This is a genomic window from Sphingobacterium alimentarium, assembly GCF_004342685.1.
Lineage (GTDB): Bacteria > Bacteroidota > Bacteroidia > Sphingobacteriales > Sphingobacteriaceae > Sphingobacterium > Sphingobacterium alimentarium.
This window is the reverse complement of record NZ_SMBZ01000035.1, coordinates 1-42,005: the sequence shown is the minus strand read 5'-3', so window position 1 is coordinate 42,005 and position 42,005 is coordinate 1. Positions and strand designations below refer to the sequence as shown.

Annotated in this window: 33 protein-coding genes, 3 tRNA genes and 1 pseudogene; 20 read left to right on the top strand and 17 right to left on the bottom strand. The window is 38.8% G+C overall.

What is annotated here, in order from left to right; genetic code table 11:
• Positions 1 to 238 precede the first annotated feature (238 nt).
• Positions 239 to 326: transfer RNA gene (locus tag EDC17_RS12170), tRNA-Ser, on the bottom strand.
• 91 nt (positions 327 to 417) lie between these two features.
• Complete coding sequence (locus EDC17_RS12165) at positions 418 to 942, bottom strand: YceI family protein (RefSeq protein WP_132778342.1); 525 nt, start codon at positions 940 to 942, stop codon at positions 418 to 420.
• 206 nt (positions 943 to 1,148) lie between these two features.
• Here EDC17_RS12165 and EDC17_RS12160 point away from each other — a divergent pair.
• Positions 1,149 to 1,222: transfer RNA gene (locus EDC17_RS12160), tRNA-Arg, on the top strand.
• Between the two features lie 343 nt (positions 1,223 to 1,565).
• The gene (gene katG / locus EDC17_RS12155; protein ID WP_132778341.1) at positions 1,566 to 3,830 is read left to right on the top strand and encodes a catalase/peroxidase HPI; all 2,265 of its coding nucleotides are present in this window, start codon (positions 1,566 to 1,568) and stop codon (positions 3,828 to 3,830) included.
• A 326-nt stretch (positions 3,831 to 4,156) separates the two neighbouring features.
• Here the strand turns inward: katG and EDC17_RS12150 are convergent, their stop codons facing one another.
• Entirely contained in the window at positions 4,157 to 7,480 is a 3,324-nt protein-coding gene (locus EDC17_RS12150) for a TonB-dependent receptor (RefSeq protein WP_132778340.1), read from the bottom strand.
• Positions 7,481 to 7,958: 478 nt separating this feature from the next.
• On the opposite strand from EDC17_RS12150, the gene EDC17_RS12145 reads away from it, so the two are divergent.
• The 4 genes from EDC17_RS12145 (at position 7,959) to EDC17_RS12130 (ending at position 14,548) form a co-directional block, all read left to right on the top strand.
• Entirely contained in the window at positions 7,959 to 10,517 is a 2,559-nt protein-coding gene (locus tag EDC17_RS12145; RefSeq protein WP_207895756.1) for a TonB-dependent receptor, read from the top strand.
• 137 nt (positions 10,518 to 10,654) lie between these two features.
• Complete coding sequence (locus EDC17_RS12140) at positions 10,655 to 11,692, top strand: UDP-glucose--hexose-1-phosphate uridylyltransferase (protein ID WP_132778339.1); 1,038 nt, start codon at positions 10,655 to 10,657, stop codon at positions 11,690 to 11,692.
• A 2-nt stretch (positions 11,693 to 11,694) separates the two neighbouring features.
• Complete coding sequence (gene galK, locus EDC17_RS12135; RefSeq protein ID WP_132778338.1) at positions 11,695 to 12,852, top strand: galactokinase; 1,158 nt, start codon at positions 11,695 to 11,697, stop codon at positions 12,850 to 12,852.
• 22 nt (positions 12,853 to 12,874) lie between these two features.
• On the top strand, positions 12,875 to 14,548 hold the full coding sequence (locus EDC17_RS12130; RefSeq protein WP_132778337.1) for a sodium/sugar symporter: 1,674 nt from the start codon (positions 12,875 to 12,877) through the stop codon (positions 14,546 to 14,548).
• Positions 14,549 to 14,622: 74 nt separating this feature from the next.
• Here EDC17_RS12130 and EDC17_RS12125 read toward each other — a convergent pair whose 3' ends face one another.
• The 4 genes from EDC17_RS12125 to EDC17_RS12115 form a co-directional block, all read right to left on the bottom strand.
• A complete protein-coding gene (locus tag EDC17_RS12125) occupies positions 14,623 to 15,264 on the bottom strand; it encodes an MgtC/SapB family protein (RefSeq protein ID WP_132778336.1) in 642 nt (213 codons plus the stop codon).
• A gap of 74 nt (positions 15,265 to 15,338) precedes the next feature.
• Entirely contained in the window at positions 15,339 to 15,578 is a 240-nt protein-coding gene (locus EDC17_RS16885; RefSeq protein ID WP_165894414.1) for a hypothetical protein, read from the bottom strand.
• Positions 15,482 to 15,868, bottom strand: coding sequence for a DUF1543 domain-containing protein (locus tag EDC17_RS17635; protein ID WP_394343361.1), 387 nt, complete (start codon positions 15,866 to 15,868; stop codon positions 15,482 to 15,484). The genes EDC17_RS16885 and EDC17_RS17635 overlap by 97 nt, the downstream gene beginning before the upstream one ends.
• A 7-nt stretch (positions 15,869 to 15,875) precedes the next feature.
• The gene (locus EDC17_RS12115) at positions 15,876 to 16,187 is read right to left on the bottom strand and encodes a hypothetical protein (RefSeq protein WP_132778334.1); all 312 of its coding nucleotides are present in this window, start codon (positions 16,185 to 16,187) and stop codon (positions 15,876 to 15,878) included.
• A 99-nt stretch (positions 16,188 to 16,286) separates the two neighbouring features.
• On the opposite strand from EDC17_RS12115, the gene mazG reads away from it, so the two are divergent.
• Positions 16,287 to 17,096, top strand: a complete 810-nt coding sequence (gene mazG / locus EDC17_RS12110) for a nucleoside triphosphate pyrophosphohydrolase (RefSeq protein ID WP_132778333.1) — start codon at positions 16,287 to 16,289, stop codon at positions 17,094 to 17,096.
• Between the two features lie 147 nt (positions 17,097 to 17,243).
• Here the strand turns inward: mazG and EDC17_RS12105 are convergent.
• Positions 17,244 to 18,477 (bottom strand): annotated as a pseudogene (locus EDC17_RS12105) (IS256 family transposase).
• Between the two features lie 46 nt (positions 18,478 to 18,523).
• A complete protein-coding gene (locus EDC17_RS12100; RefSeq protein WP_132778332.1) occupies positions 18,524 to 18,763 on the bottom strand; it encodes a hypothetical protein in 240 nt (79 codons plus the stop codon).
• A 65-nt stretch (positions 18,764 to 18,828) separates the two neighbouring features.
• On the opposite strand from EDC17_RS12100, the gene EDC17_RS12095 reads away from it, so the two are divergent.
• The 6 genes from EDC17_RS12095 to EDC17_RS12070 are packed head-to-tail and all read left to right on the top strand — an operon-like array spanning position 18,829 to position 24,180.
• Positions 18,829 to 19,335, top strand: coding sequence for a pyridoxamine 5'-phosphate oxidase family protein (locus EDC17_RS12095; protein ID WP_132778331.1), 507 nt, complete (start codon positions 18,829 to 18,831; stop codon positions 19,333 to 19,335).
• A 49-nt stretch (positions 19,336 to 19,384) separates the two neighbouring features.
• Positions 19,385 to 20,086 carry an ABC transporter ATP-binding protein gene (locus EDC17_RS12090; RefSeq protein WP_132778330.1) on the top strand — a complete coding sequence of 234 codons (702 nt, stop codon included), beginning with the start codon at positions 19,385 to 19,387 and terminating at the stop codon, positions 20,084 to 20,086.
• On the top strand, positions 20,067 to 21,017 hold the full coding sequence (locus EDC17_RS12085; RefSeq protein WP_165894415.1) for an efflux RND transporter periplasmic adaptor subunit: 951 nt from the start codon (positions 20,067 to 20,069) through the stop codon (positions 21,015 to 21,017). The genes EDC17_RS12090 and EDC17_RS12085 overlap by 20 nt, the downstream gene beginning before the upstream one ends.
• Before the next feature lies 1 nt (position 21,018).
• The gene (locus EDC17_RS12080) at positions 21,019 to 22,152 is read left to right on the top strand and encodes an ABC transporter permease (protein WP_132778328.1); all 1,134 of its coding nucleotides are present in this window, start codon (positions 21,019 to 21,021) and stop codon (positions 22,150 to 22,152) included.
• A gap of 3 nt (positions 22,153 to 22,155) precedes the next feature.
• A complete protein-coding gene (locus tag EDC17_RS12075; RefSeq protein ID WP_132778327.1) occupies positions 22,156 to 23,424 on the top strand; it encodes a TolC family protein in 1,269 nt (422 codons plus the stop codon).
• A gap of 27 nt (positions 23,425 to 23,451) precedes the next feature.
• Complete coding sequence (locus EDC17_RS12070) at positions 23,452 to 24,180, top strand: carboxypeptidase-like regulatory domain-containing protein (protein ID WP_132778326.1); 729 nt, start codon at positions 23,452 to 23,454, stop codon at positions 24,178 to 24,180.
• 63 nt (positions 24,181 to 24,243) lie between these two features.
• On the opposite strand, the gene leuS is transcribed toward EDC17_RS12070, so the two are convergent.
• Positions 24,244 to 27,027, bottom strand: coding sequence for a leucine--tRNA ligase (gene leuS / locus EDC17_RS12065; protein ID WP_132778325.1), 2,784 nt, complete (start codon positions 27,025 to 27,027; stop codon positions 24,244 to 24,246).
• A gap of 221 nt (positions 27,028 to 27,248) precedes the next feature.
• Here leuS and EDC17_RS12060 point away from each other — a divergent pair, with 221 nt between their 5' ends.
• The 5 genes from EDC17_RS12060 to EDC17_RS12040 are packed head-to-tail and all read left to right on the top strand — an operon-like array spanning position 27,249 to position 30,919.
• Positions 27,249 to 28,127: a cell division protein FtsX gene (locus EDC17_RS12060; RefSeq protein ID WP_132778324.1), complete on the top strand. Its 879-nt coding sequence runs from the start codon at positions 27,249 to 27,251 to the stop codon at positions 28,125 to 28,127.
• Positions 28,128 to 28,158: 31 nt separating this feature from the next.
• Positions 28,159 to 28,392 carry a DUF3098 domain-containing protein gene (locus EDC17_RS12055; protein ID WP_132778323.1) on the top strand — a complete coding sequence of 78 codons (234 nt, stop codon included), beginning with the start codon at positions 28,159 to 28,161 and terminating at the stop codon, positions 28,390 to 28,392.
• Between the two features lie 21 nt (positions 28,393 to 28,413).
• Entirely contained in the window at positions 28,414 to 29,208 is a 795-nt protein-coding gene (locus EDC17_RS12050; RefSeq protein WP_132778322.1) for an undecaprenyl-diphosphate phosphatase, read from the top strand.
• Positions 29,208 to 29,930: a tRNA pseudouridine(55) synthase TruB gene (gene truB, locus EDC17_RS12045; protein WP_132778321.1), complete on the top strand. Its 723-nt coding sequence runs from the start codon at positions 29,208 to 29,210 to the stop codon at positions 29,928 to 29,930. Before EDC17_RS12050 ends, truB begins: the two co-directional genes overlap by 1 nt.
• Before the next feature lie 8 nt (positions 29,931 to 29,938).
• Positions 29,939 to 30,919, top strand: a complete 981-nt coding sequence (locus EDC17_RS12040; RefSeq protein WP_132778320.1) for a bifunctional riboflavin kinase/FAD synthetase — start codon at positions 29,939 to 29,941, stop codon at positions 30,917 to 30,919.
• Between the two features lie 92 nt (positions 30,920 to 31,011).
• On the opposite strand, the gene EDC17_RS12035 is transcribed toward EDC17_RS12040, so the two are convergent.
• From EDC17_RS12035 to rpe, 6 genes are all read right to left on the bottom strand, one after another.
• Positions 31,012 to 31,482 (bottom strand): hypothetical protein, encoded by a 471-nt coding sequence (locus tag EDC17_RS12035; protein ID WP_132778319.1) that lies wholly within the window; start codon positions 31,480 to 31,482, stop codon positions 31,012 to 31,014.
• A 195-nt stretch (positions 31,483 to 31,677) separates the two neighbouring features.
• A complete protein-coding gene (locus EDC17_RS17430) occupies positions 31,678 to 31,809 on the bottom strand; it encodes a hypothetical protein (RefSeq protein WP_262708192.1) in 132 nt (43 codons plus the stop codon).
• A gap of 134 nt (positions 31,810 to 31,943) precedes the next feature.
• On the bottom strand, positions 31,944 to 34,211 hold the full coding sequence (locus EDC17_RS12030) for an aconitate hydratase (protein ID WP_132778318.1): 2,268 nt from the start codon (positions 34,209 to 34,211) through the stop codon (positions 31,944 to 31,946).
• A gap of 137 nt (positions 34,212 to 34,348) precedes the next feature.
• A complete protein-coding gene (locus tag EDC17_RS12025; RefSeq protein WP_132778317.1) occupies positions 34,349 to 34,732 on the bottom strand; it encodes a hypothetical protein in 384 nt (127 codons plus the stop codon).
• A 93-nt stretch (positions 34,733 to 34,825) separates the two neighbouring features.
• Positions 34,826 to 37,588, bottom strand: a complete 2,763-nt coding sequence (locus EDC17_RS12020; protein WP_132778316.1) for a bifunctional aconitate hydratase 2/2-methylisocitrate dehydratase — start codon at positions 37,586 to 37,588, stop codon at positions 34,826 to 34,828.
• 317 nt (positions 37,589 to 37,905) lie between these two features.
• Positions 37,906 to 38,586 (bottom strand): ribulose-phosphate 3-epimerase, encoded by a 681-nt coding sequence (rpe, locus tag EDC17_RS12015; protein ID WP_132778315.1) that lies wholly within the window; start codon positions 38,584 to 38,586, stop codon positions 37,906 to 37,908.
• A 168-nt stretch (positions 38,587 to 38,754) separates the two neighbouring features.
• Here rpe and EDC17_RS12010 point away from each other — a divergent pair, with 168 nt between their 5' ends.
• Both EDC17_RS12010 and EDC17_RS12005 read left to right on the top strand, forming a co-directional pair.
• The gene (locus EDC17_RS12010; protein ID WP_394343360.1) at positions 38,755 to 40,893 is read left to right on the top strand and encodes an HD family phosphohydrolase; all 2,139 of its coding nucleotides are present in this window, start codon (positions 38,755 to 38,757) and stop codon (positions 40,891 to 40,893) included.
• A gap of 115 nt (positions 40,894 to 41,008) precedes the next feature.
• Positions 41,009 to 41,098 (top strand) — tRNA-Ser (locus tag EDC17_RS12005).
• Between the two features lie 290 nt (positions 41,099 to 41,388).
• On the opposite strand, the gene EDC17_RS12000 is transcribed toward EDC17_RS12005, so the two are convergent.
• Positions 41,389 to 41,856: a group II intron maturase-specific domain-containing protein gene (locus EDC17_RS12000; protein ID WP_132778314.1), complete on the bottom strand. Its 468-nt coding sequence runs from the start codon at positions 41,854 to 41,856 to the stop codon at positions 41,389 to 41,391.
• Between the last annotated feature and the right edge of the window lie 149 nt (positions 41,857 to 42,005).

Below are 42,005 nucleotides of genomic sequence, written 5' to 3'. Positions count from 1 at the left end.
ATTCCAAATTAAGGCACTACTTCTTTGGCAACCACTTAGGTATATTTACACGATCAAATAAAGTCATAAAGCTTCCTCTTTCCAGGAAGCTTTTCTTTTTACCTCAACCCTAAACCTTCCCGAATCGAACCTGCCCAGCCCTTCGGTTCGAATCTGGTAGTGATAATAAAAAACTTTATTGCTTATTGTTGCAGAAAAGTGTTAAACGAAAAAAGCTTCATCTTTCGATAAAGCTTTTTGGCGGAGAGTGAGGGATTCGAACCCCCGAACCTGTGACAGTTAACGGTTTTCAAGACCGCCGCATTCGACCACTCTGCCAACTCTCCGCCACAAAAGTAGAAATTCTACCCTGATTTGCAAAATTTATTTTAAAATAAAATGCCTTCTGACTTACACAGGGCAACATTCTACTGAAAACTAAGATTTTATAAACTGCAAATCAGCTGTAAATTTTACCTCGTCTGATACCATCACACCTCCTGTTTCCAAAGCGGCATTCCATGTAAGTCCAAAGTCTGTTCTGTTGATTTTTCCATTTACCGTATACCCTACTTTATCATTTCCCCATGGATCTTTGGCCATACCTCCGAATTCTGCATCCACAGTAATAGATTTAGTTACCTGATTAATCGTTAGATCACCCGTGATTTTGAAGTTCTCATCATCGACTACAGCGATACTTGTCGATTGAAAAGTAATATATTGGTTCGAAGCTCCGTCAAAAAAATCCGAACTTTTCAAATGTTGGTCACGTTGCTCGTTTTTCGTATCTATTGAATCCACTTCAATCTTTACTTCCACTTGTGCCTGAGATAAATCATCATTCGGATTTTGAACATTCACTTCAAAATTTTTGAACTGCCCTTTAACAGTTGAAATCATCATATGACGCACCTTGAATTCTATTTCACTGTGTGCACCATCTAATTGCCAATTTGCCATAACTTTATTTTTTATAATGTTTAATGCTTTTTTATGATAGTCAAAGGTAGATAATCGATATGCATCGAATTATTAATCTATATTAAGAAAATAAGAAAAAAATTATTCAATTGTATAGCAAACAGTTATTGAAAAATGGACAAAATTTCCATCTATAATTTTGCATATATTGAACAAAACACTACTTTTGTGTTACCGAAAGGGAGGCGCCAATAGCTCAGCTGGATAGAGCAACGGTTTTCTAAACCGTCGGTCAGGGGTTCGAATCCCTTTTGGCGTACGACTTTCAAAGTCCTTCAAATTACTTGGAGGACTTTTTTTTATACCCACATCTCTGAACTTTCGGTGGCGTAGTCCTTCGCTATTTAAATGTATTCACCCAAATTTGCTTCTCAACCGTTATTTATTCCCGTCTTCTATAAACATCATTTCAAACGTAAAAGTTTCCATTTTTAGCAAAAAAATCTTAAATTAATATTGCAAAACCTTAATCATCAGAATCTATACTATAAATTTCTCCTATACGAAATAGAATTATACTATTTTATTAATCAGGGACATATAGGTAATTTCACCAAACGAAATAGTTCAGATAATTATTAACAATCGCAAATCATTACAATATGGAAAACAGTTCGAATGACATCAGCAAATGCCCATTCCACAATGGGTCAATGCAAACAAACAATGCAGCAGGTAGAGGCACACAAAATAAAGATTGGTGGCCAAATCAATTAAACCTACATATTCTAAAGCAGCATGACACCAAAATAAACCCTATGGGGGAAGATTTTGATTATGCGAAGGAGTTTCAATCTTTAGATTTAGACGCATTGAAGGCTGATTTAAAAAAGTTAATGACGGATTCGCAGGACTGGTGGCCTGCTGACTTTGGACATTATGGTCCCCTATTCATCCGTATGGCATGGCATAGTGCGGGTACATACCGTATCCAAGATGGTCGTGGCGGTGGTGGCGAAGGCCAACAACGTTTTGCGCCCTTGAATTCTTGGCCAGATAATGTGTCGCTAGATAAGGCACGTCGCTTATTGTGGCCTATAAAACAAAAATATGGACGTAAAATCTCCTGGGCCGACTTGATGATATTAACAGGTAATGTGGCCCTCGAATCTATGGGATTTAAAACATTAGGATTCGGTGGTGGCCGGGCTGATGTGTGGGAGCCCAATCAAGATGTATATTGGGGGTCGGAAAGAACATGGCTCGGTGGAGATGAACGCTACTCACAAGGCTCCGAGGGCGTAGTGGACGAAGGTGTACTGGTGTCGGATGATGATGCCGATGGTAAAATACACACACGCGATTTGGAAAATCCATTGGCAGCGGTACAGATGGGGCTAATATATGTTAACCCGGAAGGTCCAGATGGCAACCCGGATCCAATCGCTTCCGCAAAAGATATTCGTGACACCTTCAGCAGAATGGGAATGAATGACGAGGAAACGCTTGCACTTATAGCAGGAGGTCATACTTTCGGTAAGACGCATGGCGCAGCCTCTGCCGACCACGTTGGGTCCGATCCTGAAGCTTCTGATATAGAAATGCAAGGTCTAGGATGGGCGAACTCATATGGCTCGGGTAAGGGCGCAGACACTATTACATCGGGCTTGGAAGTAACCTGGACGAGTAAGCCAACGGAATGGTCAAACTTATTCCTAAGCTATTTATTTGGTTTTGACTGGGAATTAACCAAATCTCCAGCCGGAGCGCACCAATGGGTCGCAAAAAATGTAGGCGAAATTATTCCCCATGCCCATGATCCAGAGAAAAAAATAAGACCAACTATGCTTACTTCTGACATTGCGCTACGCATGGACCCGATATACGAGAAAATAGGTCGTCGATTCCTGGAGAACCCAGATGAATTTGCTGATGCATTTGCTAAAGCTTGGTTTAAACTCACTCACCGCGATATGGGACCAAAATCCCGCTATTTAGGTCCTGAAGTTCCTGCTGAAGATTTCTTGTGGCAAGATCCAGTTCCGGCTGTGGATCATGATCTTTTAAGCGAATCTGATATAGCAGCTTTAAAAAGCGAAATATTAGGATTAGGATTAACCGTATCGGAGTTGGTGTCGACAGCATGGGCTTCTGCTTCTACTTTCCGCGGTTCAGACAAGCGCGGTGGAGCTAATGGTGCTCGCATCCGTCTGCAACCTATGAAAAATTGGGAAGTAAACAACCCTGTTCAATTGGCTACTGTATTAAACGCTTTAGAGGGCTTACAAGCTAAATTTAGTGAATCGGGCAAGAAAGTATCCATGGCAGATTTAATTATCTTGGCCGGTGCTGCTGGTATTGAAAAAGCAGCCAAAGATGCAGGATACGTTATTACAGTACCTTTCCGTCCGGGACGTACAGATGCTTCGCAAGAGCAAACAGATGTCGATGGATTAAAATGGTTAGAACCGATTTCTGATGGTTTTAGAAACTACCGCAAATATCCTAATCGTGCAGTATCAACCGAAGAACTGCTCATAGACAAGGCTCAATTACTGACCCTTACCATCCCCGAGATGACAGTGTTGATTGGTGGACTAAGAGCTATAAACATCAACTATGACGGTTCAAAGCATGGTATCTTTACAGACCGACCAGGGCAACTCACAAATGATTTCTTCGTCAATTTATTAGACATTAGTACGCAATGGAAAGCGATGGACGATAAAAAAGAAATATACCTAGGTATTGACCGTCAATCGGGTCAGCCTAGATGGACAGGTACACGCAACGATTTAGTTTTTGGATCAAATTCTGAATTAAGATCTGTAGCTGAAGTGTATGCTTCTGCGGATGCTGCTGAAAAATTCATTATTGACTTTGTAAATGCATGGAATAAAGTAATGAATGCAGACAGATTTGATTAAGCATAAATCATATTTATTCTTAAAAATGAAAATAGTCCCCAGCAATGAGAGGGCACTGAAAAACTATCCACTAAAAAAGGGCTTATGAATTTTTTTACTCATAAGCCCTTATCCTTTGTTTATTTGAATGCATTTAGCAACAACTCTTCAAATAAGAGATTCTCAGTGGGTTAAATATGTGCTTTTTCCCTTTTTTTGATACTCAAATTTTTGAAGAGGACTTTTTCAGTGCCCTCAGCAATGAGGGCTATTTTTTTTGTGCATGCTGCAACAAAAAGGCCTTCCAGAATATGGAAGGCCTTTGAAATAAAATTGTTGTACTATGATTAGTTGAATTTGAATTTCAAACCAAACTGCATATAATACGTTGAAGAAATTGTCTCATTCGGTCTTTGTGCCTCACGGATAATATCACCATTGGCATTACCCATTCTGAAAGTAGGTTTCTCAGTACCATTTATATCCAAAGCTGGTCGTCCAGGGTTACTACCACTTGCAGCAATGCTAACCATATTTTGAGGTATTAATAATCCGTTATTATTATTTTTGAAAATACCCCATGATGAGTTAAATAAGTTACCGATATTGAACACATCCCAGAAGAACTCTAAGGAATTGTTACCTTTAGCGATACCACTGAACAATTGTTGTGATAAGCGGAAATCAAATTGATGTCTCCAAGGAGCTACAGCACCATTTCTCTCTGCGTATTGACCTTTACGTGATTTTAAATAAGGGTCATTATCTACGAAGCTGAAGAAAATATCCGATTGCTGTTGAGCAGTATAACCTTCTGCTCTATATCCGCTAGTACCTGGCGCAATATCAACGAATGTAATTTCAGAAGCGTCTTTTGGTACATAGATTAAATCATTTGTCTGACCATCTCTGTTGAAGTCAGTCGTATAATAGTATGAATAACGACCTTGAGATCCACCAGTATAGAATAAAGACATTGAAGTTTTCAAGTTTTTAATCCAAGTATTCTCGTATGAAACTGCAGCTACTATACGGTGAGGGATGATATTAGTTGTATAACCCAATTCACCCATGTTTGAGTTACCACCATATTGGTTTGGCAAGCTCCAAAGGTTAGCAATTTGGTCACCAGTACCATCACCATAGTTTTTAGCACCACTTGCAGTATAAGCAATCATACCAGATAGACCTGAAGAAAACGCTTTAGTCAATTGGAAAGTAGTAGACCAATAGTGACCACCTTTCTCATTGTACATCTCTATCGCATTGAAACCTCTATTTTGAGTTTGATCTACCGCTCCTGTAGAAGTAATTCTATTGATGTGTCTATCTCTTGCTGCATCTGGGAAAATAAATCTATTATCTGCATAACCAGCGATATTCATAGCCGTTGGTTCTACGTAATTTAAGTTACGCGCTACTACTGCATTAATATCTTTATTATAAATCGCCTCAATAGTCGCTGTAACACCCCAAGGCAAGTTATAATCAGCTGCTAAGCTTGATTTCCATGTCGAAGGGAATTTTAAGTCCTCCGCCATTGCTGACACACCTGAAGTAGGGATGAATGTTCCTGCTTGCGGTAAGGTAGTTGGATAATTTGCTTTATAATCTGGACTAAACACTGGTGTGTTTGCCTTTCCACTTTTTGCATCTGTAGTCTGCAACATACCTGCATCGCCAGATTGTGCTACGATCCATACAAATGGGATACGTCCTGTGAATACTCCTGTACCACCACGTACGATAAATGAACGATCGCCCATTACATCATAGTTAAATCCTAAACGCGGGGAAATCATCAATTGAGATTTTGGCAAAGCACCTGTATTTACTTTAGCTCCATTCAGGAAAGTCAAGCTATTCACCAATGGGTGTGTTTGAATTTCCGAAACATTTGGATATGTCGGCAATTCGAAACGAATACCCCCTGTTAATTTTAATTTCGAATTGACAGAGAATTGATCTTGTAAGTAAAGAGAGAACTGATTAAACTTGAAAGAAGGGAAAGCTTGGCTTCCATCCGCTGTCATTGGATAAGTCAAAGCATAGTTAGATGCCTTCTCACCATTTACAAAATCAGCCCATGAGTCAAATATATAATATCCTGTACCGAAACGTTGGAAACCGTTTTTAGTTAATGATGTCTCAAATTGAAAACCTGCTAATAAATTGTGGCGACCTGCTGTGTACTCACCATCATAGTTAAATGTTTTGGTTTCGACATCTCTTAAGTTTCCAAAAGTGAATGGCTCATAACCAAATGTAGTGATTACTGAAGCTCCATCTTTGATATCTACTAATGGGAAAAGACTACTTTCTGAACTTCTTGGTTCATTTTGATTCACATAGCTAAAACGAGCAGAGTGATTGTATGCTCCAAATGAACCAGAATATTCTACCGTAGCTGAATAAAGGTTATTTTCGTTGAAGTAATTTGAATTAGAGAAGTGAAGAGCGTTTATACTTGTTCTATTGTTAGCGCCGGAGAAGCTTACACCTGAATTGGTAGTAGAAGAACTTAATGTTGCTGGAGATTTACCTTTTACTTGGTTGTATCTCACGTTCAACTTATGGTTTTCAGCGATATTCCAGTCAATTCTTGCAAACAATTTATCATTATTGCTTTTGTTAGAATAACCTTGATATACACCTGGATCATAACCATATTTGCTGATCAAGTGATCTCGTACTGTATTCAAAAATTCCTCGGTTGGTCTAGCTACATAGGATGCAGATCCAAAAGGATTAGAAGCAGAAGATGCAATTTTGTTTGGTCCCGGTTCTGTTGTTTTATTTTGTTCCAAATTGACAAAGAAGAATAATTTATCCTTAACAATTGGACCTCCTAAACTAACACCGTATTGTTTTTCATTTAAATCATTAATGTTAGTCATTACATCATTGACACGAGTACCTTGTTGCTTGTCCGAACGACCGGTGTAGAAAGCCGATCCAAAGAATTCGTTACGACCCGAACGCGTTACCGCATTGATAGAAGCACCTGTAAAACCAGACTGACGTACATCAAAAGGTGTAACGTTTACTACAATCTGCTCGATCGCGTCAATAGATATTGGCGACCCTCCAGCAGGGATGTTTTGACCAATACCAAATTGGTTGTTGAAGTTAGCACCATCGACTGTGAAGTTGTTGGCTCTGTAATTACCTCCACCGATTGCTGTACCATTAGCTTGAGGCGTTAATCTTGTCAAATCGTTCACACTACGAGAAATCGAAGGAAGACTCTCAATTTGTGCACGACCCACAACTGTAGAAGTACCACTTTTGTCACTTTTTCTGCGACTTCCTGTGATCATTATTTCATCCAGCTCTGTTGTTGATTCACCAAAAACAGGATTCAATACAAATGGTTGACCTAACTGAAGGTACACATCCTCATACACAAGAGGTTGCTGACCGATGTACGTCACCTCGATACGGTAAGGTCCACCCACACGCATATTCGAAAGATTAAATCTTCCTTGCGTATTCGCTGAACTCGAGTACGTAGTTCCGGAAGGAATGTGAATAGCTTTGATTGTGGCACCTGTGGTAAATTGGCCGGTGGATTCTGTTACTACACCAGTAAGGCTACTGGTTGTAACTTGCGCCTCTACTACACCATAACTAGCAAGCATGAGGGCAAAAAAAAGTAAATTTTTCTTCATTTGGATTATTTGACTAATTAGCAGCAAATTTAAAACTAATTTTAACAGTATTTAACAATTAACATAATCTTAATATGGAAATGGTGGATAGCCTTTAAATAGTTTTAAAATAGAATGGAACTTTTAATAGCATTTTCACAGTCGTAGAGCCTACTTTATTTCACATTTTCAATTATTTAAGTGAAAAAATTTCCATCCAACTAATTTTTATAAAAATAAGTTTTGTAAAAATTTACATTCATTTGATTTTTCTCCTGAGTAAGCTCAAAATTAGGTCGTTATCCTTCATTTTATTCCAATTCAAGATAATTATGTAGCATAAATAAATTAGTTATAATCACAATTAATCGTGTACTAATAAATATTTGACCTAATACAATAATGCACTTCTCACACCAAATATTCTTATTTAACATTATTTTACACATCCGATAAAATAAGTTACCTTTGCAACCAATTTCATATTTATCTCTAAAAGATGAACAAAAATTCCACTCTCTTGTATGCCTCTGTGGCATTCATGCTTACCAGCAATGTTGCATTAGCTCAACAAGTAATCACTGGTAAAGTAACTGATGGCAAGCAGCCTATAGCTGGAGCCACTATCCTAGTCTCAGGAAGTAAAGAAGGAACGTCTACGGATGCAAACGGAAACTTCACATTGACTACCAACCAATCCAATGGCCAACTTCAGATCAAATTCATCGGCCACGAAACTCAACAAATTAATTTCTCCTCATCATCTCCTCTGGGTACTATCGTTTTGGCATCCACAGATGAGCAGGCTTTGGATGAAGTAATTGTTGTAGGTAGAGGATTGATTGACGTTGCTGAAGATCGTTTGACTCCTATTGCGGTATCTACAATCTCTAGACAAATTATTGAAGAAAAAGTAGGTGGTCAAGACATTACAGCAGCGCTAGTGAATACTCCATCGGTGTATGTGACTAGTCAGGCTCGCGGTTTTGGCGAATCTTCGATGACTACACGTGGTTTTGACCAGTCAAACACGGCTTTCTTGCTAAATGGTCAACCAATCAATGGTATGGACAACGGTCGTGTATATTGGTCTAACTGGAATGGTTTGACAGATATTGCTTCTTTAGTTCAGATTCAACGCGGTCTTGGTTCTTCGAAATTAGCTATTTCCTCTGTAGGTGGTACAATCAACTTTGTAACCAAATCTACAGATATGAAAGCTGGTGGTTTTATCAAACGTACCGTAGGTAACGACATGTTGCGCAAATCAACTATCGCTTACAATACAGGATTGATGAGCAACGGATTTGCGGTATCAGCCATGTTCACAGATTGGAGAGGTGATGGATATATGGACAGAACAGGCGGGTCGGGACAAAACTATTTCCTATCTGTCGGTTACAAAGTAAATGACAACCATAACTTAAATTTCATGGTAACTGGTGCACCTCAATCGCACAATCAAGGTTACACAGCGAGTTTGAAAAACTTCTTAGAAAAAGGAAGAAAATACAATGATAACCTACAAGTTATAAACGGTGAATTAATGAACCCGCGTAAAAACTTCTACCACAAGCCTGTTGCTAACTTAAACTGGGATTGGAAAATTTCGGACAAGTCAGCTTTAGCTACGGTAGTATATGCTTCTATGGCACGTGGTGGTGGTCAATCTCCACGTACAGATGCTTCTTCGGCGAGAGTTCCTTACTTGGCTGCAGACATGAACAATCACCAATGGTTTGGTATTGTATCTAACTACAACCGTGATTTAACAGAAAACTTGAGCTTCAATTTTGGTTTCGACTTACGTGATTACAAAGGTACACACTACAGACAAGTTACTGATTTATTAGGTGCTCCAAGCATTACTCATGAAATCAGAATGTTGGACCCTCAGTCAAGAACGAAATACGAAACTTCAAACGAGTTCTCGACAAATCCTTGGAAAACATGGTCTAATTCAGCGAAATCTAAAGAAGACCGTTTAGCTTGGGAATACGATCAGACAATCCGTTACGGTGGTCTATTTGGACAATTAGAATATGCTAAAGATGGTTTCACAGCATACTTCCAAGGTTCCATCTCCCAACAACAAAACATCCGTAAAGATTACTACCAATATGAGGAAGGCAAACAAAAATCGGATAACGTTAACAACTTAGGATACAACACAAAAGGTGGTCTAAGCTACACTTTAGCTGGACATACATTATTTGGTAATGCAGGTTACTATTCACGTCAACCTTACCAAAATAATATCTTCATGAATTATGCAAATGATATAAACCCATATGCATTCAATGAAGAGATTTTAGGTCTAGAATTAGGTTATAAATTCACATCCAACTTTTTCGATGCGAGCTTAAATGCTTACCGTACGACATGGGATAATCGTGTGACTGGTAGTTCATACTTTATCGATGCCAAAGGTATTGCAGACAATAAATTCGATACTTCTTTAATTCAACCTGGTGATTTAGTTTACCAATCTAATTATGGTGTAAAACAAAACCATAAAGGTTTAGAATTGGATTTAGCAGCACGTTTATTCTCTGGTTTCACATTGAAAGGTTTTGCTTCAGTAGGTGATTGGAAATATGAAGGTGATGCGGTAACAATCTCTAGAAACGAAAACCGTGAAGTATTAGGCACAAGCAATAGAGATCTTACAGGAGTAAAAGTAGGTGATGCTGCACAAACATCGTTTGGTGCTGGTATCAAATACTTTATCATCAAAGATTTGGCTATTGATGCTGATTACAGAAACTACGATAGATTATACGGAGCACTGCCAACTAACGGAACAAAAACGTTGAGATTACCTTCGTACGATATCGTGGATGCAGGTATATCATACAAAGTGGTGCTAAGTGACAAAAATACGATGAGTTTCCGTGTGAATGTAAACAACTTATTTGATGAGTTCTACATTTCAGAAGCTACTTCTTACAGAGAAGCTGGTGCTAATGATGCAGTTTGGAAAGGTGTCAACACTTCCAATTATGTATTAATGGGCTGGGGACGTACTTGGTCAGGTTCTGTGAAATTTACTTTCTAGAATAGCATATAACGCATAATTATTTATCTCAATGAGGCCTCTATATTTATAGGGGCCTTTTTTGATGGAATATAGTTACCAAAAGCAATTAAATTATAAGAAAAAATACTAAATTGCTTTATCAATTATAAATTTTAATGGTAGATCTTAATCAACCTCACCACCGTTTGAATATTTTAACAGGCGAAAAAGTACTCGTTTCTCCGCACCGCAATAATAGACCATGGCAAGGGAAAGTAGAGGATATCGTATCTGGCAACCTTCCTGCATACGACCCAACCTGTTATTTATGCCCGACGAATAAACGGGCTGACGGCACAGATAATCCGGATTATCAAGACACCTTTGTATTCACGAATGATTTTTCTGCTATCCTTGAAAATACTGCAGAAGGAACTTTTAATCAGGCGGATTTGTTGCAAGCCACTGCCGAACGTGGGCTGTGTAAAGTAATTACCTTCTCCCCTCGTCACGACTTGACCTTACCAGAGATGGATATTTCAGCGATCTTGAAAGTAGTGAATCTGTGGCAACAGGAATTTAACATTTTGGCACAAAAAGAGTGGATTAAATATATTCAGATATTTGAGAACAAGGGTGCCATTATGGGCTGCAGCAATCCTCATCCTCATGGACAGATATGGTCGCAAAGCAGCTTGCCCAACGAAATCTTGATAGAGACAGCACGGCAAAAAGCGTATTATGAAAAGAATAACACATCCATGCTGCAAGCTTATATAGAGTTGGAGTTGAGCCTTAATGAAAGAGTTATTATCGACAATGACCATTTTGTAGCTTTAGTACCCTATTGGGCGACATGGCCATTCGAAACCATGATTATTAGCAAAAGACATCTCCAACATATAGGACAATTTAATGAAGAGGAAAAAGCCGACCTTGCGAAGACTTTACAAGAGTTGACTATTAGGTATGACAATATTTTCAGCACTTCCTTCCCCTACTCTGCGGGCATGCATCAAGCACCTATCAATGATGGAGCGCATGAAGAATGGCATTGGCATATGCATTTTTATCCACCCTTGTTACGCTCGGCATCCATCAAAAAATTTATGGTCGGTTATGAAATGCTGGGATCTCCACAGCGAGATATCACTCCCGAACAAGCCGCAGCAATTATAAAAAAACAAAGTACGGTCCATTACAAAAAAGCCTAATCATGCAATTAGTTGATCAAATAAAAAGTGACTTTCAGGAATTGTTTGGCAATCAACCTGAATTAATCGTCAAATCCCCCGGTCGCATTAATATAATTGGAGAGCATACCGATTACAATAATGGATTTGTACTGCCCGCAGCGATAGATAAAGGTGTATATATTGGGGTATCACGACGTGATGATAATCATATTGAATTGTTTTCCGTCGATTACAAGGAGCGATACCACACAGATATTGACTCTTTGACTTTCGGCCCAGAATTATGGACCAATTACATATTGGGTGCTACGCGCATATTGCGAAAAACGCACAGCAATATAGACGGCTTTAACCTGATTGTAGCAGGGGATGTTCCTTTGGGTGCTGGACTTTCATCGTCTGCAGCCTTAACCTGCGCTACATCTTTTGCTCTTGATAAGTTATTTCAACTGCAACTTAGTCGATTAGACATTGCTAAAACAGGACAACAGACAGAGCATGAAGCGGTGGGTTTACGTTGCGGTATCATGGATCAGTTTGCATCTGTATTTGGGAAAGAAAATAACCTGCTCAAATTAGACTGCCGCAGTCTGGAATATGAATACATCCCTATTGTGCTGGAGAACTATGAAATTTTGCTGTTAAATACAAATGTCAAACATTCCTTGGCTTCCTCCGCTTACAACCAAAGAAGAGAAGCTTGTGAGGCTGCTGTTGCACTCGTCCAGCAAAAATATCCTTCGGTATCTTCCTTGCGGGATATTTCCATAGCTAAACTCGAAGAAATGGTCCAACCCATTTCAGCTGAATATTTTCAAAAGTCAAAGTTTGTAGTCGAGGAAAACCAGCGCCTATTAAATGCTACCGATGCGTTGAAATCTAATGATATCTCAAAACTAGGAAAACTCCTTTATGATGCTCATTGGGCACTGAGCAAAGAATATGAAGTGAGCTGTCCAGAATTAGACTTTTTGGTGTCCACGGCATCTACCCTACCCGAAGTGGCAGGTGCGAGGATGATGGGAGGTGGTTTTGGAGGATGCACAATCAATATGGTGGAAAAGGGAAAAAGCAAAACTGTAATCGAAAAAATAAGCAGTTTGTATTTTGATAGATTCCAATTAAATTTAACGCCGATTCAAGTCTCTATTTCCGATGGAACTCAGGTCATACTTTAATTCATACTAACCAACAAAACATATGAAATTCCAAGACTACATTGTATTCATAGTGTACTTTATAATCGTAGCAGGTTACGGATTATATATTTATTACAGGAAAAAATCTGCGGTTCAAGATTCCAAAGATTACTTTCTGGCCGAAGGTTCGTTGACCTGGTGGGCCATTGGTGCTTCGTTAATCGCATCCAATATTTCCGCCGAGCAATTTATTGGGATGAGTGGCTCTGGATTTAAAATGGGCCTGGCCATTGCCGCCTACGAATGGATGGCCGCGGTCACGTTAATTGTGGTTGCGATATTTTTTATGCCAGTCTATCTCAAAAACAAAATATTTACCATGCCGCAGTTTCTGCATCAGCGATACAATGGGACTGTAGCAATGATTATGGCCGTATTTTGGCTGATGCTATACATCGTGGTCAATCTGATGTCGATACTTTATCTCGGTGCTGTAGCGATTGGAGGCATATCGGGAATAGATGTCAGCACTTCTATTATATTACTTTCTCTTTTTGCGATAATTATCACCTTGGGAGGTATGAAAGTCATTGGCTACACCGATGTTATTCAAGTATTGGTACTCGTTATTGGTGGTTTTGTGGCGACCTATATTGCATTGGATATTATTTCCGAAGGCCAAGGTTTCTTTAAAGGGTTATCGAATTTGAATAAAGGCGCTTCCGAACATTTTGATATGATTTTTTCCCCTGAAAATGAAAATTATATGGAACTCCCAGGACTCAGTGTACTTATCGGAGGTATGTGGATTGCTAATCTTAGCTATTGGGGCTGTAATCAGTACATTACTCAGCGTGCCTTAGGAGCTTCACTTTCCACTGCACGTAATGGTCTACTCTTCGCTGCTTTCCTTAAAATGTTGATGCCTTTGATCGTGGTAATTCCCGGCATCGCTGTATACTATATCATTAAAAATGATCTAACAGCGATTCATCCAGACTTGCTACTGACCAGTAGCGGTGTTCAAGATCCCAATAAAGCTTATTCAGCATTATTGACTTTATTACCTACTGGCTTGAAAGGACTATCATTCGCCGCATTGACGGCTGCCATTGTAGCTTCTTTGGCGGGAAAAGCAAATAGTATTGCGACCATTTTCACCTTAGACATTTACAAAAAAGCCCTTAATCCTGAAGCATCTGAAACCAGATTAGTGAATGTGGGCAAAATAGCGGTTATTGTTTCGATGATTTTAGGAACATTGCTTGCACTCGTTGTTGGTAATGCACTGATGGGTGAAGGCAAGCAAGGATTCCAATATATTCAAGAGTATACCGGATTTGTATCGCCAGGTATTTTTGCCATGTTTATCCTTGGTTTTTTCTGGAAAAAAACCACTTCCAATGCGGCTCTTTTTGCGACTATAGGTGGATTTGTATTCTCCGTGTTATTAAAATTCTCCGGCCAAATGATGGATCTGGAATTCTTGTCCGCTATTAACTTTAGCGTACAGACACCCACTGGATATGAAATTCCATTTATGGATAGAATGAGTATAGTATTCTTACTTTGTATAGTAGGTATGGTGATCATCAGTTTGTATGAGAACAAAAAAGGTGTGCAGCCAAACAGCTTAGAAATTGATACAAAAATGTTTAAGGTATCACCAGCCTTCTTGGTGTTATCACTTCTTATTCTAGGTGTAACAGCGGCTTTATATATTGTATTCTGGTAAGATCTTTACATACATAAATAGAAAAGGCTCCACTGGCATTTTGCAGGCCTTTTCTGTTTTAGAATCTGCTATTTTTAGAGATTACTGAAAGAATAAACATAATCCAATAGAATAATAGCTTCGTTGACTTGTCTTACTTTTTTTCTTTTACCCGAAATTTCAAAAACAGCTTCCAATTTGTTTTCATCTTTTTCCATCCCCTTGCGCACGGCTTCTATCTGATGGTGCTCCAGAAATTTCTCAAATTCTCTTAGATTTTCAATCGCATTGTTTTTGAAAGTGATATGAATTGTTCGCGTCAAGAACAAACTTGATAATAATGTTTCTATTTTTTGAAACAAAGACAAGATGATCACCATCACTACGGCTAAAGCAAAACCAACCGTAAATTCACCAAATCCCACCAACATTCCAATAGCAGCCATAGTCCATATCACGGCAGCTGTGGTAAGACCTTGTACCGAGAACTTGCCTTGATAAATAACACCAGCACCCAAAAATCCAATTCCGGTGACAATATTTGCAGCTATCCGGTCATCCGAGATATTGCCAAGTCTCGATGCTAGCGTAAAAATCGTGGCACCAAAACAAATAAGAATGACGGTACGAAAGCCAGCAGACTTATTTCTATATTCACGTTCCAGGCCTACTATTGCACCACACGCAATAGATACCAGCACCGCATGAAAACTCTCATTCTCTAAAATAAAATCCATGTTTTAAATCATATTATTCCTCAAAGAAACAGAAATAGTTAGAGAATTAAAATTCTAAATGTACTTCCCAGTTCTTACTGTAATTTACTAAGCTTGAGGTAACCAATATGCAATTCATCTTGCGAACTATTTTCTACATCTTCCTCAGTCTGAATACCGTATTGATTACGGACATCAACGGGCAACATATCCTCTACCATATACGCATCATCTACGTCTATTCCGTATTTATTATCAATGTGCGGCTCGGTATGATGCTTCCAAAATACATTCTTCTTACCGATTCGTATAGCCTCTGCCATGGATGAAGCCACGATAAGCTGTTTATAATGGTATTCTTCATGTCATCAGGCTTATAACCTCCCAGATTTAAAAAATAAAGATGTAGGCCGTTGTCCTTCTTTTCGGCTGCATCTACCACAAATATCCTATGATTCCCGACTTTGGATACGGTTCGATAAGAATCAATATGTAATTTTTCGGCTATCTCGGGCCAAAACTCAATAAGTTTGGGTTTTAAATCCACCAATGTTGGAGCTACTCCGAAGAATACATCATGTTGCTCTATAAATCGGTTAGGAAGATTACACCCTACGATAGCCATAAAAAGATTATTCATTAATTTGAGATTTTGATTTAATCTCTAAATTAATAAGAATATCTCTTTTTTTACCTTCGATTAAAGAAAGATCGCCTACGACGAAAACACCCTTCTCCCCTGTGGATTGATTCCGCAATCCGTATACGGTCGACTCGTCGCTGGGATTTGTAATACCCTCGTATCGATACAAGTAATCGATCACATAATTCTCAGGTTGAGCATTCAATTCCTCAAAATAAATATTGTAATCTTTTTCAAAACCTAAGCTTTTCAATTCCTCCAAAGCTGCTGATACGGTCAAATAGTCATATTTAGTTTTCATATTTCATATATTAAATCTATAATCCTATAACACATAAATAATGGATACTGTTTAGATTAACTTCATTTATCCGTAAATTTGGCTTCAAACGAACAAATCATGGCATTAGAAGCTCCCTCACCAGAATATACACCATCCGCAGCCTTCCAAAGGCTTGTCGAGATCATGAATACCCTACGTGTAGAATGTCCTTGGGATAGAAAGCAAACAATGGAAAGCCTTCGACACCTCACCATTGAAGAAATGTATGAACTGGCGGATGCCATACTAGAAAACGATCAGGACGAAATAAAAAAAGAACTGGGCGACTTGATGATGCACTTAGTTTTCTATGCGAAGATTGCAGAGGAACAAGGTAATTTTGATGTCACCGATGCTCTAAACGCTGTTTGTGACAAACTCATCACGCGTCACCCTCATATATATGGTGAGACCAAAGTGAATAATGATGAAGATGTCAAAGCCAATTGGGAACAAATCAAATTAAAAGAAGGAAACAAATCCGTGCTGTCGGGTGTACCCAAAAGTTTGCCTGCATTAGTAAAGGCATATCGCATTCAAGACAAGGTTCGTGGAGTAGGATTCGATTGGGAAGATAAAACCGAAGTATGGAAAAAAGTTGAAGAAGAACTACAGGAATTCAAAACAGAATATAATATTGTCGAAAAAGAAAATATAGATCTAGCAAAAGCAGAACAAGAATTTGGTGATTTACTTTTTGCACTGACTAATTACGCAAGACATATAGGCATTAATCCTGAGAATGCTTTGGAACGCACCAATAAAAAATTCATCCGTCGATTTACTTATCTTGAAGAAAAAGCAGCTTTGCAAAACTTACAACTGCAAGATATGACGCTGGAAGAAATGGATGTATTTTGGAATGAAGCGAAGGCTAAAGGGCTTTAAAAAACGCGAGAAGGTCCGTTCTTTATTTCATGAACTGACCTTCTTTTTTTTAGCTATTACAGATTATTTTATGCTTTCGGCTCGGAAGTGTAAAGCAAACTGTGTCAGTGAGCTCTAAATAGATATAGGTCCCCTTCGGACCTATATCTATTTAGAGCCGCCGAAGGCTTTAATTCTATCACCAAATTTAAGGTGGAGTTGTTGCATTGTCAAGCCCCAATTACGAATTGGCATAGTCCATTTTTTGCTTATGTTTTGTATTGCCAGATAAATTAACTTTAATAACGCTTGATCTGATGTAAACGCTCCTTTTGTTTTAGTCACTTTCCTAATTTGACGGTGCATAGCTTCAATAGCATTTGTTGTATATATAGCTCTTCTCATTTCTGCATTGTACTCAAAGTAAGTGGATAGATTTGTCCAATTATCAACCCAACCACTTACTGCTAATAGATACTTGTTACCCCATTTTTCCTCAAACTCCAAAAAGCTTTTGATAACCATATTCTTGAGTATTAGCTTTATAGATAGGCTGCATATCTGCTACTACAGCCTTTTTGTCTTTCTCAGGAACATATTTTAGACTTGAGCGAATTTGATGAACTATACATAGTTGAACCTGGGTTTTGGGATAAACTGCTTCTATAGCTTCGGGAAAACCTTTTAAGCCATCTACACAAGCAACCAGAATATCTTCCACTCCACGCTGTTTTAAATCACTTAATACCGAAACCCAAAATTTGGCTCCTTCATTCTCAGATAAGTACACGCCTAATAATTCTTTTTTCCCATCTTGATTAAGACCAAGAATATTATATACTGCACGGCTTTGAACACTGCCCCTATCCTTAACTTTGAAGTGCATGCAGTCAAGGAAAATAAATGGATACAGAGGCTCTAATGGTCGATTTCGCCACTCAATCATTGCGGGAATGACTTTATCAGTGATGTGAGAGATCTCTGTAGCGGAAATCTCCATTGCATACATATCTCTAATATAAGTTGTTATATCACGGGTGCTCATACCACGAGCATACATGGAGATAACATTATCTTCTAATTCTTCGGTAATAATAAGTTGGCGTTTAGCTACTATTTTTGGTTCAAAGGTACCATTACGATCACGACCGCTTTCAAGTTCAAAGCTTCCTGATTGTAAGCTTCTAACTGTTTTCTTGGTTTTACCATTCTTGCGATTTGATTCTCCTGAAGCCTTATTCTCTAAAAGAGGATTTTCTAAATCACCTTCTAACATTGATTCTAATAAATGCTTTAGCATCGGAGCAAAAACTCCATCTGTACCACCCATCTTTTTGCCTTCGTAAAGGCCTTTCATCGCTTCTTCTTTGAATCGATCAAAATCAAATTTTTCCTTGTTCATTATACTGTGTCTAAAAATATGTATTTATTTCTTGACACAGTTCGGTTTACACCCTCTTCGGCTCTTCAGATTCGGTGGTAAAACCATTTCTTTCGTTATTGATATGATAAGTAAAATTGGTACAAATGATAATATCATTTGCATCAAAATGTTTAACTATTCCATTGTCCTCCAAAGTTACTATCCAACACGAATTTTGGTGCATACCATAATCAATGAGAAACAATGCATGCCCCTTACCTAAGGGCGTATCTACATATATACTGGGATTCAATTGTAAAATCATAAATATCAATCTCCTATTTAGAACATATTTAGCACTCAATTTGTTTCTATTCAAAACAAATTAATATGAGCACAGAAAATTTAAGTAACCAAGAGGCTATTGAAAAATTAAGAGAATTGGTCGATAGCATAGATGTAGCGATGATGATTAGCTATCCGAAAGAGGCCACATATCCCTACAAAACGCCCATGAGTCGCCAAGAAGTGGATGAAGATGGTAATATTTGGTATTTGCTGTCTTCAGAAAGCGAGACATGCAAAAACTTGGAGGAAAACCACAATGTATCCCTAAGTTTTGGTGATCCAGGTTCATATACCTATGTGAGCATTGATGGAATTGCGGCAATTTCTAGGGACCAAGAGCGTATTGATAAATATTGGAGTAAATTCGTCGAAGTGTATTTCGAACGCGGAAAAGAAGATCCTACCATCCGCGTACTCAAAGTGACGCCGCTGGATGCGCACTACTGGGATACCAAAACAAATAAACTATTTACACTACTCAAAGTGGCTTCTGCAGCTGTCACTGGACAAAAAGTTGATATTGGACGTCAAGGTGATCTAAATATTTAATATATTTATTTTGATTCATAACATATACGCCTAAGTCTTTAATCTGCTGATGGAAACAGAAATTGTTAAATTATCCCAAGTAAATAAAATATACAAAACCGGTGATACGACTATCACAGCATTGGATAAGACTTCAATAAGTTTCGAAACACACAAATTGACATTGATAATGGGCCCTTCTGGGAGTGGAAAGACGACTCTTCTTTCCATTCTCGGATGTGTCATATATCCCACCTCCGGACAGGTATTTTACAAAGGAAAAGAAGTTACAAATCTGAAGGAATCACATCTTGCAGAATTGCGTCTACACGAAATAGGTTTTGTATTTCAGCAGTTTAATTTGATAGAACCCCTGCACGCATTGGAAAATGTCATGCAACCTTTGATTTTGCAAAAGATCCCCGTAGCAGAAGCCAAAAGCAAAGCCAAGAAAGCATTGGATGAAGTGGGATTGTCGGATAGAATGTATAATCTGCCAAAAAAATTAAGTGGCGGACAGAAGCAACGTGTGGCTATTGCGCGTGCGTTGGTCACGGATCCATCCATGATATTATGTGACGAACCCACGGCTTCATTGGATGCAAAAAGTGCTGAAATAATTATGGAAGAATTAAAATCCTTGGCCTCAAGAGGCAAAGCAGTAATTATAGTGACGCACGACTTACGCCTGCGGAAATTCGCAGACAAAGTAATATATGTTGAAGAAGGTCAAGTTTCCAATACCATCAAAAATGAAGAAGACTATAAATAAGTGGGGTTACCTATTAGCCGTATGTGCATTGACTTGGAGTTGTTCATCCAATGATAATAAGCAAGAGAATACAAAAACAAATGAGCGAATTTTGCAGGAAGTCAATGCGGTAAAAGCAGTCGGAAAAGTCGTCCCAGCAGAGGATTATGCTGTTATTTCCAGTGCGACAGCAGGCAAAATAGTATCTCTCATGGTGCAGGATGGCGATTCGGTGCAGGCAGGACAGCTGCTATTTAAGTTGGAAGCAGGTAATGCCGATTTGGATATCCAACAAGCAAGAGCCCAACTAAACAGTCTACGCGCACAGAATAAGACTATGTCTGAAGATATCGTCAAAGCCGAGATCTATGCACGCGAACTCAAAGAAAAGTACGAGACTTCACGATCCCTGGTAGCTAAAAATGCAGAAACCCGCGAAAAAATGGAAACGGACTACTCCAATTGGCAACAGCAGGAGGTTACGGTGAGAAGCATGCGTCAACAATATCGCGCACAACAATTGACTGAATCCGAACAGGAAATAGAAATTAGCAAAGTTCAAAATGCTATTGGAGATTTCAGTGTACATGCTTCGACGGGCGGTATCATTACTGATTTGACAGCCAAGCTGGGACAAAGTATAGGCTCAGCAGAAGAATTAGGCAAAATCATTAACATCCAGAATCCTATTATTGAAGCGGAAGTGGACGAACTCTTTGCGAATGACATCAAACTGGGGCAGCAGGTGGTGGTTTCTCCTGTTGGACGAATGGACACATTGGCTACAGGAACTGTTTTCTATTTGAACCCTATTCTATCTAATAAATCCATACTTTATGAAACAGCAAATGAAGGCGAAGATAGACGTGTGCGCAAAATCAAAATCAAACTCGAACAAGGCAGCGACTTGACCATCAATGCAAAAGTAGATTGCAGTATTAGAATCAGATAACATGCTTGGATTAGCTTTTAAATTCATAAAATACGACCGAGCCAAAAGTATTGGTATAGTCACGGCAATTGTGATTAGTATCTTTCTAATCGGTCAACAGCTAAGCCTACTTTTTTTCCTGATGGGCTTGATGGGCAATCTGGTCGGCAATGCGCCGGTGACGGATAAGCAACTGTGGATTATAGAATCTCAAAGTACCAATATCAACGCCGTGAATGTGATTGACAACCGGCTAGTACAACAGATCGCGAGCTTACCCGGTGTCGAAAGCACTTTTCCGGTAGTACTAGCTGCAGGTCAAGCTTCCTTTTTGGATGGCAAGACAGCGGGTATCACCCTTGTAGGGGCGAATTCTCCGCAATTCGTCATGGGACCAGTGCCTGAAAAAATCGAAGAAGGACATATTGCCGATCTCGTACAACCTTCTTCCGTCACTGCAGAACTTTACAATGCCAAAACATGGAAAACTGACTTGTTTCTCAATAAACCCATAGAAATTAATGGGAAAAGTGCAAAAATTGCGGTCATAACTAAAAATGCCCAAGCTTTTGGCGCCAGTTTGATGTACACCTCTATGGAAAATGCTATCGTATTAGGAAATGCCTCTCCCTCCAAAGTAAGTATTATAATTGCAAACATCACGGACAGCGCTTCCAAACAACAGGTGCAACAGGATATCGAACAGCTCTTCCCTCAACTCAAAGCATGGGATGCGAAGAAATTGAAAAACTCTACTATAAAAGAGATTTTGATTAGTTCTAATATGGGTATGAGTTTTGGCACCCTGGTTATCTTCGCCATGATTAGTGGATTTTTTATCATTGGATTGACCTTATACTCCTCCGCCTTGGACCGAATTAAAGATTATGGGACGCTGAAGGCTATTGGAGCAACTAGAGGTTATGTAAATAAGTTGATAATTGCACAGGCCTTTCTTTATGCCATTATAGGATATACAATAGCTATGCTTTTACTTTATGGGTTCAAATTTGGTGTTGCAAATTCAGGATTAGCCATAGATATTTCGGTTGGATTTGCACTTTTTTTACTATTTGTGACCTTGCTTATTTCGGTAGGCGGCTCCTTATTTGCAGTGCGTAAAATTGCTAAACTTGAACCTGCTTCGGTATTTTAAACTATGAAAAAGCTATTTCTATATCTTCTATTTGCCGCTCCCATGATTGTTCAGGCGCAGACGTTGAGTATTCAGCAGCTGTGGGAAAATGCAAATCAGAATATTATCTATCAACAGAATCAACTGAAGACGCAAATCGTTGAACAGGAACTATTGGAACTCAAAACCAATAGAATTCCCATTTTCTATATAGATGCCAATTTACAGCGCAATTTGATCATTCCAACTACGCCCGTTCCAGCTATTGCTTTTGATCCTAGCGCACAAGAAGGGGCCATAATACCACTTAAATTTGCCACAAAATGGTCCTCGAAAGCGGGCGTACAAGTAGAATGGAATATTTTCGATGCCAAGCGCAAAGTCGAAGAACAGCAAAAAGCCTTGGAAATTCAAAAATCCCAATTGGATCAACAATTATCTCTGCAGACCTGGAAAAATGATGCTACATTGGCATATGCTTCCATTGTATTAGCTACGGAACAGTATAAATTGACTCAAGAGGATACAAAACTTTATGAAGAAATAGTTAGCATCACGAAAGAAAGATATGATGCTGGCCGCGAGCCTTCGGCTAATTATATCACCGCACAACAGGAGTTGGAGAGACATCAAATTCAATTGTATGAGTCATGGTCCGTCCTGCAAGAAGCCGATCAAGAATTGCGCAAATACAGCAACTTGGATACTACACAATATTTGACTTCTAATTTTGAAGACATCATTCAAAACCTTCAAAATTGGGATAAGACAAACTATGATATCAAAACCTTGGAGGTAGACAAAAGCATATCCGAACTGCAATTGGCGTCGGTCAAGCGACAACTTCTTCCTAACCTTTCTTTCAATGGATATTTGGGCGAACAATATTTTAGCAATGAATTGAAATTAGCGCGAACAGAAGAATGGTATGGTAATAGTTTTGTGAATTTAGCCTTGCGAATTCCTTTATCAGGCTATTTTACAACACAACCCACCGTTAAAAAAATCGCTTTGAATCGGGATTTAATTGATAAGCAGATTCAAGATATTACGCGCAATGAAGAGATTGAGAACAACCAAAACAATTTCAAAATCGTCGCTGTCGAGAAAAAAATTGATTCCTTCAAAAAAATTCAAGCCTTAGCCTTACAAAATAAAAATGAACAACAGGAGGCTTACAAAGCAGGGCGGATTTTACTTACCGTATACAGCGATGCCTTAAAAGGTTACCACAAAGCAAAACAAGATGTTTGGCAAGCTCAATACGATTTGTTGAAATTATTATTGAATTAATTTTTATATTCAATAATTTTCCCATTTATGAAAGTAAATATCCCAAATCCTTGTGCCGAAAAATACGACAACATGTCTCCTACTGAATTAGGGCGACTGTGCAAAGTCTGTAATACAGAAGTGGTAGATTTCACGGATTGGGAAACAAAAGATATTGTTGAATATATCCAAAAGTCCAATCAGAAGGTCTGTGGAAAGTTAAGTAAACAAAAAGCTGAAATAAGAGAAGTCAAAAGAAATCACTGGTCTAAATATGTTGCTGCTACATTAGCTTTTGGCAGTCTAGGAACATTATCTTATGCTAAGGCATACTCAATTCAATCTTCTTATTCTACAACTTCTTATAATCTAGTTGATACAGTAAATGTTCATATCGTAGATAGTGAAAATAATTCGTTGCCAGATGTATTATTAATTAATAAATCGAATAATCAAAAATTTCATACAGATAAAAATGGAGAAGCTAAATTGCCTATCATTGGGAACGAAATGTATAGTATTACCTATATTGGTTACAAAAAACAAGAAATAAAAATCATTAAGGCAAACTCGAACAAAACACTAAAAGTTACATTAGAGGATGACTCTTATGAGATCGGAGAAGTTTATGTAGCTCCTATGGAAAGAATAAAGCCTGTTTTAAATAAGGAAATTAATTTGTCAAAGAATTTACCCCAAACTTCTTCAACAACTCAAGATGTTTCACTTAAAAATCGAATCAAGAAACTTTTAAATATCTTCTCTATTCGAGATTAAAACTAAAATAAAAAGCCTCGAAATATTAATTTCGAGGCTTTAATTTATATAGCTGTAGCTTAATTACACTACTATATTAATAATCTTGCCTTTTACAAAGATTAGCTTTTTAACAGCTTTTCCATCCAAATAGCGTTGAACATCTGCATTTGCCAAGACAATCTCTTCTACCGCTTTCGCATCCAAATCTAACGCTAAAGGAAGATTCATCTTCATCTTACCATTTACCGAAACGGGATAAGCAAATACCGACTCTATCAAATAATCCGGATTGAACTTAGGATATGCTGCATACGATATCGCGCCTGCCTCATTACCCAATAGCGACCACAATTCTTCTGTGATATGCGGCGCATAAGGTTCCAATACGATAATCAAATCTTGAAGGATTTTACGCTTATTGCATTTCAAATCCGTCAGCTCATTCACACAAATCATAAAGGCAGAAACCGAAGTATTGAACGCGAAACGCTCGATATCATCTTCTACTTTTTTGATGATTTTGTGTAATGCTTTGTATTCTGCTTTGGTAGGCTCTTCATCAGACACATTGAAGTTTCCTCCTGCATCATGGAACAAACGCCATACCTTACGTAAGAATTTATATACACCCTCAATACCATTTGTATTCCAAGGTTTTGCCTGCTCCAACGGCCCTAAGAACATTTCGTAAAGACGCAATGTATCCGCACCGAAATTCGCAATGATATCATCCGGATTAACTACGTTAAATTTCGATTTTGACATCTTTTCCACCTCTGTACCACAGATGTATTTTCCGTCTTCCAATACAAATTCAGCATCCGCAAAATCAGGACGGAAAGATTTGAATTTCTCTGTATCCAACACATCATTATATACGATATTAACATCTACGTGCAATGGAATTGTATTGTATTGATCTCTCAAACCAAAAGATACAAACTTGTTTGTTCCTCTTCCTTCTTCATCCAATACACGGTACACAAAGTTCGAGCGACCTTGAATCATACCTTGGTTGATCAATTTTTTGAAAGGCTCTTCTTCATTGTGGAATCCCAAATCTTTCAAAAATTTATTCCAAAAGCGTGAGTACAACAAGTGACCGGTAGCGTGCTCAGAACCACCAATGTATAAATCCACCGCTTTCCAATAATCTACAGCTTCTTTTGAGGCAAACGATTCCGCATTCTGCGGATCCATATAGCGGAACCAATACCACGATGAACCTGCCCATCCTGGCATCGTACTTAATTCATATTCGTATTGATCTTGGTACTTCCAATTTTCAGCACGACCTAGAGGTGGCTCTCCTGTTTCAGTTGGTAAATACTTATCAACTTCGGGCAACAATAACGGCAATTCCTCTTCTTTAATCAAATAAGGTAGGCCATTTTTGAAATAAACCGGAACAGGCTCTCCCCAATAACGTTGACGACCAAAGATCGCATCACGCATGCGGAAATTGATTTTAGCCTTACCCAATTTCAACTCTTCCAATTTTGCTATCAAAGCTGCAACAGCCTCTTGATAAGTCATGCCATTGATAAATCCCGAATTGATGTATCGACCATCCTTATTTGCGTCCGCTTCTTCCTCGATATTTTGAGAATCCGAAATCGGAATAATCGGCAAATTGAAGTGTTTCGCAAATAAATAATCACGTTGATCGCCTGATGGAACCGCCATGACCGCTCCTGTTCCATATCCTGCTAATACGTAATCAGCAATCCAGATTTGTACATCTTTACCGGTGATTGGATGTTTCGCATATGAACCTGTGAATGCTCCCGAAACCGTTTTGGTGTCAGCCATACGATCCAACTCCGATTTCTTCGAAGTTTTATCGATATACGACTCAATTTCAGATTTTTGATCTTCAGTTGTTAAAGCAGAAACTAACTCATGTTCTGGTGCCAATACGATAAATGAAACACCAAAGATTGTATCGACACGTGTCGTAAAAACTTCAATATCCGTATCCAATTGTGGAACCGGAAATTTCACTGATGCACCTACAGATTTACCAATCCAGTTACGTTGCATTTCGATCAATGGCTCTGGCCAATCTACCGTATCCAATCCGCGCAACAGTCGGTCTGCATATGCTGTGATGCGCATCGACCACTGCATCATTTTCTTTTGTTCTACGGGATAACCTCCGCGTTCTGACACACCGTTGATTACCTCATCATTCGCCAATACCGTACCCAGTGCCGCACACCAGTTTACCGTACTCTCACGCAGATAAGCTAATCTATATTTTAAGATTTCTCGTTGTTGTTGTTCTTCCGAAAAAGATTTCCATTCTTCCGCTGAGAATGTCAATATATCATCATCACATTCAGCATTAATACCCTGTGATCCTGAAGTTTCAAACTTTGCAATTAAAGTTTCTATTGACTCAGCTTTGTCCACGTCTTTATTGTACCACGCATTGAAAAGCTGCATGAAAATCCACTGTGTCCAACGGTAATACGCAGGATCGGAAGTACGTACTTCACGGGACCAATCGTAGGAGAAACCAATGTTATCTAATTGTTCTCGGTAGCGATTGATGTTAGTTTCAGTCGTGATCGCAGGATGCTGTCCTGTCTGAATAGCATATTGCTCGGCTGGCAAGCCAAATGAATCGTACCCCATTGGGTGCAATACATTATATCCTTTCAATCTTTTGTAACGGGAGAAAATATCGGATGCGATATACCCCAGTGGATGACCTACGTGCAATCCCGCCCCCGAAGGATATGGGAACATATCTAATACATAATATTTAGGCTTTTCAGTCGATTCTGACGTTTTGAACGTTTGATTGTCAGCCCAAAATTTTTGCCACTTCTGCTCAATTGATTTATGCGAATAATCCATTTCTTGTACCTTATAAAAGAATTGCGAAAATAGCGATTTTAAGCTAATTTTTGAACATTTGTTTTCTTAATCATTAATATTTTTGGGATATTAGTAAGGTATTGACCAATACAAAAAGTAAATAAATGTTAAATCTTAAATCGGAAGTACAGATAAGTTGATAAATATTCCTATAAATCATCATAAATCCTTACTTTCGCAGTGTAAAAAACAATAGCTTTATGTCAGTGTTAGAACAAGGCTCTCCCAGAAAAAAAACAAAATCAGTATACATTTCTACTGTTATAAGTATTGCATTGGTATTACTTATGACAGGATTATTAGGCTTAATATTAGTACATGCTAAGAATCTTTCTAAATATGTAAAAGAAAACATCGTGCTAAATGTCATTGTTAACGACAATGTCAACGAAGGCGATGTACTTTCATTGCAAAAGGATTTGGAAAAAGAAGAATATGTATTGCGTACTGAATACGTATCCAAGGAATTGGCGGCGAAAAATCTAAAAGAAGATTTGGGTGAAGATTTCGTCGAATATTTGGGCTCTAATCCCCTATTACCTTCGATTGACATTTACCTGAAAGAACAATATGCTAACGGAGATAGTATCCAACCTTTTATTGATAAAGTATCTCAAAATAGCCGTGTAAAGGAAATTGTCTACCAAGAATCTCTAATTGATATGGTAAACAAAAACATTCGCGTGATTTCTATTGTGGTATTGGCTTTTACAGTGATTTTACTTGTGATCGCGATTGCCTTAATCAACAATACTATCCGTTTGGCCATTTACTCCCAACGTTTCTTAATTAAGAGTATGCAACTTATTGGTGCTACCAAAGGTTTCATTCGCAAACCTTATATCTTATACGGTATTGCGCATGGCTTAATAGGTGCTTTGATTGCTATTCTATTATTGATATTCACCTTACAATTTGCACAGAAACAAGTTCCTGAACTTATTTTCTTACAAAATTGGGCACAGTTTATCGCTATTTTCATTGTGGTAGTCGCTCTAGGCATTTTGATTTCGGCATTGAGCACATACTTTGCTGTCACGAAATATTTAAAAGCGAAGTCTCACAGTCTTTACCGCTAATTATTCTTAAACCTTACTCTTGAATTTATATATGTCAGTAAATAAAAATATTACCAATTCGGACAAGAAGAATACACCTCTCGTATTCCAAAAAGTAAATTATCAACTCTTCATAGCGAGTGTAGTTGTTGTTGCCATAGGTTTCTTGCTGATGATGGGAACAGAGGATATATACAGTTTCACAAAAATCACTTTAGCGCCCCTAGTCGTTGTATTGGGATTCGCTTTGGGTTTTGTAGCTATTTTATATAAAACGAAAAAGTAATTTTTCTATTTTCTTTATTAAATGAGTTATTTCGAAGCTATTATTTTAGCAATAATTGAAGGCCTTACGGAATTTTTACCTGTATCTTCTACCGGCCATATGATTATCGGTACCGCGTTGATGGGTATTGAGCCTTCAGCCTTTGTCAAATTGTTTACAATCGTTATCCAATTAGGGACTATCCTATCCGTATTGGTACTATATTGGAAAAGATTCTTCAAGTCCATGGATTTCTATTACAAGCTTGTAGTAGCGGCAATTCCTGCTTCTATCCTGGGTTTGATATTGAATGACTTTATCGATTCTTTATTAGAAAGTCCGCTGATGGTGGGTGTCATGTTAGTTATCGGTGGTGTTATTCTATTGTTTGTAGATAAATGGTTTAATAAACCTACTATTGAAAATTCGGATGAAATCTCGTACAAGCAAGCATTTATCATTGGCTGGTACCAATGTTTGGCGTTGATCCCGGGCACATCCCGATCGGCCAGTACGATTGTAGGTGGGATGACACAAAAGTTGACACGTAAAGCGGCAGCGGAATTTTCATTCTTCTTAGCCATTCCAATGATGTTAGGAGCTTCGATTGTCAAATTGTACAAATTCTTCAAAGAAGGACATACTTTTACCGGAGAAGAGATTAATTTATTAATTGTAGGAAATTTAGTTGGTTTTGTGGTAGCCATTATTGCCATCAAGACTTTTATAGATATATTGACAAAATACGGTTTCAAACTATTTGGTTGGTATAGAATTGTGGTTGGGTTAGTGATTATAGCCATGCTCCTAAGTGGACATAGCTTACAGATTATTTAATGGAAGAAATTCAAAAAGATAAAATATTTGCATTCGCAGAAGGTGAAGTGCTATTAGTTGACAAACCAAAGACATGGACGAGTTTTGATGTGGTGGGTAAGCTGCGCAATACGATGAAGCCGCTGAAACTAAAAGTTGGGCATGCAGGTACGCTAGACCCATTAGCGACAGGCTTATTGATTATCTGTACAGGAAAGTTGACCAAACAAATAGATTCATATCAAGCAGAAGATAAAGAATACACGGGCACCATTACATTAGGTGCTACGACTCCTTCATATGATTTAGAAACTGAAATCGATCAGACATTTGATATATCTTCGATCACCGAAGAACAAATCCGAGCGGCTGCTCAAACATTAAAAGGTGAAATAGACCAATTCCCGCCTGCTCACTCCGCCCTAAAAATCAATGGCGAACGAGTGTACGAAAAAGCTAGACGCGGTGAAGAGGTCGAATTAAAATCCCGCAGAGTGACAATCAGCTCCTTTGAAATTGAAAAAATAGAATTACCGCTCATATATTTTAAGATAAAATGTTCGAAAGGAACATACATCCGTTCTATAGCACACGATTTAGGTAAAGCGCTCAACAGCGGCTCTTACCTTTCGAGTTTGCGTAGGACAATGAGTGGAAATTTCCATGTAGACAATGCGTGGAATCTGGAAGAGTTGATTGCTGTTATTAGAGAACAAAAATCTTCTTCACTTCAAACCGTATAGTATTAACGATGAAAATATATAGAAGCTTAGATGAGTTTGAGCCGCTTGAAAATGCTATAGTTACCATAGGTACATTTGACGGTGTGCACGTAGGTCATCAAAAAATACTGAAAAAACTCGTTGATTGTGCGAAAGAAACCGGTGGCGAAACTGTCCTTCTTACCTTCTTTCCGCACCCTCGTTTGATTATCAATCCTAATGATGATAGCTTACGACTGATCAATGATATTGAAGAAAAAACCCATCAATTGGCTTTATGTGGCCTTGACCACCTTATCATAACTCCTTTTACACGTGATTTCTCTAATCTTTCACCTGAAGAATACATACGCAATGTATTGGTGGATAAATTAGGTACCAAAACGATTATCATCGGCTACGACCACCATTTTGGCAAGGATCGTAAAGGAACTATTAAGGATTTGGTAAGTTTCTCTGAGATTTTTGATTTCGAGGTCAAAGAAATAGCTAAACAAGATATTGAAGATGTAGCGGTATCGTCGACAATCGTACGCGAAGCACTAATCAAAGGGGATATTGATATTGCTAACAAATACTTGGGCTATCCTTTTGAATTGACAGGTACGGTCGAAAAAGGCGATCAAATAGGACGTCAAATTGGTTTTCCGACAGCGAATTTGCACGTACACGAATCCCATAAACTCATTCCTGCCTATGGAATCTATGCGGTAGAAGTGGATATCTATCCCAATGTACCGCAAATCGTCAGTGGCGAATATGAAGAAACGGCGATTCTAAATAAAGCTATCGGAATGTGTTATATTGGTACACGTCCTACTGTTGATGGCATGAATCGTAAAATCGAAGTAAACGTGCTCGATTTTCATGAAGACCTGTACGATAGAACAGTTCGTATAAAATTCAAGAAATTCATCCGCTCCGACGAACGCTTCGAGACACTCGCAGAACTACAACAGCAGATAAAAGTCGACGAACAGGAAATCAGGGCTTATTTCAATCAGAAATAGAAGAACTGACTGACTGATTCCATTAAAAATAAAAACAGCCTTAATCAAACTATTAAGGCTGTCAAACTAACCAACTATAACTATATATATGTCTAACCTTTGTTAGGCTGCTCTACTTTTTTATGATCTCTACGGTGACCTTTCTTTCCTTCTCTATCACCTTTAAATTTTTCGGCGCGTGCATTGAACTTTTCTTTCCAAATCGTTTGTTGCTCTGGAGTTAATACACTCATAAATTTCTCGTTATGGGCCATTCTCTCTTTGCGCGCTTCAGCACGCTCTTTGTTGCGAATTTCGCTTTTCGCTTTCATTTCTTTTGCTTGGTCAAGGTGAAGTTTATACACTTCTTCACGTTGCTTAGCGGTAAGATTTAAATCCTTACCAAATTGTTCTGTACGTTTTTCCGCTATCTGCTCAGGTGTCAATTTAACCATTTCTTTATGTACATAATTTTTGCGCACATAAGATTTCTTTTCCATTTTATTTTCTTTCACTTCTTCTTGAGCAAAAGATGCAAAACTAATACCTGATAATAATATTGCTAATGATAAAAACTTTTTCATGTTTGATCTCCTTTTTAAATTTTTAATAACCTTTATATCTCAATAGAATATTAAAACACCTAAATGTTTAATCTGTAAAAGTTAAAAATTGTTAAGAGAAATGAGGAGAGGATAGGTCTATAAACAAAAAAATGCTTTTGTATGGAAAAGCACGTCTTTTTTAGTTAAACTTTCATCAGAAAGCTAACTGTAGTGTTAACGTTTCTGATTTTCTTTTTCTTCGGGTTTTGAAGGTTTTTCTACAAATCCCCAATTGGTTACATAGTACATGTAAGGGCTCCTAGTGAGCAAGGTTTGGTTTTCTTTTTCTTTCTCTTTTTTAATCATATTTGACGTTTCTTTTATATTTAATTATATAATAATGTACAATAACCGCGCCAAAGTCAATGTACTGTCAATATAGCATATAAAACAAAAGCCCGATGAAATCTCACCAGGCCTAATGTTTATATACTAAATAATTACTTCGATTGATTGGATCGAATAATATTCAAAGCAGCTCCAGCCTTGAACCAGCCTATCTGTTGTGCATTATAGGTATGATTCACCTGAATTTGTTCTGAAGTACCATCTTGATGATTCAACACTACTGTCAGTGGCTCATTAGGTGCAAAAGTTGTTAATCCTACGATATCTATAGAATCGTTCTCTTGGATTTTATTGTAATCATCCTTGTCTACGAAAGTCAAAGCCAACATACCTTGTTTTTTCAAGTTAGTTTCGTGAATACGTGCAAATGATTTCACCAATACAGCACGTACGCCCAAGTGACGTGGCTCCATAGCCGCATGCTCACGCGATGAACCTTCACCATAGTTTTCATCACCGACGATGATCGTACCTACGCCAGCAGCCTTATACGCACGTTGCGTAGCAGGAACAGGTCCGTACTCCCCTGTCAATTGATTTTTGACGTAATCTGTCTTATCATTAAAGAAGTTTACTGCCCCAATTAACAGATTGTTTGAAATATTATCCAAGTGACCTCGGTATTTCAACCATGGACCCGCCATGGAGATATGGTCCGTCGTGGTTTTACCTTTTGTTTTAATCAATAATTTCAATCCCTTCAGATCGGTACCCTCCCAAGCTGGGAATGGATCCAACAATTGTAAACGATCGGAAGTAGGTGATACAGCCACCTCTACAGATGAACCATCTTCTGCTGGCGCCTGATACCCCGGATCTTCAACATCAAAACCTTTAGCTGGAAGTTCATCCCCCGTAGGTGGATCAAGCTTCACTTGCTCCCCATTTCTGTTGGTCAGCGTATCCGTAACAGGATTGAATCCTAAGTCACCAGAAATTGCAATGGCGGCAACCATTTCAGGAGAAGTTACAAAAGCATATGTATTTGGGTTACCATCGGCGCGTTTCGCAAAGTTACGGTTGAAAGAGTGCACGATTGTGTTTTTCTCTTGTTTCTCCGCTCCAGCACGATCCCACATTCCGATACAAGGACCACATGCATTGGTAAAGATTGTCGCATTCAGATCTTCGAAAGTTTTTAATAAACCATCGCGGTCTGCTGTGTAGCGCACCTGCTCTGAACCTGGGTTAATACCAAACTCGGCTTTAGTGACTAAGCCTTTTTCCACAGCTTGTTTTGCAATGGAAGCTGCGCGGGATAGATCCTCATAAGACGAGTTCGTACAAGAACCAATTAACCCCCATTCCACTGCTAAAGGCCAGCCATTTTTGGCAGCTTCCTCACGCATGCGCGATACGGGTGTATATAAATCTGGTGTAAATGGACCATTCAACGAAGGCTCCAACTCCGAAAGATTAATTTCAATGATTTGATCAAAATATTGTTCTGGATCGGCATACACTTCAGGGTCCCCTGTCAAATGATGTTTAATCATATTGGCGGCATCGGCAATTTCTTCACGACCTGTAGCACGTAGATAGCGCTCCATCGAATCGTCATATCCAAATGTAGAAGTAGTCGCACCGATTTCCGCACCCATATTACAGATCGTACCTTTACCAGTACAAGACAGCGATTCCGCGCCTTCCCCAAAATATTCGACGATAGCACCGGTACCACCTTTTACAGTCAGGATACCTGCCACTTTCAAGATTACATCTTTAGGTGCAGCCCAACCGGACAACTTACCTGTTAATTTTATACCTATTAATTTAGGAAATTTCAATTCCCATGGAAGGCCTGCCATCACATCACATGCATCAGCACCACCGACGCCAATAGCCACCATACCAAGACCACCAGCATTTACCGTATGTGAATCCGTACCAATCATCAATCCTCCTGGGAAAGCATAATTTTCTAAGACCACTTGGTGAATAATACCTGCTCCTGGTTTCCAGAATCCTATGCCATATTTATTCGAAACAGAACTTAAGAAGTTAAAAACTTCAGAACTTTCATTTTTAGCGCGTGCCAAATCCTGCTCCGCGCCTTCTTTAGCTTGGATTAGGTGATCACAGTGTACAGTGGACGGAACAGCGACTTTTGGACGACCTGCTTGCATAAATTGCAATAACGCCATCTGTGCTGTCGCATCTTGCATCGCTACACGATCCGGTGCGAAATCTACATAAGATTTACCACGTTCGTAGGCTTCCGTTGCATTACCATCCCAAAGGTGTGCGTAAAGGATTTTTTCTGAAAGAGTCAATGGTTTATTTACAATCTGACGTGCCGCTGCGATGCGTTCATCATATTGAGAATAAACTTTCTTGATCATGTCTATATCAAATGCCATATCTATTTAATTTAATTCTAAAATTGACAAAGACAATTTACTATTATTTTTTAATAAGTTTGGTTTAGTAAATGTCATTTAGATTATTTAAAATGAATCTATACATTCTAATTAACTAATCTAACAAAAGAATTCCGCTATTGTTCTACGGTAAATCCATTAAAACAGTTGCCCGACTGTATCATGATGTTTAGCTTTATTTTCTCGCCTGTTGCTTGCTTATTGAGCACAATCGTTAGCTTATTATCACCAATACGTTCTATAGTAAACTGCTCGTACTCCAGTCTGAAATCCTTATGTGTCGGGTTAGTTGAAGTTGGCTCTATTAATTCGCCATTTACTAACACATTGCTAAGCCACCATCCCTTATAAATCACTTGAACATCATAGCGATATCCCTCCTCTACCAATTTAGGTGCTGGAACGGCTATCCGAATGGGAGAGTCACACTTTCCAACCATTTCTTTTCCACAAGACAAAAAAACACCTGATATAATAAGGAGTGAGATTAAAATACGCATAATTAAAGTTATTAAATATAAGATTAATTGTAAAAATAAAGAAGGCTACCCATTTCAGAATAGCCTTTAATTTATAATATAGTTAAAATAGTATTAATTTGTAGATATAGGAGCAAATTTCGTCAAGTTGATACCTTGTACAGCTGCTTTGTACTCTTCGATAGTAGGAATACGACCTAAAATCGCTGAAAGAACAACAACTGGCGTGGACGCTAACAAAGATTCACCTTTTTTGCCATCTCTATCTTCCACGACACGACCTTGGAAAAGACGTGTAGAAGTAGCCATTACGGTGTCACCTTTAGCAGCTTTCTCTTGATTACCCATACATAAGTTACAGCCTGGACGTTCTAAGTACAAGATGTTTTCATATTCTGTACGAGCAGTAGATTTTGGCATCGCATCGTTGAATTCGAAACCTGAGTATTTTTGTAAAAATTCCCAGTCACCTTCAGCTTTCAACTCATCAATGATGTTGTACGTAGGCGCAGCAACCACCAATGGCGCATTGAATGCTACATAACCTTTTTGCGCCTCAACGTTTTTCAACATCTGAGAAACAATTTTTAGGTCATCTTTGTGTACCATACATGAACCTACGAATCCCAAATCTACCTTTTTATCCGCACCGTAGAATGATAATTCACGGATTGTATCGTGCGTATAGCGTTTAGAAACGTCAGCGTTGTTAACATCCGGGTCAGCAATCATTGGCTCATCGATAATGTCCAAATCAATTACTACCTCAGCATAATATTTCGCATTCGCATCCGGTTGTAGAGCTGGTTTTTCGCCAGATCTGATTTCTGCAATACGTTTGTTTGCTTTATCAATTAATCCTTGTAATACTTGATTGTGGTTGTCCATGCCTTTCTCGATCATAATTTGAATACGAGATTTAGCAATTTCTAACGATTGGATTAATGTTTCGTCTTGGGAGATACAGATGGAAGCCTTCGCTTTCATCTCTGCAGTCCAATCCGTGAATGTAAACGCTTGATCCGCCAATAATGTACCGATATGTACTTCAATGATACGACCTTGGAATACATTTTCTCCGTCGAATTGTTGCAACATTTGCGCTTGCGTAGCATGTACCACATCACGGAAATCCATGTGCTCTTTCATCGTACCTTTGAAAGTCACTTTTACCGACTCTGGAATAGGCATTGAAGCTTCACCCGTCGCTAAAGCTAAAGCCACAGTACCTGAATCGGCACCGAAAGCTACACCTTTGGACATACGTGTGTGCGAGTCACCACCGATGATGATAGCCCACTCGTCAACTGTAATGTCATTCAATACTTTGTGAATAACGTCAGTCATCGCATGGTATTCACCTTGAGGGTCACGAGCTGTAATAACACCAAACTCATTCATAAACTTCATCAATTTAGGAATGTTTGCTTGAGCTTTTTTGTCCCACACTGAAGCAGTATGACAACCCGATTGGTATGCACCATCTACAACTGGAGAAATAACCGTTGCAGCCATTGATTCCAACTCTTGTGCTGTCATCAAACCTGTAGTATCTTGCGAGCCTACGATGTTCACTTTCACGCGCACGTCAGAACCTGCATGCAATGTTTTACCTGGTGTAACACCAACTGCATTTTTATTGAAGATCTTTTCAACAGCAGTCAAACCTTGACCTTCAACAGAAACTTCTTTAGCAGGAGCAAATACTGTAGGTGCTGTAACACCTAGAGTTTGCGCTGCGAAAGTTTGGATTTTTTTACCAAATACGATAGCGTAAGAACCACCTGCTTTGATAAACTCTAATTTTTGAGGAGTTAAAGATTTAGAAATATCTTTTAATTCAACCTCGCCGTTGTATAATTTTTTAGTTTTTGTATTGATAGTCAACACTGTACCTGTAGCAACAGAATATACTTCTTCTAATACAGGATCACCAGCTTCATTTCGCACAACATTTCCGTCAGCATCCACTTGTTTTTTCCAGTTTTGCAAATCGATACCAATACCACCAGTCACATCAACCGTAGTTAAGAAAATTGGCGAAATACCGTTTGTACCTGCTACAATCGGTGCAATATTGACAAATGGAATGTATGGAGATGCTTGTTTACCTGTCCAAAGTGCCACGTTGTTGACACCTGACATACGAGATGAACCCACACCCATCGTACCTTTTTCAGCGATCAACATCACGCTCGCATCCGGGTGTTGTCTTTTCAAGTCTTCGATTTCAGCCTGTGCCTGCGGAGTAATCATACATTTACCGTGCAACTCACGATCCGAGCGCGAGTGCGCTTGATTACCTGGTGACAATAAATCTGTAGAAATATCCCCTTCAGCAGCAATATAAGTTACTACTTTGATTTCCTCTGGAACCTCTGGTAGTTTGGTGAAAAATTCCGCTTGCGCGTAACTTTCTAAAATATCTTTTGCAATAGCATTACCTGCTTGGTAAGCAGCCGCTAAACGTGCTGTATCTGCGTCGTATAAGAATACTTGAGTTTTTAATACTTCAGCAGCCTGCTTAGCAATTACCTCATTTTCGCCCAAAGCGATATCCAATAATACTTTGATTGAAGGACCACCTTTCATGTGGGATAACAATTCAAAAGCAAAGTCTGGAGTAATCTCAGCCACAGTTTCCTGACCGAGAATAATTTCTTTTAAAAATTGAGCCTTCACAACAGCTGCTGGAGTAGTTCCCGGCAAAGTATTGTAAATGAACAAACGCAGAGACTCTATTCTGTGCTCATTAGTAGTGTCTTTAATTTGGGCTATCACTTCACTCAAAAGCTCTGCTCCATCAATCGGTTTAGGATGTAATCCCTGACCTTTTCGTTCTACAACCTCTAGTAAGTAATCGTTGTAAATACTCATATATTCTTTCAAAATTATGGCAGACAAAAGCTGTTTTAGCGCGGTCTACCTTGTATAACAAAAAATAAGCTAATGCAAATGAAATAGTGTACCGCACTATTCTCAAATCGACAGCCCTTCACTCTCCCCCTCTTTGTTGAAAATTTATCAATATTCAACAATTCTTTTAACGCGCAAAATTACTAAAAATCAATAGTTAATATCACCTTAGCAAGAGGAGAAACTTAATTTGGAATTATTCTAAACAAAACACCAAACCTATGTTAGGTTATTAAAAAAAGGCGGAAATTTTTCAAAAATTACCGCCTTCCACTGTGTTATACTTGTTTTATAGTAATATCTACATCTTTCAGCGCAGCGATAGTCGCTAGTGGATCTTCTGCAGTAAAAACAAAAGAGCCGGCAACCAGTACGTCCGCACCTGCCTCTAATAGTTGAGTAGCATTCCCAGAGGTCACGCCTCCATCGATTTCAATCAGCAAATCCGCATTGATTCCTGCAGCCATAGCGCGCAATTCTTTGATCTTCGTATAAGTTTGAGGAATAAACTTTTGTCCCCCGAATCCTGGATTTACCGACATCAGACACACCAAGTCCAAGTCTTGGATGACATCCTTCAATAAGTGAACTGGGGTATGTGGATTTAGGGCAACACCCGCTTTACACCCTAATTCTTTGATTGCCGCCAACGTGCGGTGCAAGTGTGTACATGCCTCATAATGAACTGTAATAACTGCTGCACCATTATCCTTACAGGTTTTCAAATAGCGATCGGGATCTACAATCATCAAGTGCACATCCAAAGGTTTGGCAGCATGCTTGGCAATTGCGTTCATCACCGGAAAACCAAAAGATATATTAGGCACAAAAACACCATCCATGATATCAATGTGGAACCAATCCGCTTGACTGGCATTGACCATCTTAACATCTCTCTCCAAATTTCCAAAGTCAGCCGCTAGAACTGAAGGAGCGATTAAATGTTTATTATTTGACATGAAATACTTATTAAAATTTGGCACAAAGATACTTCTATTATTTACCCTTTACAAAACAAATATGCTTATTGACATTCCTTCAATATTATGTGGCGTAGGTTCGTTAATTAAGGGTAGAATTAGTTACTTTTGATAATATTTTGGTATAATTCTAAATATTTATACAGCGTGGCAAAACTTAAAATCAACTATATAGATCACAAACTTCACAACGACTCTCCTCTTATCAAATATGGAATGCTCGTTTTGACGGTTTTTTTAATCTGTCTCTTTCTTCCTCAACAGCCCCGATTTGAATATGAATTTCAAAAAGGCAAAGTATGGAATCATGAAAATCTAATTTCTCCCTACAATTTTGCCATCAATAAAACCAAAGAGGAACTTGATCGCGATCGTCAACACATATTAAAAACTGTACAGCCGATTTATAATCTGCAAGCAACGGTGAGTAAAGAACAGACAGATCTTTTCCTGACCGATATAGCCGAAAAATGGCAAAGCAGTCAGATGGACACCATTCCTAGCCTCGACCTGCAGAAGTATAAGCAAAAAGGCGTAGAAATATTAGAGTACGTCTATAGAAGAGGAATTCTATCGCTTAATAATAGGTATCAGAATAAAGGCGAAGATGCTGAAAAGGTTAGCACGACAGAGGCTAACTACAACTTTACGCTAATAGACAATAACGTCGCCACACAAAAAAATACAGCCGATTGTTTCACTATTGAATCTGCTATTGAATATGCGCACAATGCCCTGCAGAGTGATCCATCCATAGTGCGTAAACTCTGGCTTGAAGAAGTTCTCCAAAATTACATTACGGTCAATTTTATTTTCAATGAATCGCTGACCAATAAAATCGAACAAACCGCGCTCAGCAATATATCGACCACGCGTGGAATGGTTCAAAAAGGTGAACTTATAGCGGAAAAGGACAAAATCATCAATAATGATACCTATCAAAAGTTGGAGTCCCTGCGCAAAGTATTTGAAGACGAAGCACGTATTTCGGGAGATAAAACCTACGTCTCGCTTGGGCAATTCCTAGTCGTGGGGCTGTCCATGAGTTTATTGATGGTGTTCCTATTTTTCTTCCGTAAGAATATCTACAACAACAATAGGCTTTTGGCTATTATTTATATTGTGATTATCGGAATGCTTGGAGCTTTTTCATGGGCTATGCACCTGCGTATCTCGAGTCTTTACTTTATTCCTTATTGTGGGGTGCCTATTATATTCCGTATTCTTTTTGACACCCGTGTCGCGCTGAATATACATTTGCTGATGGTGCTGATTACTGCGCTTTTTGTACCTAACAGTTATGATTTTGTGTTTTTACAATTCATGTCCGGACTAGTGGCAATATACAGTATCAAAACGATGGTCAAGCGCGAACAGTTCCTTATTTCCAGTTTGCTCATATTGACCACATACATCATCGGATACATTGGGCTCGTACTAACGCGCAATGGTTCCTTCAGCAGCATCTATTGGGCAGACTTACTACCATTTTTTGTGAGCGTAGGCTTGACGCTATTGGCCTATCCCTTGATCTATGCTTTCGAAAAATTATTTGGGATCGTGTCGGATTTGACGCTGATGGAATTAACCAATTCCAATTCAAAATTATTGCGCGAACTCTCCCTAAAGGCTCCCGGTACTTTTCAGCATTCCCTTCAGGTAGCCAACCTAGCCGAAGCTGCCATTTATAAAATTGGAGGTAACTCCCTCCTCGTGCGTGCTGGCGCCTTGTATCACGATATTGGTAAGATAGTGAATCCACTATATTTTATAGAAAATCAAAAGACAGGTATAAATCCCCACAAGGAACTGACCTCGGAGCAAAGTGCGCAAATCATTATTTCGCACGTACTCAAAGGGATCGATATAGCCAAAAGACATCAGCTTCCAGAGGTCATCATCGACTTCATACGGACGCACCACGGAACTACTCGTGTGGATTATTTCTACAATGAATTTATCACCAACAATCCAGACAAACTCGTAGACGAAACCCTGTTTCACTATCCTGGACCTATACCATTTTCGAAAGAAACGGCTGTGCTCATGCTGGCCGACTCGGTAGAAGCGGCTGCACGTTCGCTAAAGGAGCCTACAAAGGATTCCATCAGCAATCTGGTGGATAAGATTGTGGACTATAAATTGGTTCAAAAGCAGTTTAGCAAGGCGAATATCACCATGAAAGATATAAGTGACGTAAGCAGCATCTTCAAAAATATGCTGATGAGCATATACCATGTCCGTATCGATTACGAAACAAGTAAAAGAAAAGATAATCCCGCATAAAACGATATTATTGACGCTCAGATTGTTAATAATTACGGCTAAAAAAATATTAAAAAATCTGCCTTCAAAGTTTGTAGAATCGATTTTTTGCGTTATGTTTGCAATGTCGAAACACGGAGAGGTGCCTGAGAGGCCGAAAGGAACAGTTTGCTAAACTGTCGTACTGGAAACGGTACCGCGGGTTCGAATCCCGCTCTCTCCGCCAAGACTTCTAAAAGCTTAATCCCACAAGATTAAGCTTTTTTTATTTTTGAATGGTGTATATTTGGTTGCAAAATAATTAGTTTAGTAGTTTTGGATCAAGCAGAATTATCCTATAGGATACAGTTCCTATACTTTAATTATCCTCTTGTATCTCGATACTTTATAAACCCAAAAATAATTCCTGGAGTAATATAGCTTGGTTGTCGTTCATTATAGAGTAGGAAGGTAATCATTATTTGATTACCTGACCCCTCACACCACCGTACGTGCCGTTCGGCATACGGCGGTTCATTAAACATTAACAGTCTTTGGGGCTATTATATCGGTTAGGTATAATAGTCCTTCTTTCTTTAAAAATGCAGTGGTAAGCGTTCGTTTTAGGATTGGGCTATTTACAGTGCGCCACGGGCCTTTACGGGTATTACCCCATTGATAAGCTTGATTGGAAGTCACTCCTAATTTCTTAAGCTCCCTCACACGCGTCTTGACCCTCTTCCATTGGTTCCAGTAACATAGTCTAACACGGCTGCGCATCCATTCGTCTAAGGTTGAGAATATACTGCGTGTGCGCCAAGGACGTGTAACAATACTCTTTTCTACATTTACTTTCAGTTTTAGTTCCTTTTCAATGTACTTACTGATGCTTTCCATTACTCGATCTCCTGCTCGTTTACTTTTAACATAGATACTACGTCGAGTAGGCCTCAGGAACTGCCCCCGAAGCCCCTCACAGATCCGGACGTGAGACTCTCGCCTCATCCGGCTCCTATTATTCAGTCTTCAATTTTCTTCGTTTATGATTAGATCATTGCAGGTCGTACAACTAGTCGCCAGTGCGAAAATAGATTGGGTTTTTGTTTACACATTCTCCCGAGTAATCGTATTGCTCTGGTTCGGTGGCCTCTTAC

Bases quoted from the DNA above. Each gene is read 5' to 3' on its own strand.
- EDC17_RS12165 (WP_132778342.1), bottom strand. From the start codon at position 942: ATGGCAAATTGGCAATTAGATGGTGCACACAGTGAAATAGAATTCAAG.
- katG (WP_132778341.1), top strand. From the start codon at position 1,566: ATGGAAAACAGTTCGAATGACATCAGCAAATGCCCATTCCACAATGGG.
- EDC17_RS12150 (WP_132778340.1), bottom strand. From the start codon at position 7,480: ATGAAGAAAAATTTACTTTTTTTTGCCCTCATGCTTGCTAGTTATGGT.
- EDC17_RS12145 (WP_207895756.1), top strand. From the start codon at position 7,959: ATGAACAAAAATTCCACTCTCTTGTATGCCTCTGTGGCATTCATGCTT.
- EDC17_RS12140 (WP_132778339.1), top strand. From the start codon at position 10,655: ATGGTAGATCTTAATCAACCTCACCACCGTTTGAATATTTTAACAGGC.
- galK (WP_132778338.1), top strand. From the start codon at position 11,695: ATGCAATTAGTTGATCAAATAAAAAGTGACTTTCAGGAATTGTTTGGC.
- EDC17_RS12130 (WP_132778337.1), top strand. From the start codon at position 12,875: ATGAAATTCCAAGACTACATTGTATTCATAGTGTACTTTATAATCGTA.
- EDC17_RS12125 (WP_132778336.1), bottom strand. From the start codon at position 15,264: ATGGATTTTATTTTAGAGAATGAGAGTTTTCATGCGGTGCTGGTATCT.
- EDC17_RS17635 (WP_394343361.1), bottom strand. From the start codon at position 15,868: ATGGCTATCGTAGGGTGTAATCTTCCTAACCGATTTATAGAGCAACAT.
- EDC17_RS12115 (WP_132778334.1), bottom strand. From the start codon at position 16,187: ATGAAAACTAAATATGACTATTTGACCGTATCAGCAGCTTTGGAGGAA.
- mazG (WP_132778333.1), top strand. From the start codon at position 16,287: ATGGCATTAGAAGCTCCCTCACCAGAATATACACCATCCGCAGCCTTC.
- EDC17_RS12100 (WP_132778332.1), bottom strand. From the start codon at position 18,763: ATGATTTTACAATTGAATCCCAGTATATATGTAGATACGCCCTTAGGT.
- EDC17_RS12095 (WP_132778331.1), top strand. From the start codon at position 18,829: ATGAGCACAGAAAATTTAAGTAACCAAGAGGCTATTGAAAAATTAAGA.
- EDC17_RS12090 (WP_132778330.1), top strand. From the start codon at position 19,385: ATGGAAACAGAAATTGTTAAATTATCCCAAGTAAATAAAATATACAAA.
- EDC17_RS12085 (WP_165894415.1), top strand. From the start codon at position 20,067: ATGAAGAAGACTATAAATAAGTGGGGTTACCTATTAGCCGTATGTGCA.
- EDC17_RS12080 (WP_132778328.1), top strand. From the start codon at position 21,019: ATGCTTGGATTAGCTTTTAAATTCATAAAATACGACCGAGCCAAAAGT.
- EDC17_RS12075 (WP_132778327.1), top strand. From the start codon at position 22,156: ATGAAAAAGCTATTTCTATATCTTCTATTTGCCGCTCCCATGATTGTT.
- EDC17_RS12070 (WP_132778326.1), top strand. From the start codon at position 23,452: ATGAAAGTAAATATCCCAAATCCTTGTGCCGAAAAATACGACAACATG.
- leuS (WP_132778325.1), bottom strand. From the start codon at position 27,027: ATGGATTATTCGCATAAATCAATTGAGCAGAAGTGGCAAAAATTTTGG.
- EDC17_RS12060 (WP_132778324.1), top strand. From the start codon at position 27,249: ATGTCAGTGTTAGAACAAGGCTCTCCCAGAAAAAAAACAAAATCAGTA.
- EDC17_RS12055 (WP_132778323.1), top strand. From the start codon at position 28,159: ATGTCAGTAAATAAAAATATTACCAATTCGGACAAGAAGAATACACCT.
- EDC17_RS12050 (WP_132778322.1), top strand. From the start codon at position 28,414: ATGAGTTATTTCGAAGCTATTATTTTAGCAATAATTGAAGGCCTTACG.
- truB (WP_132778321.1), top strand. From the start codon at position 29,208: ATGGAAGAAATTCAAAAAGATAAAATATTTGCATTCGCAGAAGGTGAA.
- EDC17_RS12040 (WP_132778320.1), top strand. From the start codon at position 29,939: ATGAAAATATATAGAAGCTTAGATGAGTTTGAGCCGCTTGAAAATGCT.
- EDC17_RS12035 (WP_132778319.1), bottom strand. From the start codon at position 31,482: ATGAAAAAGTTTTTATCATTAGCAATATTATTATCAGGTATTAGTTTT.
- EDC17_RS17430 (WP_262708192.1), bottom strand. From the start codon at position 31,809: ATGATTAAAAAAGAGAAAGAAAAAGAAAACCAAACCTTGCTCACTAGG.
- EDC17_RS12030 (WP_132778318.1), bottom strand. From the start codon at position 34,211: ATGGCATTTGATATAGACATGATCAAGAAAGTTTATTCTCAATATGAT.
- EDC17_RS12025 (WP_132778317.1), bottom strand. From the start codon at position 34,732: ATGCGTATTTTAATCTCACTCCTTATTATATCAGGTGTTTTTTTGTCT.
- EDC17_RS12020 (WP_132778316.1), bottom strand. From the start codon at position 37,588: ATGAGTATTTACAACGATTACTTACTAGAGGTTGTAGAACGAAAAGGT.
- rpe (WP_132778315.1), bottom strand. From the start codon at position 38,586: ATGTCAAATAATAAACATTTAATCGCTCCTTCAGTTCTAGCGGCTGAC.
- EDC17_RS12000 (WP_132778314.1), bottom strand. From the start codon at position 41,856: ATGAGGCGAGAGTCTCACGTCCGGATCTGTGAGGGGCTTCGGGGGCAG.